The 57671-nt window shown below is 69.9% G+C and carries 50 protein-coding genes (2 of these 50 only partly in view); 31 read left to right on the top strand and 19 right to left on the bottom strand.

The genetic code is table 11. The annotated features are described in order from the left end of the window. From WMK75_RS02270 to WMK75_RS02255, 4 genes are all read right to left on the bottom strand, one after another. A protein-coding gene (locus WMK75_RS02270) for a DUF305 domain-containing protein (protein ID WP_347266033.1) crosses the window boundary here: on the bottom strand, positions 1–316 show its 5' portion. Its footprint begins 47 nt before the window's first position; only the first 316 of its 363 coding nucleotides appear in the window; its start codon is at positions 314–316; its stop codon lies beyond the left edge, outside the window. Positions 317–386: 70 nt separating this feature from the next. Further along, positions 387–1280 (bottom strand): DMT family transporter, encoded by an 894-nt coding sequence (locus WMK75_RS02265; RefSeq protein WP_347266032.1) that lies wholly within the window; start codon positions 1278–1280, stop codon positions 387–389. 80 nt (positions 1281–1360) lie between these two features. Further along, entirely contained in the window at positions 1361–2956 is a 1596-nt protein-coding gene (locus WMK75_RS02260) for a peptide chain release factor 3 (protein ID WP_347266031.1), read from the bottom strand. A 32-nt stretch (positions 2957–2988) separates the two neighbouring features. Beyond that, positions 2989–3738, bottom strand: coding sequence for an NAD kinase (locus WMK75_RS02255; protein ID WP_347266030.1), 750 nt, complete (start codon positions 3736–3738; stop codon positions 2989–2991). A 149-nt stretch (positions 3739–3887) separates the two neighbouring features. Between WMK75_RS02255 and glyA the strand changes: the two genes are divergently transcribed. After that, on the top strand, positions 3888–5171 hold the full coding sequence (gene glyA, locus WMK75_RS02250; protein ID WP_347266029.1) for a serine hydroxymethyltransferase: 1284 nt from the start codon (positions 3888–3890) through the stop codon (positions 5169–5171). 18 nt (positions 5172–5189) lie between these two features. On the opposite strand, the gene WMK75_RS02245 is transcribed toward glyA, so the two are convergent. Continuing rightward, positions 5190–5573 (bottom strand): hypothetical protein, encoded by a 384-nt coding sequence (locus WMK75_RS02245; protein ID WP_347266028.1) that lies wholly within the window; start codon positions 5571–5573, stop codon positions 5190–5192. A 73-nt stretch (positions 5574–5646) separates the two neighbouring features. On the opposite strand from WMK75_RS02245, the gene WMK75_RS02240 reads away from it, so the two are divergent. After that, positions 5647–6411, top strand: a complete 765-nt coding sequence (locus WMK75_RS02240; RefSeq protein ID WP_347266058.1) for an alpha/beta fold hydrolase — start codon at positions 5647–5649, stop codon at positions 6409–6411. Between the two features lie 9 nt (positions 6412–6420). Here WMK75_RS02240 and WMK75_RS02235 read toward each other — a convergent pair whose 3' ends face one another. Then, complete coding sequence (locus tag WMK75_RS02235; RefSeq protein WP_347266027.1) at positions 6421–6726, bottom strand: hypothetical protein; 306 nt, start codon at positions 6724–6726, stop codon at positions 6421–6423. Positions 6727–6935: 209 nt separating this feature from the next. Between WMK75_RS02235 and WMK75_RS02230 the strand changes: the two genes are divergently transcribed. Next, complete coding sequence (locus tag WMK75_RS02230) at positions 6936–7127, top strand: entericidin A/B family lipoprotein (protein WP_347266026.1); 192 nt, start codon at positions 6936–6938, stop codon at positions 7125–7127. 153 nt (positions 7128–7280) lie between these two features. Continuing rightward, entirely contained in the window at positions 7281–7967 is a 687-nt protein-coding gene (aqpZ, locus tag WMK75_RS02225; protein WP_347266025.1) for an aquaporin Z, read from the top strand. A gap of 77 nt (positions 7968–8044) precedes the next feature. Here the strand turns inward: aqpZ and ric are convergent, their stop codons facing one another. Genes ric through WMK75_RS02210 form a run of 3 tightly spaced genes read right to left on the bottom strand, consistent with a single transcriptional unit; the run spans position 8045 to position 10772 of the window. Further along, positions 8045–8710, bottom strand: a complete 666-nt coding sequence (ric, locus tag WMK75_RS02220) for an iron-sulfur cluster repair di-iron protein (RefSeq protein WP_347266024.1) — start codon at positions 8708–8710, stop codon at positions 8045–8047. Next, on the bottom strand, positions 8710–9291 hold the full coding sequence (locus tag WMK75_RS02215) for a UbiX family flavin prenyltransferase (RefSeq protein WP_347266023.1): 582 nt from the start codon (positions 9289–9291) through the stop codon (positions 8710–8712). The genes ric and WMK75_RS02215 overlap by 1 nt, the downstream gene beginning before the upstream one ends. Beyond that, the gene (locus tag WMK75_RS02210; RefSeq protein WP_347266022.1) at positions 9288–10772 is read right to left on the bottom strand and encodes a UbiD family decarboxylase; all 1485 of its coding nucleotides are present in this window, start codon (positions 10770–10772) and stop codon (positions 9288–9290) included. The genes WMK75_RS02215 and WMK75_RS02210 overlap by 4 nt, the downstream gene beginning before the upstream one ends. Before the next feature lie 170 nt (positions 10773–10942). Here WMK75_RS02210 and WMK75_RS02205 point away from each other — a divergent pair, with 170 nt between their 5' ends. The 9 genes from WMK75_RS02205 to WMK75_RS02165 all read left to right on the top strand — a co-directional run bounded on the left by WMK75_RS02205 (position 10943) and on the right by WMK75_RS02165 (position 15841). Beyond that, positions 10943–11431, top strand: coding sequence for an SCP2 sterol-binding domain-containing protein (locus WMK75_RS02205; protein WP_347266021.1), 489 nt, complete (start codon positions 10943–10945; stop codon positions 11429–11431). After that, entirely contained in the window at positions 11431–12423 is a 993-nt protein-coding gene (locus WMK75_RS02200; RefSeq protein ID WP_347266057.1) for a peptidase U32 family protein, read from the top strand. The genes WMK75_RS02205 and WMK75_RS02200 overlap by 1 nt, the downstream gene beginning before the upstream one ends. Positions 12424–12425: 2 nt before the next feature. Continuing rightward, entirely contained in the window at positions 12426–13322 is an 897-nt protein-coding gene (locus WMK75_RS02195; RefSeq protein WP_347266020.1) for a U32 family peptidase, read from the top strand. Between the two features lie 75 nt (positions 13323–13397). Further along, positions 13398–13733, top strand: a complete 336-nt coding sequence (locus WMK75_RS02190; RefSeq protein ID WP_347266019.1) for a hypothetical protein — start codon at positions 13398–13400, stop codon at positions 13731–13733. A gap of 18 nt (positions 13734–13751) precedes the next feature. After that, a complete protein-coding gene (locus tag WMK75_RS02185; protein WP_347266018.1) occupies positions 13752–14192 on the top strand; it encodes a hypothetical protein in 441 nt (146 codons plus the stop codon). 48 nt (positions 14193–14240) lie between these two features. Next, the gene (locus WMK75_RS02180; RefSeq protein ID WP_347266017.1) at positions 14241–14450 is read left to right on the top strand and encodes a DUF2945 domain-containing protein; all 210 of its coding nucleotides are present in this window, start codon (positions 14241–14243) and stop codon (positions 14448–14450) included. 2 nt (positions 14451–14452) lie between these two features. Then, positions 14453–15010: a DUF488 domain-containing protein gene (locus WMK75_RS02175; RefSeq protein WP_347266016.1), complete on the top strand. Its 558-nt coding sequence runs from the start codon at positions 14453–14455 to the stop codon at positions 15008–15010. A 49-nt stretch (positions 15011–15059) separates the two neighbouring features. Next, a complete protein-coding gene (locus WMK75_RS02170; protein WP_347266015.1) occupies positions 15060–15476 on the top strand; it encodes a DUF6484 domain-containing protein in 417 nt (138 codons plus the stop codon). Beyond that, positions 15476–15841 (top strand): hypothetical protein, encoded by a 366-nt coding sequence (locus tag WMK75_RS02165; protein ID WP_347266014.1) that lies wholly within the window; start codon positions 15476–15478, stop codon positions 15839–15841. Before WMK75_RS02170 ends, WMK75_RS02165 begins: the two co-directional genes overlap by 1 nt. Here the strand turns inward: WMK75_RS02165 and WMK75_RS02160 are convergent. Genes WMK75_RS02160 through tssH form a run of 5 tightly spaced genes read right to left on the bottom strand, consistent with a single transcriptional unit; the run spans position 15836 to position 22790 of the window. Next, a complete protein-coding gene (locus tag WMK75_RS02160) occupies positions 15836–16762 on the bottom strand; it encodes a hypothetical protein (RefSeq protein WP_347266013.1) in 927 nt (308 codons plus the stop codon). The genes WMK75_RS02165 and WMK75_RS02160 overlap by 6 nt on opposite strands. Before the next feature lie 18 nt (positions 16763–16780). After that, positions 16781–17842, bottom strand: coding sequence for a DUF4150 domain-containing protein (locus WMK75_RS02155; protein WP_347266012.1), 1062 nt, complete (start codon positions 17840–17842; stop codon positions 16781–16783). Continuing rightward, positions 17842–18903, bottom strand: a complete 1062-nt coding sequence (locus WMK75_RS02150) for a 3-oxoacyl-ACP synthase (RefSeq protein ID WP_347266011.1) — start codon at positions 18901–18903, stop codon at positions 17842–17844. The genes WMK75_RS02155 and WMK75_RS02150 overlap by 1 nt, the downstream gene beginning before the upstream one ends. After that, a complete protein-coding gene (locus tag WMK75_RS02145; RefSeq protein ID WP_347266010.1) occupies positions 18900–19994 on the bottom strand; it encodes a DUF2169 domain-containing protein in 1095 nt (364 codons plus the stop codon). The genes WMK75_RS02150 and WMK75_RS02145 overlap by 4 nt, the downstream gene beginning before the upstream one ends. Before the next feature lie 9 nt (positions 19995–20003). Continuing rightward, positions 20004–22790, bottom strand: a complete 2787-nt coding sequence (tssH, locus tag WMK75_RS02140; protein ID WP_347266009.1) for a type VI secretion system ATPase TssH — start codon at positions 22788–22790, stop codon at positions 20004–20006. Between the two features lie 169 nt (positions 22791–22959). Between tssH and WMK75_RS02135 the strand changes: the two genes are divergently transcribed. From WMK75_RS02135 to WMK75_RS02070, 14 genes are all read left to right on the top strand, one after another. Next, complete coding sequence (locus WMK75_RS02135; RefSeq protein ID WP_347266008.1) at positions 22960–25050, top strand: serine/threonine-protein kinase; 2091 nt, start codon at positions 22960–22962, stop codon at positions 25048–25050. A 91-nt stretch (positions 25051–25141) separates the two neighbouring features. Then, positions 25142–26227 carry a type VI secretion system ImpA family N-terminal domain-containing protein gene (locus WMK75_RS02130; protein ID WP_347266007.1) on the top strand — a complete coding sequence of 362 codons (1086 nt, stop codon included), beginning with the start codon at positions 25142–25144 and terminating at the stop codon, positions 26225–26227. 39 nt (positions 26228–26266) lie between these two features. Next, positions 26267–26824: a type VI secretion system contractile sheath small subunit gene (gene tssB, locus WMK75_RS02125; protein WP_347266006.1), complete on the top strand. Its 558-nt coding sequence runs from the start codon at positions 26267–26269 to the stop codon at positions 26822–26824. 3 nt (positions 26825–26827) lie between these two features. Beyond that, positions 26828–28339 carry a type VI secretion system contractile sheath large subunit gene (gene tssC / locus WMK75_RS02120; protein WP_347266005.1) on the top strand — a complete coding sequence of 504 codons (1512 nt, stop codon included), beginning with the start codon at positions 26828–26830 and terminating at the stop codon, positions 28337–28339. Positions 28340–28447: 108 nt separating this feature from the next. Next, positions 28448–28969 (top strand): type VI secretion system tube protein Hcp, encoded by a 522-nt coding sequence (locus WMK75_RS02115; protein ID WP_347266004.1) that lies wholly within the window; start codon positions 28448–28450, stop codon positions 28967–28969. Between the two features lie 18 nt (positions 28970–28987). Beyond that, the gene (locus tag WMK75_RS02110; RefSeq protein WP_347266003.1) at positions 28988–29710 is read left to right on the top strand and encodes a GPW/gp25 family protein; all 723 of its coding nucleotides are present in this window, start codon (positions 28988–28990) and stop codon (positions 29708–29710) included. After that, a complete protein-coding gene (gene tssF / locus WMK75_RS02105) occupies positions 29710–31560 on the top strand; it encodes a type VI secretion system baseplate subunit TssF (protein ID WP_347266002.1) in 1851 nt (616 codons plus the stop codon). The genes WMK75_RS02110 and tssF overlap by 1 nt, the downstream gene beginning before the upstream one ends. Then, positions 31524–32537, top strand: a complete 1014-nt coding sequence (gene tssG, locus WMK75_RS02100; protein WP_347266001.1) for a type VI secretion system baseplate subunit TssG — start codon at positions 31524–31526, stop codon at positions 32535–32537. Before tssF ends, tssG begins: the two co-directional genes overlap by 37 nt. Next, positions 32534–33772: a type VI secretion system-associated FHA domain protein TagH gene (tagH, locus tag WMK75_RS02095; protein WP_347266000.1), complete on the top strand. Its 1239-nt coding sequence runs from the start codon at positions 32534–32536 to the stop codon at positions 33770–33772. Before tssG ends, tagH begins: the two co-directional genes overlap by 4 nt. Continuing rightward, on the top strand, positions 33769–34239 hold the full coding sequence (gene tssJ, locus WMK75_RS02090; protein ID WP_347265999.1) for a type VI secretion system lipoprotein TssJ: 471 nt from the start codon (positions 33769–33771) through the stop codon (positions 34237–34239). Before tagH ends, tssJ begins: the two co-directional genes overlap by 4 nt. A gap of 10 nt (positions 34240–34249) precedes the next feature. Next, positions 34250–35584: a type VI secretion system baseplate subunit TssK gene (gene tssK, locus WMK75_RS02085; protein WP_347265998.1), complete on the top strand. Its 1335-nt coding sequence runs from the start codon at positions 34250–34252 to the stop codon at positions 35582–35584. 9 nt (positions 35585–35593) lie between these two features. Continuing rightward, entirely contained in the window at positions 35594–36955 is a 1362-nt protein-coding gene (gene tssL / locus WMK75_RS02080) for a type VI secretion system protein TssL, long form (RefSeq protein ID WP_347265997.1), read from the top strand. Beyond that, positions 36952–40482 (top strand): type VI secretion system membrane subunit TssM, encoded by a 3531-nt coding sequence (gene tssM, locus WMK75_RS02075; RefSeq protein WP_347265996.1) that lies wholly within the window; start codon positions 36952–36954, stop codon positions 40480–40482. The genes tssL and tssM overlap by 4 nt, the downstream gene beginning before the upstream one ends. Then, on the top strand, positions 40482–40952 hold the full coding sequence (locus WMK75_RS02070) for a TagF domain-containing protein (protein ID WP_347265995.1): 471 nt from the start codon (positions 40482–40484) through the stop codon (positions 40950–40952). The genes tssM and WMK75_RS02070 overlap by 1 nt, the downstream gene beginning before the upstream one ends. Here the strand turns inward: WMK75_RS02070 and tssI are convergent. The 4 genes from tssI to WMK75_RS02050 all read right to left on the bottom strand — a co-directional run bounded on the left by tssI (position 40945) and on the right by WMK75_RS02050 (position 47401). After that, a complete protein-coding gene (gene tssI / locus WMK75_RS02065; RefSeq protein WP_347265994.1) occupies positions 40945–43269 on the bottom strand; it encodes a type VI secretion system tip protein TssI/VgrG in 2325 nt (774 codons plus the stop codon). The genes WMK75_RS02070 and tssI overlap by 8 nt on opposite strands. A gap of 61 nt (positions 43270–43330) precedes the next feature. Further along, positions 43331–45736, bottom strand: a complete 2406-nt coding sequence (locus tag WMK75_RS02060; RefSeq protein WP_347265993.1) for an ImcF-related family protein — start codon at positions 45734–45736, stop codon at positions 43331–43333. Next, on the bottom strand, positions 45712–46623 hold the full coding sequence (locus tag WMK75_RS02055) for a M15 family metallopeptidase (protein WP_347265992.1): 912 nt from the start codon (positions 46621–46623) through the stop codon (positions 45712–45714). The genes WMK75_RS02060 and WMK75_RS02055 overlap by 25 nt, the downstream gene beginning before the upstream one ends. A gap of 1 nt (position 46624) precedes the next feature. Beyond that, positions 46625–47401: a protein phosphatase 2C domain-containing protein gene (locus tag WMK75_RS02050; RefSeq protein WP_347265991.1), complete on the bottom strand. Its 777-nt coding sequence runs from the start codon at positions 47399–47401 to the stop codon at positions 46625–46627. 137 nt (positions 47402–47538) lie between these two features. Between WMK75_RS02050 and WMK75_RS02045 the strand changes: the two genes are divergently transcribed. The 4 genes from WMK75_RS02045 (at position 47539) to WMK75_RS02030 (ending at position 56569) form a co-directional block, all read left to right on the top strand. Next, entirely contained in the window at positions 47539–48069 is a 531-nt protein-coding gene (locus WMK75_RS02045; RefSeq protein ID WP_347265990.1) for an OmpA family protein, read from the top strand. 134 nt (positions 48070–48203) lie between these two features. Continuing rightward, the gene (locus WMK75_RS02040; protein WP_347265989.1) at positions 48204–49919 is read left to right on the top strand and encodes a ShlB/FhaC/HecB family hemolysin secretion/activation protein; all 1716 of its coding nucleotides are present in this window, start codon (positions 48204–48206) and stop codon (positions 49917–49919) included. Then, positions 49867–54663 carry an MBG domain-containing protein gene (locus WMK75_RS02035; RefSeq protein WP_347265988.1) on the top strand — a complete coding sequence of 1599 codons (4797 nt, stop codon included), beginning with the start codon at positions 49867–49869 and terminating at the stop codon, positions 54661–54663. Before WMK75_RS02040 ends, WMK75_RS02035 begins: the two co-directional genes overlap by 53 nt. Beyond that, complete coding sequence (locus WMK75_RS02030) at positions 54632–56569, top strand: caspase family protein (RefSeq protein ID WP_347265987.1); 1938 nt, start codon at positions 54632–54634, stop codon at positions 56567–56569. Before WMK75_RS02035 ends, WMK75_RS02030 begins: the two co-directional genes overlap by 32 nt. Positions 56570–56616: 47 nt before the next feature. Here WMK75_RS02030 and carB read toward each other — a convergent pair whose 3' ends face one another. Further along, positions 56617–57671: the 3' portion of a carbamoyl-phosphate synthase large subunit gene (gene carB / locus WMK75_RS02025; protein ID WP_347265986.1), read on the bottom strand. It continues 2278 nt past the right edge of the window; the window shows 1055 of its 3333 coding nt (coding positions 2279–3333); the start codon falls outside the window, past its right edge — the gene reads right to left on this strand; its stop codon occupies positions 56617–56619.

The following is a 57671-nucleotide window of genomic DNA, read 5'->3' as shown; positions in this document are numbered from 1 at the left end:
TCTCGGCCTCCTGCGCGCGGATGACCTCTTCGGCCATCTTGCGCACCTCGGGGTCCTTGCCATGCTCCAGCGCGATCCGCGCCATGTCGATGGCGCCCTGGTGATGCGGGATCATGCCGCGCATGAAATCGACATCGGCATCGCCGGAATAGTCGATCATCATGTCCTGGTGCATCTTCTCCATCGCCTGCTGATAGGCCAGGGTCGTGGGATCGGCGGCGCCATGGCCCATCGCGCCATGGTCCATCGCGGCTTTGTCCTGCGCAAGCGCCGGTGCCGCGATCAGCGCGGCAAGGGCTAGGGGGGCAAGGCGCATGGGTATTCTCCTGATTGTTGCGTGGCGCCAGCCAAGCACCCGGGGCCGGCAGGGGCAAATTACAAAGCCGTCAGCGCAGAAAGATCAGCGCCATGCCGGCGACCGCGATCGCCGCCCCCGCCCATGAGGTGGCCGAGGGCCGCGCCCCGGTCATCACCCACAGCACCGGCAGGATCAGCACCGGCGACAGCGCCGACAGCGTCGAGACGATGCCGACCTTGCCACCCTGCAGCGCAAACATCAGCAGCGTCATGCCGGTGACCATGGCGACCAGCCCCGACATGGCGCTGAGAAACAGCACCCGCGGCGTCGGGCGCGCCAGCGGCTGCACGGCACGGATCGGCAGCGCCATCAGCGCCGCCAGGCAGACCACCGCCACGCCGACCCGGATCAGCGAGGCCACATAGGGGTCAAAGCCCTCCGCCATCACCGGCCGCGCGATCAGCGATCCCAGCGCCTGCCCCGCCGCCGCCAGCAGGCCAAAGCCGGCCGCGACCCAGACCGGGCCGCGCACCGCCTCGAAGCGATGCGTCCCCGAGCGGCCGGGACTGCCCAGTACCGCCAGCGCCACGCCCAATGATGACAGCACCACCCCAAGAACCGCCGCCGCGCTCAGATCCTCGCCCAGGGCATACCAGCCCATCAGCGCCGCCATCGGCGCGTTCATGGCAAACAGCGCTCCGGCCCGGCGCGGCCCCAGCCGGATCAACGCCATGTAAAGCAGCGTGTCGCCCAGAAAGATGCCGACGACGCCCGAAAGCGACAGCCGCCACAGGTCCTCGGCGGCGATGGCATGCCAGCGCGCGCTCAGCGTGATGATCGCGGCCAGCATGACGGCCACCATCGCCTGCCGCAGCCGGTTGAAGCCGAATGGCCCCAGCGCCTGCGCCGGCGTCTGCGACAAGAGCCCCGTCACCGCCCAGCAGGCGGCCGCACCCAGCGCCGCCAGTTCATGCACCGGCATGAACCCCTCCCCCTCGTTTCCTCAAGGCCATAGGCCCCGGTCGGGACCAGGGCAAGCCGTCCGCTGCGGGGGACGGGCCCTCAGGCCATCATTTCCTTGGTGGCGGTCAGATGCAGTTCGGGATGGTCGCGGGTCACGCGGTCGATGTCCCATTGCAGACGCGTCAGATAGACCAGATCGCCGTCATGGTCCTGCGCCATATGGCCCTTGTTCACCTGGGCAAAGCCCTCGACCTTGTCGCGCGGTCCCGACAGCCAGCGCGCCGAGGTGAATTGCGAGGGCTCGAAGCGCACCGGCAGGCCGTATTCGATCTCGATGCGGCTGGCGAGAACGTCGAATTGCAGCGCCCCTACCACGCCGACGATGAAGCCCGCGCCGATCATCGGCTTGAACACCTTGGCCGCGCCCTCTTCGGCGAATTGCATCAGCGCCTTCTCCAGATGCTTGGCCTTCATCGGATCGCCGGCGCGGATGTTTTGCAGCAGTTCCGGGGCAAAGCTGGGGATGCCGGTGAAACGCAGCGCCTCGCCTTCTGTCAGCGCGTCGCCGATGCGCAGCTGCCCGTGGTTCGGGATGCCGATGATGTCGCCGGCCCAGGCCTCGTCGGCCAGTTCCCGGTCGGCGGCCAGGAACAGTACCGGGTTCGACACCGCCATCGGCTTCTTGCTGCGCACATGCAAGAGCTTCATCCCACGTTCGAAATGCCCCGAGGCAAGGCGCACGAAGGCCACGCGGTCGCGGTGCCTGGGGTCCATGTTCGCCTGCACCTTGAAGACAAAGCCGGTGACCGGCGTCTCGCTCGGGCCGACCGGGCGTTCGGCCGATTTCTGCGGCTGCGGCGCGGGGCCAAAGGCACCGATGCCGTCCATCAGTTCACGCACGCCAAAGCTGTTGATCGCCGAGCCGAACCAGATCGGCGTCATGTGCCCTTCCAGGAAGGACTTGCGGTCGAAGGCGGGCAGCAGTTCGCGCGCCATCTCAAGCTCCTCGCGCAGCTGCGCCAGCTGCGCCGCGGGCAGATGCTCGGCCAGTTTCGGATCGTCCAGCCCGCTGATCTTGACCGATTCCGCCACGCGGTTGCGGTCGGCGCGGTCCATCAGCTCAAGCCGGTCGTTGAGCAGGTCATAGGCGCCCAGGAAATCGCGCCCCGAGCCGATCGGCCAGCTGGCCGGCACCACGTCGATGGCAAGGTTTTCCTGGATCTCGTCGATGATCTCGAACGGATCGCGCGATTCGCGGTCCATCTTGTTGCAGAAGGTCAGGATCGGCAGATCGCGCAGCCGGCAGACCTCGAACAGCTTGCGGGTCTGGCTTTCAACGCCCTTGGCGCCGTCGATGACCATGATCGCCGCATCCACCGCGGTCAGCGTGCGGTAGGTGTCCTCGGAAAAATCGCTGTGGCCGGGGGTGTCGACCAGGTTGAAGCGGTATTCGTCGAACTCGAAGGACATCGCTGAGGCCGAGACCGAGATGCCGCGGTCCTGCTCCATCTTCATGAAATCCGAGCGCGTGCGCCGCGCCTCGCCCTTGGCGCGCACCTGCCCGGCCATCTGGATGGCGCCGCCGAAGAGCAGGAATTTCTCGGTCAGCGTGGTCTTGCCGGCATCCGGATGCGCGATGATGGCGAAGGTGCGGCGGCGGGCGATTTCGGGCGGAAGGTCGGGACGGTTGCTCATGCCCGGCGCTTTACCCTTCTGCGCCACTTTGCTCAAACGAATTGTTCGCGCATCAGCCGCTCTTCCAGCCCGTGGCCGGGGTCGAACAACAGCCGGTGGCGGATGGTGCTTTCCGGCCGCACTTCGACCCACAGGACCGAATCGACGGCGTGCGAATCGGCATTGGCCATCACCGGGCGTTTTTCGGGTTCCAGCACGTCGAAACGCAGCGTCACATCCTTGGGCAGGATCGCCCCGCGCCAGCGCCGCGGGCGAAAGGCCGCGATGGCGGTCAGCGCCAGCACATCGGCGCCCAGGGGCAGGATCGGGCCATTGGCGGAATAGTTGTAGGCAGTCGATCCGGCCGGCGTGCACAGCATCGCGCCGTCGCAGACCAGTTCGGCCATGCGCAACTGCCCGTTCACGCTGATCTGCAGCCGCGCCGCCTGCGGCCCGGCGCGCAGCATGCTGACCTCGTTGATCGCCAGCGCGCAATGCTCGTGCCCGTCGGCGGTGGCGGCGGTCATCGCCAGCGGGTTGGTCACCGTTTCCTCGGCGGCGGCGATGCGGCCGGGCAGGTCCTCCTCGTCATAGGCGTTCATCAGGAAGCCGATGGTGCCGCGGTTCATGCCATAGACCGGCAGGCCGCGATTCTGATGCATCACCGACAGCATCAGCCCGTCGCCGCCAAGCGCCACGATGACCTCGGCCTCGCGGATCGGGACCTGGCCATAGCGCTCGCTCAGCGCGGCGGCGGCGGTCAGGGCGGTCTCGGTGGAGGATGCGATGAAATGCAGCTTCATGGCGCCATCATGGCGCGGCGCCGCCCGGGCGCAAGCCCTCGAAAGCAAACCCCACACGCAAGCGTCGCACGCCGGCGTCGCGCATCCGTCCTAGCCCCGCCCCGGGAAAGCGGCTAGAACACGGCCAAGCCGCTTCACATGAGGATCAGATGACCGACACAGGATTCTTCACCGAGACGCTGGACAGCCGTGACCCGGCCATTTTCGGCGCCATCCGCAAGGAACTGGGCCGCCAGCGCGACGAGATCGAGCTGATCGCCTCGGAAAACATCGTCTCGCGTGCCGTGCTTGAGGCCCAGGGTTCGGTGCTGACCAACAAATATGCCGAAGGTTATCCGGGCAAGCGCTATTACGGCGGCTGCCAGTATGTCGATATCGTCGAGGAACTGGCGATCGAACGGGCGAAAAAGCTGTTCGACTGCCAGTTCGCCAACGTGCAGCCGAACTCCGGCAGCCAGATGAACCAGGCGGTGTTTCTGGCGCTGCTGCGCCCGGGCGACACCTTCATGGGGCTTGACCTGAATTCGGGCGGGCACCTGACGCATGGCTCGCCGGTGAACATGTCGGGCAAGTGGTTCAACGTCGTCAGCTACGGCGTGCGCCAGCAGGACCAGCTGCTGGACATGGAAGAGGTCCGCAAGCTGGCGCATGAGCATCGCCCGAAGCTGATCGTCGCCGGCGGCACCGCCTACAGCCGCATCTGGGACTGGGCCGAGTTCCGCAAGATCGCCGACGAGATCGGCGCCTGGCTGATGGTGGACATGGCCCATATCGCCGGCCTCGTGGCGGGCGGCCAGCATCCCTCGCCCCTGCCGCATGCCCATGTCGTCACCACCACCACGCACAAGTCGCTGCGCGGCCCGCGCGGCGGCATGGTGCTGACCAATGACGCCGAGATCGCGAAAAAGATCAATTCGGCCGTCTTCCCCGGCTTGCAGGGCGGGCCCCTGATGCATGTCATCGCCGCCAAGGCCGTGGCCTTCGGCGAGGCGCTGCGCCCCGACTTCGCCGAATATGCCGCGCAGGTGGTCCGCAATGCCCGCGCCATGGCGGACGAGCTGATGAAGGGCGGCATCGACGTGGTCTCGGGCGGCACCGACAACCACCTGTGCCTCGCGGACCTGCGCCCCAAGGGCGTGACCGGCAAGGCGACCGAGGCCGCGCTGGGCCGCGCCCATATCACCTGCAACAAGAACGGCGTGCCCTTCGACCCGGAAAAACCCTTCGTCACCTCGGGCATCCGTCTGGGCAGCCCGGCCGGCACCACCCGCGGCTTTGGCGAGGAGGAATTCCGCCAGATCGCCCGCTGGATCGTGCAGGTCGTGGACGGGCTTGCCGCCCATGGCGAGGATGGCAATGCCGAGGTCGAATCCCGCGTCAAGGCCGAGGTCGCGGCGCTCTGCGCCCGCTTCCCGCTCTACAAGGACCTCTAGTCGCGCGGCGGCGCGGGTTCAGATCAGCCCGCGCCGCAGCATGATCCAGACCGCGGCCGCGCCCAGCACCAAAAGCCCCAGCACCACACTCGACAGCACCCCCAGCGCGCAGCCGCGCAGCCGCGCGCCTTGTCCCAGCGGCCGCAGATAGGCGGTCAGCGCCTTGTGGGCATGGTCAAACCGGATGAAATCCACCTGTCGCGCCAGCTTCGGCTGTCCCGCCATGCGTTCGGCCTGCAACATGAACCGCGCCTCGCGCCGCAACCGCCGCGGCAGCGCCGCGCCACGCCGGCGCAGCATGCCCTCAAGTTCGGCGCGATGGCCGCGACGCAGCCGGCCGAAACGCGCGGCCATCAGGCTGGCCACTTCCTCGGCCATCGGCCGGATGTCCTCGATCGCCATTCCCGCGTCCCCTTTCTGCCGCAGGCTAATGCCTCTGGCGCCGCCGCGCCAGTAAGGTTAGCCTGCCGCCATGATGCTGAACCTGACCCAAAGCGGAGTGGATTCGGACCTGCCCCCGGTGCTTCTGGCGCATGGGCTGTTCGGATCGGGCAAGAACCTTGGCGGCCTTGCACGGCGGCTGGCCGAGACGCGGCGCGTGATCTCGGTGGACATGCGCAACCATGGCGACAGCCCGCACAGCCCCGAGCACGGCTATCCGGCCCTGGCGGACGATCTGGCCGAGGTGATCGCCGCCCATGGCGGGCAGGCGGATGTGCTGGGCCATTCCATGGGCGGCAAGGCGGCGATGATGCTGGCCCTGGCCCGGCCGGCGATGGTGCGGCGGCTGGTGGTCATGGACATCGCCCCCTTCGCCTATGGCCACAACCAGACCGCGCTGATCGACGCCATGGAATCTCTGGACCTGGCCGGGCTGCGCCTGCGCTCGGCGGCGGACCGCCAGCTTGCCGAACAGATCCCCGAGCCGGGCGTGCGCGCCTTCCTGCTGCAGTCGCTCGACCTGAAATCCGATCCGGCGCAATGGAAGTTCAACCTGGCGGCGCTGCGGGCGCAGATGCCGCAGGTGGTGGGCTGGTCCGAGGCGCCGCAGGGCAGTTTTTCCGGGCCGGTGCTGGCGCTGGCGGGCGAGGCGTCGGATTATTGCGGCCCGGCGCAGGTCGCGGCGTTGCGGGCACATTTCCCGCAGGCCGAGATCCGCACCGTGCCGGGTGCCGGCCATTGGCTGCATGCCGACCGTCCGGCCGAGGTGGCGCAGATGGTGGCGGATTTCCTCGGCTGAAGGCGCGGCTCAGGGCGGGCAATGCAGGCTCAGCCGCGCCTCGCCGGTGTCGCCGGGGATCTTGCTGCGCAGGCTGCCGGGAATGACGGCGCAGCCGGTGGTCTGTTCCGCCGCCCGCACCATCAGTTCCGGCACCGGGGCGCGCGCCCGCCGCGACAGATAGCCAAGCCGGATCACCTCGGCATCCGTGCCGTCCCGGAAGACGGCAAAGCGGATGCCGTCCAGTTCGATGTCATGGCGCTGCGCGCCGAAGAATTCCGGCGCGGGCGAGGCGCAGCCGGCCAGAATCAAGGTCAGAAGCAGAATCACACGCATGGCCCCAGAACTGGCACAAGACCGTTAAGCAAGTGTTGACGCGCCCCCGCCCCGGGCTGGCACAAGGGCTTGACGGCGCAGGCGTCACTCGCCTTAGGTGGTTTGCCGCCGATGCGGTCCGGCCGGCATCGAAATCGCGATTCCGTGACGGGTGCAGCGCGGCCGAGCAAGATAAAATGCCCCAGTGGACAGTGACAGAAGGAAATAAAATGCGTCGCCTCATCTCCTTGACCCCCCTGCTGGCCGTCCTGGCCATCTCTGCCTGTGAGACGATCCAGGGTGCAGGGCGCGACATGCAGTCGGCCGGCCAGATCCTGACCGAACAGGGCTACAATACCCAGACGCAACTGGGACAGACCCCGGCGGCGCCGCCACCCGCCTCCACCACGACGCCGTTCTGAGGCAACTCCGTGGCCGGCCGGCAACGCAGGCGGCCAGGCCCCCGGATCGCCGCAACATACGGCTTGTCCGCGCGGCAGCGCCCAGGATAGCTGGGCCCGGCCCGCGCCGACAGGCATTGCGCGGGCTGTATGCGGGTTTGAAAGGCTTACTCAATGCAAAAGAAACTCTTGGCCGAGACCATCGGAACCTTCTGGCTGGTCTTCGGCGGTTGCGGCAGCGCGGTGCTTGCGGCCGGCTTTCCTGATCTGGGCATCGGCTTCTTGGGTGTGGCGCTGGCCTTCGGCCTGACCGTGCTGACCATGGCCTATGCGGTCGGCGGCATCTCGGGCGGACATTTCAACCCGGCGGTCACCCTGGGCATGGCCGCGGCAGGACGCTTTCCGGTCGCCAATGTGATCCCCTATGTCATCGTGCAGGTGATCGGCGCTATTCTTGGCGCGGCGGTGCTTTACGCCATCGCCTCGGGCAAGGCCGGCTGGGAGATGGGCGGCTTTGCCGCCAACGGCTTTGGCGAGCATTCCCCCGGCGGCTATTCCATGCGCTCGGCGCTGATCATCGAGACGGTGATGACCGGGGCGTTCATCTTCATCATCCTGGGCACGACGCATGGCCGCGCGCCGGTGGGATTTGCCCCGATCGCCATCGGCCTGGCGCTGACGCTGATCCATCTGGTGACGATCCCGGTGACCAACACCTCGGTCAACCCGGCGCGCTCGACCAGCCAGGCGCTGTTCGTCGGCGGCTGGGCCATGGGCCAGCTCTGGCTGTTCTGGCTGGCGCCGCTGCTGGGTGGCGCGCTCGGTGGATTGCTGTGGAAGGCCGTGGGCGAAAAGGACTGACCCCGGCAACAAGATGACCCCGCGCCAAGTGACGCGGGGTCGTGGCGCGGGGTCGTTTCGCGGGGACCCGGACGGCCTCAGGCGGCCTCGAAGCGCGGGAACAGCACGTCGTTTTCCAGCGCGATATGCGCGGTCAGGTCGTCGGCGAACTTGCGCAGACCGGTGTAAAGCGCGGTCCAGCTGCGGCAGGCGCCGACTGGCAGTTCCAGGTTGCGCGTGACTGCCATGACCTGCGTCATCAGCGCGTCGGTTTCCTCATGCTCGCCGCGCATGGCGGCGATCGGGTGCACGATCATCGGGTTGCCGCCGGCGCGCATCATCGGAAACAGCACCTGTTCTTCCTTGCTCATGTGGCTGTCCAGCTCGTTGGCCAGCGCCACCAGCGCCGCGGTCAGGCCCTCGGGGGCCTCCTCATGGTCGCCGTGCACGGTCTCGACCTTCTGGGACAGCGGGATCAGCCATTCCAGCTCCTCGCGGTGCACCTCGTGAAAACGCGCAAGGATGTGGTCGATCAGCGCCTCGGTTCCGGAGGGCGGGATATTGGTGCTGCGTGCGACCAGCGCCTGCAGTTCGGCCATCAGCGGCGCGGGATCAACGCCGTTATGCGCCGCGGCGGTGGCGATGCTTTCATTGCCGCCGCAGCAAAAGCCGATGCCGGCGCGGCGGAACACCTCGGTCGAGCCGGGCAGAATGTCGGTGACGGCGCCGACCGGGGTTTCAAGAGTGATTTCAAGGGTGGTCATCAGGCGTTTCCTTGTGCTTCGGGATTCCAGGCCCGCGCCAAAGGCGGGGCAAAGCGCAGCAGATCGACGGCGCGGGCGGCGATCTGGGCGGTGATCTCGGCGGTCGTTTCGGGCCGCAGATAGAAGGCCGGCACCGGCGGCAGCAGGATGGCGCCCATTTCCGTGGCCGCGGTCATATTGCGCAGATGCGCCAGCGTCATCGGCGCCTCACGCGCCAGCAGCACCAGCGGCCGGCGCTCTTTCAACTGAACGCCGGCGACGCGGATCAGCAGGTTGTCGTCCAGCCCCTGCGCGATGGCGGCAAGGCTGCGCATGGAACAGGGCGCGACGATCATGCCCGCGACAGGACAGGACCCCGAGGCGATGGCCGCGCCCAGATCGCCGATCGCATGCAACCGCGTCGCCAGGGCGCAGATCTCGGCATGCGCGCCGGGGCCGATCTCCAGTTCCAGCGTGCGCTCGGCCATGGGCGACAGCACCAGGTCCAGTTCGGCCCCTGCCGCGCGCAAGGCGCGCGCGCAATCCAGCGCCAGCGCCGCCCCCGAGGCGCCGGATACGCCCAGGATCACGCGCGCGCTCATTTCAGCACGCCTTGCAGGATCTCGGCGGCGCGCGCCTCATGCGCGGGGTCCAGCGCCATCAGCTTGCCCCATTCGCGCCCGGTCTCGGCGCCGATCTTGGTGGTGGCGTCGATGCCCAGCTTGCCGGCCAGCCCCTCGAGCGGGCTGGCGAAATCCAGATAGTCCATCGGCGTCGAGGCCACCTGCATCAGGTCGCGCGACGGGTCCATGCGAGTCGAGATCGCCCACAGAACGTCGTCCCAGTTGCGCGCGTCGATGTCATCATCCACGACCACGATCAGCTTGGTATAGCTGAACTGCGGCAGCATCCCCCACAGCGCCATCATCACGCGCCGCGCCTGCCCCGGATAACGCTTGGCGATGCGGACCACCGCCACGCGGTATGAGCAGGCCGCCGGCGGCAGGTGCAGGTCGATCACCTCGGGGATCTGGGCACGGATCACCGGCAGGGCCAGATCGTTGAACACCTCGCCGATGACCGAGGGCTCATCCGGCGGGCGGCCGGTGATCGTGGACAGATACAGCGGGTCGCGGCGGCAGGTGATGCGGGAAACGCGCATGACCGGGAAAGGCTCGGCCGAGTTGTAGTAACCCGTATGGTCGCCGAAGGGCCCTTCCAGCGCGGTCTCGCCCGGATGCACCCAGCCCTCGATCACGATCTCGGCGCGGGCGGGCACCATCAGCGGCACGGTCATCGCCGGCACGATCTCGGTGCGCGCGCCGCGCGGCACGCCGGAAAAGGTCAGTTCGGACACGGTCTCCGGCAAGGGCAGCGCCGCCGACAGCAGCATCGCCGGATCGCAGCCCAGCGCGATGGCGACCGGCATCGGCTCACCGACGCGCGCCCATGTCCGGGCGTGGGCCGCGCCGCCGCGATGCGCCAGCCAGCGCAGGATCAGCCGGTCCGGCCCGATCACCTGCGCGCGATAGACACCAAGGTTATAGCGCGTCACGTCCTCGGCTGCGGTGCCATGCGGGCGCGTCAGCACCAGGGGCCAGGTGATCAGCGGCCCGGCATCGCCCGGCCAGGGTGTCTGCACCGGCAGCGATTCGAGGCTGGGCAGCTGTTCCTCTTGCACCGGGCCGCGGCGCAGCACCTTCGGGCGGGTGGCCAGCGCGGCGCGCAGCATCGGCCAGCGCGACAGCGCGTCGCGCATGCCCTCGACCGGGGCGGGGGCGCGCAGACCGGCGAGGAACTCGCCGAAATCCGCCACCCCCTCTGGCAAGAGGCCCAGGCCCGCCGCGACGCGGCCGGGCGTGCCGAACAGGTTGGCGACCACCGGCATGCCGGCGCGGGCACCCGTGGCGCCGGTCGCATGGTCAAAACGCAGCGCCGGGCCGCCGGCACGCAGTGCAGCCAGTTGCACCGCGGTCATTTCCTGCGCCAGGGCCACCGGTGCGGCGACGCGCGCCAGATCGCCACGCGCCGCGCACCAGTCCAGGAAGGCTCGCAGGTCGGGAAAGGCGGGAAGCTGGCGCATGGGTTTTCCGGTCAGGTTTTCCCGCCTCGTATCAGCGGTATCAGTGCCGTTGATTGACGGATGTCAAACAGCGCCCGGCTTCTTTGGTCTAACACCGGACCATGACGCATGTTCCCTTTCCCCTTCCGCGGCTTCGGCTGCCCGTTCCGCCCCCGCTGCCGGGGCGGGACATGCTGCTGGCGCCGATCTCGGCCATACTGGCCCGGCTGATGCGATCCAGCATCGACCGGCATCCTTCGGTGTTGCAGCGCATGGGGCCGGCGGCCTCGGCCCGCTTCTTGATCGACGTGACCGACGCACCCATGGTTTTGCTGCTGGAGCCGGCCGAGGGCCGGGTCCGCGCGCATTTCCGCGACCGCCCGCCCGCGCATGACGCGACGATCCACGGCCGCCTGTCCGCCTTTCTGGCCATGCTGCATGGCGAGGTGGACGGGGACGCGCTGTTTTTCTCGGGCGAGCTGACCATCGACGGCGACACCGGCGCGGTGCTGGCGCTGCGCAATGCGCTCGATGACGCGGAACTGGACCTGACCGAGGAACTGGCCAGCCTGTCGGCGCGCGCCGCGCCGATGGTGCGCCGGCTGGCCGCCCTGGCCGAGCGCCAGACCGGGCTGTCGCTGTCGCGCAAGGCATTTCCGGGACATGAGGATCTGGCATGATGGAACTGGTCTGCCCGGCGGGCACCCCCGCCGCCCTGCGCGCCGCGGTCGAGGCGGGCGCGCATACCGTCTATTGCGGCTTTGCCGATGAAACCAACGCCCGCAACTTTCCTGGCCTGAACTTCAGCCGCGAGGAAATGGCCGAGGCGATCGGTTTCGCCAGGGCCCGCGGGTCAAAGGTGCTGGTGGCGATCAACACCTTTCCGCGCGCCGGCGACCAAGTGATCTGGCACCGCGCCATCGCCGACGCCGCGCGCTGCGGCGCCCATGCGGTGATTTTGGCCGACATCGGCCTGCTGGCGCACGCCGCCGAATATCACCCGGAACTGCGCCGGCATCTGTCGGTGCAGGCAGCGGCGGCCAATCCTGACGCGATCAACTTCTATGCCACGGCCTTTGGCGTGCGCCGCGTGGTGCTGCCGCGCGTGCTGACGGTGCAGGAAATCGCCGCCATCAACCGCGAGATCGACGTGGAGACCGAGGTCTTCGTCTTTGGCGGGCTGTGCGTCATGGCCGAGGGGCGCTGCTCGCTGTCCTCATATGCGACCGGGCTTTCACCCAACATGAACGGCGTCTGCTCTCCGGCCAGCCATGTCGATTACGCCGACACCGGCGCGGCGCAAGAGGCACGGCTTGGCGGCTTCCTGATCCACCGCACGCCCAAGGGCGCGCCGGTGCCATACCCGACGCTCTGCAAAGGCTGCTTCACCTCTCCGGATGGCAAGGGCGACAGCCAGACCGGGCATATCTTTGAGGACCCGGTCAGCCTTGACGCCACCGAACTGATCCCGGCCTTGCACAAGGCCGGCGTCACCGCGCTGAAGATCGAGGGGCGCCAGCGCTCGCGCGCCTATGTCGCGCAGGTGGTGCGCGCCTTTCGCGCCGCGGTAGAGGCCGCCGACAGGGGCGCGCCGATGCCCGCGAACCTGCTGGCGAAACTGACCGAGGGCCAGGCTGCCACCACCGGCGCCTATGCCAAGACCTGGAGATGAGCATGGATCTGACAATCGGCCCCAACGCCTTTTTCTGGTCCGCCGAGGCCGTGCGCGGCTTTTACGCGGGGCTGGCGCAGGCGCCGGTGGCGCGGGTGGTGATCGGGGAATGGGTTTGTTCCAAACGCCTGCCCTTCTGGCAGCACGAGATCCCCGCCGCCGTCGAGGCGCTGACCGCCGCCGGCAAGGATGTCGCGATCACCACGCTGGCGCTGATCACCTTGAAACGCGAGCGCCGCCAGACCGCAGAACTGCTGGACATGGGCCTGCCGGTCGAGGTGAACGACCTTTCCGCCCTGAACCTGGTGCCTGCGGACACGCCCTTCTGGGTCGGGCCGATGGTGAACGTCTACAACGAAGGCACGCTCGAATGGCTGGCGGGCCGCGGTGCCACCCGCGTCTGCCTGCCGCCGGAACTGCCGCTGGAATCCATCGCCACCCTGGCCGCCGCCGGCCGCGCCGCCGGCGTCGCGGTCGAGGTCTGGGGCCATGGCCGCGCGCCGCTGGCGATCTCGGGGCGCTGCTATCACGCGCGGCTGCACGACCGCGCCAAGGACAGCTGCCAGTTCGTCTGCGGCGAGGACCCGGACGGGCGCGACGTGGACACGCTGGACGGCCAGCCCTTCCTGACGGTGAACGGCGTGCAGACGCTGGGCCGCGCCGTCACCACCGCCGCGGGTCAGGTGGCCGATCTGCGCGCCGCCGGCGTCGACGCGCTGCGCCTGTCGCCGCATGTCGGCGATTTCACCGGCGTGGCCCGCGCCTGGGCGGCGGAACTTGAACGCGCCGCCCCCACCGGCGGGCTGCTGGCGGAACTGGCGCGGCTGATGCCGGGCGCCAGCTTCTGCGACGGTTTCGTGGCCGGAAAGCCCGGCGCCGCCATGGCCCGCCCGGCCTGAGGCCCTGATCACGGGCGCGGGCGGCCGCCGCCCGCGCGACAGCGGGGCCGCGGCCCCGAGCCAAGCGAGGTGGCGATGCCCATCGACGATCTGCGTCAGGCACTGCTTGCCCAGGCCCGGACCGGCGCGCCGGTCAGCTATCGGGCGCTGGCCGCGCAGTTGCGGCTGGCGCCGCCGCAGACCATCCAGCGCCTGACCGCGGCGCTCGAGGCGCTGATGGCCGAGGATGCCGCCGCCGGCCGGCCGCTCTTGGCCGCGCTTTGCGTCAGCCGCCTTCCCACCGACCTGCCCGGCCGCGGCTTTTTCCTGACCGCGCAGGCGCTGGGACTTTTTGCGGGTGAGCCCGACACGCCGGCGGCGCGCGAGTTCCATGCCGCCGAGCTGCGCCGCGTGCTGGATTACTATACCTGACCGGAAAGGAATGCCGCCATGGGCCAGTTCCTGCTGCTTGTCCTGCATCTGTTCGCCGCCATCATGTTCGTGGGCACGGTGTTCTTCGAGGTGCTGATCCTCGAAGGCGTCCGCCGCGACGTGTCGCATGAGGCCATGCGCGCCGTCGAATCGGCCATCGGCCGGCGCGCGCGCCGCATCATGCCCTTCGTCATCGCAGCGCTTTACGGCGCAGGCATTGCCATGGCCTGGGGCTATCGCGACCTGCTGCGCCATCCTTTCGACAGCAGTTTTGCCACGCTGCTTTCGCTCAAGATCCTGCTCGCGCTCAGCGTGCTGGCGCATTTCGTCAGCGCGGTGACGCTGGGGGCGCGCGGCAGGTTGCGCGCGCGCCATGTCAGGCGCATCCACATCAGCGTCTTTTGCCATGTTCTGCTGATCGTCTTTCTGGCCAAGGCGATGTTTTACCTGTCCTGGTGACGGGAACGGCGCGGCGTCCCGGGCGTTTCCCCTGACAGGAGGGGCATGATGAGCGAATTTTCCCTGGGCGATCACGTCAGCTGGAATTCCGAGGCCGGCCGGGTCAGCGGCCACGTCATCCACATCCATCGCGCGGATTTCGACTGGAAAGGCCACCGCCACCACGCCAGCCCCGACGCCCCGCAATATGAGATCCGCAGCGACCGGAGCGACCATATCGCCGCCCACAAGGGCAGCGCGCTGACCCGCATCGGCTAGGCGTGGGCGAATTCGTCACCATCGGCCATTCCAGCCGCGACATCGGGGAATTCCTCGCCATGCTCGGCGCAGCGGGCGTCGGATTGGTCGCCGACGTGCGCCGCTTTCCGCATTCGCGCAGCCATCCGGTCTTCGACGGCGCGCGCCTGCGTGACGAACTGGCCCGCGCCGGCATCGGCTATCGCCACCTGCCTGCCCTGGGCGGGCGGCGCGGCCAGCAGGCCGACATGGATCCGGGGCTGAACGCCTATTGGCACGTGCAGGCGTTTCACAATTACGCCGATTACGCGCTGGGTCCCGATTTCGCCGCCGGCTTTGCGGAACTGCTGGCGCTTGGCTACGAGCAGCGCGTGGCGCTGATGTGCGCCGAGGCCGTCTGGTGGCGCTGCCATCGCCGCATCATCGCCGACCACCTGCTGCTTTCGGGCCATGCGGTCACGCATCTGCTGGCGCCCGGCCACAGCGAGCCGGCGCAGCCCACGCCGGGCGCCCGCATGGCTGCGGCAGGCAAGGTGATCTATCCCGCGACCGCAGGGAACAGCGCGCGGGAATCCCGGTGAAAACCCCCGGCGCGCGTGCTATCATCGCCGGGCAGCGAAAGGCGCGGGCATGATCGGCACGGATCTTCAGAGCGGCGTGGTCATCGGCATGCTGATGGGGCTTGAGGACGGCCGGCCTCTGGTGGTGTTTCCCGGCAACCCCTCGGCCCAGGCACTGCCGGCGCGCGCGCTGGTGCGTTTCACCCCCGCCGACATCGGCGCGGAACTGGCGATCCTCTTTGAGGACGGCGACCCCGCCCGGCCTCTGGTCATCGGCCGCATCATCGGCGCGATCCCCGCCGCCCCGGTGGCGGTCGCCGACGGAGAGCCGCTGCGCATCAGCGCCGCACAGCGGCTGGAGCTGCGCTGCGGCAAGGCCTCGATCGTGATGGAGGCCGACGGCCACATCACCATCCGCGGCAGCTATCTGGTCAGCCACGCCTCGGCCGCGAACCGCATCCGCGGCGGCTCGATCAACCTGAACTGATGTATCCCCCCGCCCCCGCCCTGCCCGAGATCCTGCGCCAGCACGCCGAACAGGCGGCGTTTCTGTGGACGATCTATGACCGCGCGCTGCTGTTCCCGGATGAAAACCCGGAACTCGACGCGCTGCGCCTTGCCCGGCTGCTGGAACGGCTCGAGGCGCATCTGGACGGGCTGCGCATCGCCGGCCCCGACGGGCTGGCCGTGGCCGAGGCGCGCTTTGCCGAATACCCCGAGGCCGGGGAATTGTTCGTGATCCGCATGTTACAGCCGGGCACCGAGGGGCTGCGGGTGGCGGGGCTGGATCTGGCCCGCGTCAGGGGGTATCTGGCGGCAAGCTTGCCGCCAGATACTAACCAAAAATCATAGCGGCTCGAAATCAAGCGGCACACGTTCGACAAGCTTTTCAATGTTATTATTCAGTTGTAAATTGATCCAATCCGCACCATCGTAAATATAAACGGAATATCCAGCGTTGACCGTCAGGAGGCCATTGGAAACATTCATATTGAATGCGTATCCGGTTTCAAATTTTGGATGAAACTCGCCTCCATCCCTTGTATACATTCCAAACTCATCATCTCCCCAATACTCTACACCTCCGAACTCCACGACAGAGTAAAAATCAGATTGCGCCCCTTGAGCGCGCCGCAACTCATCGCCGCTGACGATCAGACCCACGCCCGCAGTGCAAGCTAACAGAACCTCGCTGTTCGCCTTGATGGTAAGCGCCCGAATAGCTTCATCGCCACCAAGATCCACACGCGAGAAGCTTTCACCATTGCCCGCGAGGAACGTGCCCAACTCTCCTGCGGCAAAGCCAATCCCGGATTGTGGAAACACCATCGCGTTCAACATCCGGTCAGTGCGCGTTAGAATCCGACGATAGATTCCATTCTGAAAATGATAAGCTTCACCATTTTCACCGAACACGACAACAGATTCACGATCATATCTTGCCATATTGGGCAGATAGGCATCGGATACGAACATGTGAAAAGTCATCTCCCCATTGCGGATTTGATGGATATATCCACCACTAGCCAGGATGAAGTGCAAGTCAGGTGTTTCGGCATGATAGGCAAGTGACCCGCTGTCAAATTCGTGCAAGATCGCGTAGCTGATCGGATCGGTCGAAAGATCGACGCGCAACAGAACCGAAGCTTCGATAGCTTCGTCGTCGCTGCGCGCATTGACAAGCAGGAAAACTGCGTCCTTCGAAAAACAGAAGGCATTGGTGATATCGCATTCACCGTCTTCGGTCGCAAGAACTTCAGGAAGATATTCCACGGGCATTCTCCGTCTGATCTAACAGCCATGACATTTCTGGGATTTCTTGGCCTTGCAGATGCCTTTCATGCAAATTGGCTTGGCGCGCGCATCATCCACCTTCTTCTGCGCTTCCTCCTTTGTGTCGCCCTCTTTGACTCCTGCAAGATAGGCCAAATTGATTAGCTTGAGGCATTCACTGATCTGCTCGCGCTCTTTCTGGGTTTTCTTCGAACTGTCAGTCTTGGGATGAAACTCTACAGTCGCGTCTGCACCTACATCGGTGAATGCCCCTACCGTCGGCGGTACGCAGGCTTTCTGACATGAAATCGAGCCGGTTTTTTTTGACTTGCATCCGGCACGGCCCTTGTTGAGCAAGTCCTCGACCTTCTTCGTCTTTTTGTCGTGCGGCATATCTTTCTTTGATCGTTCGCCCTTTTTCTTTTTTACCCGCTTGGCCTCCATACAAATGCACGGCGCGGCATCTTCATCGTAGTTCGGCCATTTTTTCTTGCACGCAACCCCTCCTGAACGATCCGCCATAAAGCCGGCTGCTTGCGCGGTATGTTCTGATTCCTTGCCGGTTTTCGTATAGTCACAGGGACTTTTGTTATGCGGGTGACCCTGCAGTTCGATATAGATTGCCTTGCAATCACCACCTGCCGTATTCAATTTTGCAATCTCTACCCAAGGCGGATCGTTCCCCCCCGGCGAGGCGTGGTTATGCGTCGCCAGATCGGAAAACCGGATCACCGGCTCGCCGTCGAATTTCACGTCGCCGGACCAGGAGTTGAAATATTTCTTCCCGGTGTTCTTCGAAGTGATGAGGCCCTTTTTCGCCGCGCAGCCCGCCTCGGTGCCCGAGGTCTTGGACACATCGGACTTGTTCTTGATGTTCACGGTCTTGCCGCCGATGAACACGGTGCCGGTGCCGTTTTCCGTGTCGGACGCCATGCCGAAGCTCGGATAGGGCACTGGCACGCCGGGCGGCGTCGCGGGGTTTTCGGGGGGCGTGAAACAGGTGTCGGGGAAGGCCGCGATGGTTTTCGCGTCCACCGCCTTGCCGCTGATCTCCAGCCCGTTGGCGAAAACTCCGCCCATCAGCGCGCCCCCGCCGCGAAGCGATCCTCGACCGAAAGGCGGCGCGCCGGCCCGCGCGCCTCGTGCAGCACCGCCGCGCCACAGGCACCGTCGTCGCCCGAGGCCTCTACCAGCACCGGCGAGCCCGGCGCATAGCCCTTTTGCGCCGCGGCCAGCGCCATGCCCAGCATCACCGGCACCACGGCCGCGCCGATATTGCCCAGGCTCTCGGCCGGGCTTTGCAGGTCCTGGAATTCCTTGCGCCCGCGTTCCAGCCGCAGCGTGGTCAGCGCCGCCTGACGGAAGAAATGCTGCTCTCCGGGCAGGTCCGAGATGCGGTATTCCACATGCGCCAGATCGCATTCCGCCTGCGCCAGCGCCGCGCGATAGGCGGCGACCATGCCGTCGCCGCGCAAGGGCAGATCGCTGCCATCCTCGGCCTTGCCATTGCCCAGATACGCCGCCTCTCGCGCCAGGCCCAGCCCGGTCAGGCGCAAGCCGCCGCCCTGCCCCAGCAGCACCGCCGCCGCCGCCTCGCCGGGGATGAAGCCGTCGGGATTGCCGGGCTCCAGCAGCCGCGCGAGGCCGGCGTAATGCGCAAGCGCCGGCCCGGTCAGATAGCTGTCGAGGCCCAGGACGATCACCTGCCCGGCCTCGCCCGAGGCGATCATGCGCCGCGCCCGCTCCAGCGCCACGAAGCCCGAGGGCCGGCCATGCGCCACCACATGCGCGCGCCGTTCCGGCAGGCCAAGGATGGCGGCCAGCATGCGCAGCAGCGCCGGCGGGTCTGTGACCGGGCGGCCGGGGCGCGTCTCTTCGGCCAGGCACAGGATCAGGGCGGCATCGCGGGCCCCGGGGTGCTGGCGCAGGATGTCGGCCAGGGCGCCGGCGGCCAGATGCGCCATGCGGCGTTGGCCGATCCAGTTTCGCGGCAAGGGCACCGCCGCGCCGATGCGCCAGCCGCCCGAGGCGACAAAGCGCGTTTCGGCAAAGCCGTCCAGCCGCGCGCGCATGGCGGCGGCAGAGGATGCCCAGTCCAGCCCCACCGCCGTCACCATGCCCGCGGCCAGAACCCCAATCATGGCCCCTCCCCCTCGTCCACCACGGCGGGCAGGCGCAGATAGCCGCGGCCCTCGGCCTCGGCGCGCAGCATGGCGGCGGTCGGCGGCCCGACCCAGGCGCGGGAAAATTCGGCCAAGGTGCGGCGCACGGGGACCGAAACGCGCCAGACCAGCATCAGCACCCGCGCCTCGGCGTCGATCAAGAGCGTGTCGGGCGTGGGCTGACCCTCGACGCAAGGCTCCGCGCCGCGCCAGATGCGGATGGGCAGGCGCGTGTCGGGCAGGCGGAACGCCTCGCGCCCGCGCGGGGTCAGGTTGACCAGCACCAGCGGCGAAAAGGGCGGCAGGCTGGCGATCTGCTGGTCGGGCGGCGCCATCTGGAAATAGCGCTCGTCGAAATCGGCGGGCAGAAAGGGGGCGACATTGTCCAGCCAGTGCTGGTCATAGGTGCCGCCGTTAGGCAGGCGCTGCGGCCAGCCGCGCCCGTAGGGGCCCAGCGCCATCGGGCGATAATGGCCATAGGGCGAGGTCACCTCCTCGCCCACGGCCTCGGTATTCGGGAGCGCAAGGCCAGCCGGAGTGCCGCCGGTGGCCGTGGCAAAGCCCAGCCCCACGGGGTTTTCCGCATAGACCGGCACCTCGGGGCCGGGCGGGCGGCTGCGGTCCGGGCCACCAAAGGCAGTGTCATAGGAAAACGGCATGCGCGTAAAGGGATAGGGCCGGGTCGCCGTCACCCTGGGGCCCAGTGTGCGCCATTCGCGCTGGCCCACCACGTCGAACTGCTTGGACCAGCGGCCAAGCGCGAGACCCACGCGCAGCCGCTCGACCGGGCGGGCGCCGGGGGCGTGGGCGGCGCCGTTCAGCACCACGTCGCAGAAGGGCTTGCGAAAGGCGAAATCGCTTTCCCACAGCGGCGCGGAAAACCCCGGCGCACCGGTGTATTCATCGGCCATGACCAGCGGACGCTGTTCGGCCAGGGGCCGGGGCGGGTCGGTCTCGCGCTCGGGAAAGGAAAAGCTCGCCTTCACCGTCAGGGTCATGAACACGCGCCCGGCCACGTCCATGCCGCTGCCCATCTGGTGCGGAAAGCCGGTCTGGTTCAGCACCTCCATCGCCCGGCCTCATTCGATGCGATAGGCAAAGCCGTCCGCGCCGCCGGTCACGGTGACGCGGCTGAAGCTGCGCCCCTCAAGCCGGGCGTCCAGCACCCGGCGGCTGAGTTCGGGCAGCAGCGAGCCGGTCAGGATGGCGTCGATCATGCGCCCGCCGGATTCGACTTCGATGCAGCGGGCGCGGATCTGCTCCATGACGCCCTCACCGATCACCAGTTCCGCCCCCTGCGCCGCGCGCATGCGGCGGGTGATGCTGCGCAATTTCAGCCCGGCGATGGCCTCGATCATCGCATCCGACAGCGGCAGATAGGGGATGGCGACCAGCCGCCCCAGCAGCGCCGGCGGAAACACCCGCAGCAGCGGCGCGCGCAGGGCCGCGGTCAGATCCTCAAGCTCCGCGTGGCCGCGCCCCTCGTCGGTCAGGGCCATGATCTCGTCGGTGCCGACATTCGAGGTGAGCAGGATCAGCGTGTTGCGAAAGTCGATGCGCCGGCCCTCGCTGTCGTCCATCATCCCCTTGTCAAAGACCTGAAAAAAGATCTCGTGCACGTCGGGATGGGCCTTTTCCACCTCGTCCAGAAGCACGATGGAATAGGGGCGGCGGCGCACCGCCTCGGTCAGGACGCCCCCCTTGCCGTAACCCACATAGCCCGGCGGCGCGCCTTTGAGCGTCGAGACGGTATGCGCCTCCTGAAACTCGCTCATGTTGATCGAGATCAGGTTCTGCTCGCCGCCGTAAAGCGCATCGGCCAGGGCCAGCGCGGTTTCGGTCTTGCCCACGCCCGAGGGGCCGCAGAGCATGAACACCCCCACCGGCTTTTCCGGCGCGCCCAGCCCGGCCATGCCGGTCTGGATGCGGGCGGCGATGGCCTGCATGGCATGGTCCTGGCCCACGACGCGCTCGGCCAGGGTGGCGGCGAGGCCCAGCGCGCGCTCGGTCTGGCTGGCCAGCATCCGCCCCAGGGGTATGCCGGTCCAGTCCTGCACCACCGCGCCCACCGCCAGCCGCTCGACCGAGGGCAGGATCAAGGGCCGCTCGCCCTGCCTTTGCGCCAGTTCCGCCATCTTGTCGCGCAGCTCCGCAAGGCGCTGCGCGGGATCGGCGGGCAAGGTGTCGGCGGGCGCAGCATCACCGGCAGCCGCCGCATCGGCCGCAGCCGCGGCGGTCACGGGCGTATCAGGATCGGGCGTATCGCTGGCGGGGGTCGCCTCGGCGCCGGGTTCCGCCTCGGCCTCTGCGGGCGGGCGCACCTCGCCGCGCAACTCTGCCCGCAACGCCAGGATGTCGCCGACCAGCGCCTTTTCCGCCTCCCAGCGCGCCAGCGCGTCGCCGCGTTCGGTCTCGGTGGCGGTGCGGGCGGCGTCGTTCAGGGCCTGACGCTCGGCGGTGTCGATGCCGATGGCGCTCTCGCGGGCGATGATGCCGGCCTCGATCTCCAGCGCCTGCAGGCGGCGTTCCAGGTCCTCAAGCTCGGCCGGGGTGGCGTGCTGGCTGACCGCGACGCGGGCGCAGGCGGTGTCGAGCAGGCTGATCGCCTTGTCGGGCAGCTGCCGCGTGGGGATATAGCGGTGCGACAGCGCCACCGCGGCGCCGATCGCCTCGTCGAGGATCTCGACGCGGTGGTGGCGCTCCAGCACGCCCGCGATGCCGCGCAGCATCTGCACCGCCACCGCCTCGGCCGGCTCCTCGACCTTGACCACCTGAAAGCGCCGGGTCAGCGCCGCGTCCTTTTCGATATGCTGCTTGTATTCGCCCCAGGTGGTGGCGGCGATGGTGCGCAATTCCCCGCGCGCCAGCGCCGGTTTCAGCAGGTTGGCGGCGTCGCCCGTGCCGGCCGTGCCGCCGGCGCCGATCAGGGTATGGGCCTCGTCGATGAACAGGATCACCGGGCGCGGCGCGGATTGCACCTCGTCGATGACCGCCTTCAGGCGCTTCTCGAATTCGCCCTTGACGCTGGCGCCGGCCTGCATGGCGCCGATGTCCAAAAGCCACAGCTCGACCGCAGCCAGTTGCGGCGGCACGTCGCCGCGGGCCAGCCGCTGGGCGAAACCCTCGACCACCGCGGTCTTGCCGACCCCGGCCTCGCCGGTCAGGATCGGATTGTTCTGGCGCCGGCGCATCAGGATGTCGATGATCTGGCGGATCTCGGCGTCGCGCCCGACCACCGGATCCAGCTTGCCGGCACGGGCGCGCTCGGTCAGGTTGCTGGCGTATTTCGCCAGCGCGCCCTCGGGCGGGCGACCCGGACCCGCGGGCGCGGCGGCGGGCGCGGCCTCGTTCTCAAGCGATCCGGCCAGGATCGCGGGCAGGTCGGGGGCCATGCTTTCGGGCCGGATGCGGTCGAATTCGGGGCTGATGCGCAGCAAGAGCCCCTCCAGAACCGGCGTCTTGAGACAGGCGATCAGGATGTCGCCCGAGCGCACCTGCTCGCCCCGGCGTTCCAGCGAGGCCAGGGCCCAGCCCTCCTGGATGGCGTGAAAGATGTGGTCGGAAAACTCCTCGACCGAACCGGCGCCGCGCGGCAAGGCGTCCAGCGCCCGCGCCAGATCCCCCTCAAGCCGCGCCCCGTCCACCCCCGCCGATTGCGCGATCAGGTCGAAATCCAGCCCCGGCGTCGCGGCCAGCGCCGCGATGAAATGCACCAGTTCCACATAGGGATTGCCGCGGGTCTTGGCATTCTGCGCGGCTTCGGAAAATGCGCGCAGGCAGGCGGGGTCCAGCCGCGCCACCAGTTCCTTGCGCTTGACGGTCTCCCTGGATCCGCGAGGGCTTGGGCGGGGCGTCACGGTCGTCATCCTGGCCATCCTTGAAAGGGGGCAAAAGAATCGGCGCGTTGAAACAGGCTTGCGTCAGGCAGGCTCCGGGGGAAAACTGGCCCGCGGAAAGTGTATTGCAAAACCGCGGTTTTCGGAACCCATTTCGCAGGGGCCGGGCAATGGGCGCAACACGACTTGGGGTGGCGGGGTGATCGCCGGTCTGCCCGGCGACATCTTTCGCACGGGCCAGGTGCTGAACAACACCTGGACCATCGAGGGCGTGCTGGGCCGCGGCGGCACCGGCGAGGTCTATTGCGCGAAAAGCCAGATCACCGGCCGCGTGGTGGCGATCAAGGCGCTGGCGGCGCAGTTTTCCGGCGATGCGGGCTATCTGGAACTGATGCGCCGCGAGGAGGCGATGCGCGACATCCTGCATGAGGCGGTGGTGCGCTACAGCGAATGCTCGCGCTCGGCCGAGGGGCATGTCTTTCTGGTCATGGACTATATCGACGGCCCGGCGCTGTCCGAGGTGATGGCGGCGCGCCGGCTGGCGCCGCGCGAACTCATGGTGCTGGCGCATCGCCTGGCCGGGGGGCTGGCCGCGGCGCACGCCCGCGGCGTGGTGCATCGCGACATCTCTCCCGACAACGTGATCCTGCGCGGCGGCGCGGTCGAGGGCGCGGTGCTGATCGATTTCGGCATCGCCAAGGACACGGCGCCCGGCGCCCATACCGTGGTCGGCAACCAGTTCGCCGGCAAATACGAATATGCCGCCCCCGAGCAGTTCGAGGGCCGCGCCCTGCCGGCGAGCGACCTTTATGCGCTGGGGGCGACTCTGGCGGCGGCGGCGCGCGGTGCCGTGCCCTATGCCGGCGCCACCCCCGCCGAGATGATGCGCCGCAAGACCGAGCCGCTGGACCTGACCGGCCTGCCCGAGCCCCTGGCCGGGCTGATCGCCTGGCTTTGCGCGCCGGCGCTGGCGCAGCGCGCGCCCTCGGCCACGGCGCTGCTGGCGCGGCTCGACGCGCTGCTGAAAGGGCCGTCCCCCGCAGCCGCGCGCCGCCAGGTCCCGCCCGGCAAGCCGGCCGCGACCGGCCGGCTGTGGCTGGCCGGCCTGGCGCTGCTGCTGGCGCTGGCCGCCAGCGGGTTCCTGCTGTGGCAATGGCTGGCCCAGCCGCCGCTGCCGCTGGTCGAGCCCTGGCGATTGCAGGCGCAATCCGGGCCGGATGCGCAGCTCTCCGGACAGGCGCCGGACCCGGCCAGTGCCGCCGCCATCGCCGCGGCCTTTGCCGCCGCCAGCGGCAGCCCCGCGCCACCGGGCGCGCTGGTGCCGGCCCGCGGCATGCCCGGCCCCGGCTGGGCCGAGGCCATGGCGCGGCTGTTTCCGCTGCTGGATGGGCTGACGGGCTGGCAGGTCGATGTCTCGGGGCTGGCGGTGACGATCACGGGCGCCGCCGCCTCGGCGGCCGAACGCGACGCCATCTCCGCCCGGCTGCGCGACTGGGCGCAACCGGCGGGGCTGGTGCCCGATCTGCGCCTGACCGCGCCACCATCACTGACCCCCGACCGCATTGCGCCGGTGCTGGCCAGCCACGCCAGCTGCGGGCCGCTGACCAGCGACATTCCTGCGGCCGGGCTTGCCCCCGGCGCCGGCGTGGCGGTCAGCGGCGCCCTGCCCGACGCCGCCGCCGGCGCCGCGTTGACCGAGGCGCTGCGCCCGCTGCTGGACGGGCACGAGCTGCGCCTTGCAACCGAGGTGCTGACTCCGGACCTGTGCCGGATCATCGCGGTGCTGGCCGATCTGCCCGCCGGTGGGCTCAGCATCCGCCTGTCCGAGGCCAGCCGCCCCGAACCCAGCCTGACCGGCATCTATCGCCCCGGCGACAACCCGGTGGCCGATGCGCTGATCCCGCTGCCACTGGCCGACGCGCCCGGGGCCGAGCTTTGGGTCGCGGTGCAGGCCGATGGCCGGGTCTATGCGCTGCGCCCCAACAAGGACGATCCCGAGACCCTGCTTTCGGGCATCGGCCGCGACGATGGCGCGCTGCGCATGGTGCGGCTTTTGTGGCCCTCGGACGCGCCCGGCGTCGGCCAGGGCCGCATCGCCTTCCGGGTGAACGACCGCGATTTCGGCAAGGCGGGGATATTTGCCCTGGTCAGCCGCGGGCCGCTGTTTCCCGACCGCCGGCCGGGCGACGAGTCCCCGACCTCCTTCGCCGAGGCGTTGGCCGCGCGGCTGGCCGCCGATCCCGGCCTGGTCCTTGCGAACGGCTGGCGCATCATGGACCTGCGGCCCTGAATGCAGGAATTCATTGCAAGAAAAGCGGTGTCGTGCGACAATTTCCACGTTTCGAGACGTGCATATTGCTGCCTTTCACGAGGTTCCCGCCATGTTTCTCGCGCCCATGTCCGTGCCGGATTCCGCCGGGCTGGATCTTCGCAACGACATGAGATTCCTCGCGCTCGAAAGGGCGCTCGAGGGGGCATCCCGCAGCCTGCGCGCCGAGCAGGTCGAGAAGGGCAATACCGGCGACGTGGCCCTGGACTGGGCCCGGCTTCTGGATGAGGCCGACGCCCTGGCCCAGACCGGCCGCGACCTGCGGCTCTTGGTCTGCGCCACGCGCATCATGGCCAACCAGCGCGGCCCCGAAGGGCTGGCCGAGGGGCTGGCGCTGCTGGCCGAGGCGATCGAGACGCATTGGGAACGCCTGCACCCGGAACTGCGCGACGGCGCCACCCCGCGCGATCGCGCGTTGCGCCGCATCAACGCGCTTTATCAGATCGAGAATGCCGATGCCGGCATCCTGGGCGACCTGGAATTCAACACCGTGCTGACGCCGCGCGGCCTGCCCGCGGTCTCGGGCGGGGATCTGGCGGCGGGCTCGGTGACGCCGGGGATGCTGGCGGCCGAGGTCTCGGCCGGGCTGTCCGCCGCCGAGCAGGCGGCGCGCATGGCCCGGCACGAGACGCGGGTGGCGCGGGTGCTGACCGCCTGCCGCGCCAGCCGCGATCTGGAGGCGGACAGGGTCGCGGCACTGGCGCAGGGTCTTGCCGCCGCCCTTGCGGCGCTTGAGCGGCTGGAGGCGGCACTGGTCGCGCAGCTTGGCGGCGAAACCCCGGTGCGCTTTGCCGATCTGCGCCGCATGCTGGAACGCATGGCAGCGACCCTGGCCAGCACCGGCGCGCAACTGGCCGCGGCTGCCGCCGCCGTGGCCGGCGACAGCGCAACGCCGGTCGCGACCGGGGCCTCGGGCCTGCCGGCGCGGCTGGCCTCGCGCCACGAGGTCGAGGCTTGCCTCGATCTGGTCATCGAATTCTACGAAAGGAACGAACCCGCCTCGCCGCTGCCGCATCTGGCGCGGCGGATGAAGAAGATGGTGCCGATGAACTTCCTGCAACTGATGGAAGAGATCGCACCCGGGGGCATGAAGGAATTCCGCAATGTCGCCGGCGTGGCCGAGGAGAAGCCACGCTGACGGCCCGACAGAGGCACCGCGATCAGGGAGAGGCCCGACATGAGCGAGAGCAAGGCCAAGGTCATCGAAAGAAACCGCGCCCCAAGGGTGCAGATTGCCTATGATGTCGAACATTACGGCAGCCCGACCACGATCGAGCTGCCCTTCGTCATGGGGGTGATGGCGGATCTGGCCGGCAAGTCCGCCTCGCGCGAGGCCACCAAGACCCCGGCCGAACGCGCCTTCGTCGAGGTGGACGCCGGCCGTTTTCCCGCCTTCATGGAGGCGCTGTCGCCGCGCGTCACCGCCCGCGTGCCCAACCGCCTGCCCGGCAAGGAGGGCGGCGAACCGGCCGACGAGGAAATGTTCGTCGACCTGAGCTTTCACAACATGGGCGATTTCGCCCCCGACCGCATCGCCACGCAGATCCCGGAACTGGCGGAACTGCTGAAGATGCGCCGCAAGCTTGAGGAGCTGCTCAGCTACATGGACGGCAAGGCCAGCGCCGAAAAGCGCATCGCCCAGCTTCTGAACGACGAGCCGCTGCTGGCGCGGGTGGCCGAACAGGCGGTGACCGAGGGCGCGGGCGCGCCCGACGGCGACAAGGCGGAGGGCTGAGCCATGGCCGAACAGGAACAGAAGGCCGCCCAGGCCGAGGCCCAGGCCGAGGCCATCGACCTCGACGAATTCGGCGCGCTGCTGGACAAGGATTTCCGCGTCAAGGAGGACGACAGCGCCCGGCTGCGCGAACTGGTGGCGAACCTCGCCCTGGCCGCGCGCGAACGCGCCGGCAGCGCCACGATCTCGGGCAATGCCGTGCGCTCGATCAAGTCGCTGATCGCCGGCATCGACCAGCTGTTGACCCAGCAGATGAACGAGGTGCTGCACGCCCCCGAGGTGCGCCAGATGGAGGGCACCTGGCGGGGGTTGCACTATCTGGTGAACAACACCGAAACCGACACCATGCTGAAGATCCGGGTGCTGAACATCACCAAGGACGAACTGGCCGACCAGCTCGAGGATTTCGAGGGCCAGATGTGGGACCAGTCGCCGATTTTCCGCAAGCTTTACACCGAGGAATATTCCAGCTTCGGCGGCGCGCCCTTCGGCTCGGTGATCGGCGCCTATGAATTCAGCCACCATCCGCGCGACGTGGGGCTCTTGCGCAATATCTCGGGGATCTGCGCCTCGGCGCATGCGCCCTTCATCGCCGCTGCCTCGCCCAGGCTGTTTCGCATGGACAGCTGGCAGGAACTGCCCAACCCACAGGACCTGAAGATGGTCACCTCCTCGCCGGACTATGCCTCGTGGCAGAGCCTGCGCGAAAGCGAGGATGCGCGCTATATCGGCCTGACGCTGCCACGCGTGCTGGCGCGGCTGCCCTACGGCCCCGACACCATCCCGGTGAAGGGTTTCGACTTCCGCGAAGAGATCGACGGCAAGCACGATCGCTATGTCTGGATGAACGCCGCATTCCCGATGGGCGTGAACATCAACCGCAGCCACAAGCTTTACGGCTGGGGCAGCCAGATCCGCGGCGTGGAATCGGGCGGGGCGGTCACCAACCTGCCGGTGCATACCTTCCCCAGCGACGACGGTTCGGTGGTGATGAAATGCCCGACCGAGATCGCCATCGACGACCGGCGCGAACACGAGCTGGCCAAGCTTGGCCTGATGCCGATCCTGCACCGCAAGAACACCGACATCGCCGCATTCCTCGGCGCGCAGACGCTGCAGGACTGCGAGACCCGCGCCGGGCGGCTGGTCGATCCCGACGCGCAGGCCAATGAACGGCTGTCGGCGAACCTGCCCTATCTGCTGCCGGTCTGCCGTTTCGCGCATTACCTCAAGGCGATCGCGCGCGACAAGATCGGCACGTTCAAGGAACGCGCCGACATGGAGAAATGGCTGTCGGAATGGATCAACCGCTATGTGCTGGCCAATACCGCCATGGCCGATGACCGGGCCAAGGCCAAGCGGCCGCTGGCCATGGCCGAGGTCAGGGTGGACAGCGTCGAGGGCCGGCCCGGCTATTACGCCGCGCGCTTCTATCTGCGGCCGCATTACCAGCTGGAGGGGATCAACGCGAGCCTGCGGCTGGTGTCCGAATTGCCCTCGGTGAAGGGCGTCTGACGCGCGCCCATGGCCTGCGGCCCCCGGGCCGCGGGCAAGGCATCCGGGACCTGCCCGCGCAGGGCGCAAGGGTCCTAAGGCAAACAATCATTTGAAAGGACAAGGAAAATGCCCGTATCACCTCTTGAACCACTGTCCTTCACATTTACCGGCTATCTGAAGGTCGAGGGGGTCGATGGCGAATCCCAGCGCGCCGACCACGAGGGCGAGATCGACTGTTTCGGCGTCCGCTTCCAGGCGCAGCAGATGTCCTCGGCCGCGATCGGATCGGGGCGCACCCGCGGCCGGGCGACGCTCTCGGATTTCACCTTCAACAAATGGCTGGACGCGGCCTCGCCCCATCTGATGCTGGCCTGCGCCAAGGGCACGTCCTTCCCCGAGATCGTCTTTACCGCCCGCAAGGATTCCGGCGACGCCTATCTGGATTACCTGATCATCACGCTGAAGAAATGCATCGTCTCGGGCTACAAGATGGCGACCAGCACCAGCGAGGGCGGCTCGCTCGACATGGTGGCCGAGGAGGTCTCGATCTCCTACGAGCATGTGACCTTCAAATATGTCGTGCAGGCCGACGACCATTCGGCCGGCGCCGAGCATGAGGTCGAATACGATCTGATGGCCGCCAAATAGCGCTGACAGGAGGCAGGCTTGGCCCAGGATCCGGTCACGGTCACCGCGCGGCGCGAGGCCGTGCAGCCCAGCCTCTGGGACCGGCTGGTCGACGACCTGCCGGGCCTGTCGGCCGAGATCGCCCGGCTTGAAACGGCCCTGGCCGGACAGCACGGCGCCGCGCTTGAACCGCTTCTGGCCGGCAGCGGGCGCGACACCCTGCCCACCGACCAGGCCCGCGACCTGGCGGCGCTGGCGCAGCTGCGCACCCGGCGCGCGCATCTGCAGGACAGCGGCATCCTGGTCACCCCCGATGTCCTGCGCGAGGCGGTGCGCCGCGACATCGAGGACCTGTTCGGCATCGAGCGCCTCGAGGTGCGCTATCTGCTGTCGGACTTTGAGCGCCGCGCGGCGCCGCGCGGCATTCTGGGCGGCGCCGAGGACCCGGCCGAGATGCTGGCCGATTTCCCGCAGGTGCGCGCCTCGGTGCTGAACTACGGCGTGCCGGCCTTTGCCGGACGGCGCGCCGGCGATTTCGACCACGAGGCCCTGGGGCAGGAGCTGCGCGAGGTGCTGGCGGTGTTCGAGCCGCGCCTGCGCCGCGACACCATCCGCGTCACGGTCGAGCCGGGCACCCGCGTCGGGTTGACCGTGCGCATCGAGGGGCTGCTGCTGATGGCGCCCGCGCCCGAGCGGCTGCGGCTGCTGACCACCATCGACCTTGACACCGGCATCGCCGCCACCGTGCTGGAGGAGGGCTGATGGACCGCGCCTTCCTTGCCACCTATGAGGCGGAACTGGAACATGTCCGGGTGCTGGCCGGGGAATTCGCCGCGCTGCATCCGAATGTGGCGCGCAACCTGTCGCTGGACGCCGTGCCCTGCCCCGATCCCTATGTCGAGCGGCTGCTGGAAGGCGTGGCCTTCCTTGCCGCCCGCACCCGGCTGAAGGTCGAGGCCGAGGGCCAGCGCCTTGCCGCGGGCGTGCTCGAGGCGCTCTGGCCCGATCTGGCGGCGCCCGGGCCTGCCATGGGCATGGGGGTGCTGGAACCGGGGCCGCAGGTGCAGGCCATGGTCCAGGGCCATCTGGTGCCGCGCGCCAGCCGCTTTACCGCCGCCATCCGCGAGGGGCTGGCGACGCGCGCCACCTATTCCACCGCCCAGGACGTGACGTTGTGGCCGGTGCGGCTGGCGGCGGTGGACTATCTGGCCGACCGCGGCGCGCTGGCGGCGGCGGGGCTTGGCGCGCCCGGCGCCGAGGCCGGCATCCGCGTGGTGCTGGCGGCCTCTGGGCCGGCGCCGCTGGCCGCGCTGGCGCTCGACCGGCTGGACCTGTGCTTTGCCGGCAGCCCGCGCGCGGCGCTGCTGTTCGACACCGTCTTCGGCCGCGGCCTGCCGGCGCTGGCGCGGCCGCAGCGCAGCGACGCGCGCGCCGCGGCCATCGCCGCCCCCGCCCTGGTCGGTCTGGGCGATGGTGAGGGGCTGACCCCGCGCCTGCACCCGGGCTTTGAGGGCTTTCGCCTGCTGCGCGACTATTTCCTCATGCCCGAGCGTTTCCATTTCCTGCGCCTCGACGGGCTTGCGCCGGGGCTGCGCCAATGCCCCGAGGGCTGCGCGCTCGAGATCGGTCTGCCGCTGGCGCGTCCCGAACCGCAGCTGGCAGGGCTGGCGCTGGCCGACCTGCGGCTGTTTGCGACCCCCCTCGTCAACCTGTTCGAGAAGGAATGCAATTTCGTCGAGCTTGAGGCGCGCGCCAGCGCCCATCCCGTGCATGTCGACCGCACCCGCACCCGCGACTTTGAAATCTACCGCCTGCTCAGCGTTCTGGACGCCGAACGCGAGGGCGATGCGGCGCGGCTTGCCCCCGCCCATGCGCCGCAGGCGCACCTGCGCGCCACACCGCTGTGGTGGAGCGAGCGCCGCCCGCGCCGCCCCGCCAGCGACGAGATCCGCCGCGGCGAGATGCGCAGCTCATATGCCGGCGACGATGTCTGGATCTCGGTCTCGCGCCAGGCCGAGGGGGTGCGGCGGCTCGACATCCGGGCGCTGTGCACCAATCGCGACCTGCCGCTGCTTGACGACACGCCGCAGTTGTCCCCCGAGGGCGGCGAGCCGGTACTGCGCGTCGATCTGCTGGGCCCGATGCGCCGGCCGCGACCGGCGCTGGCCGGACCGCCGCCGCAGGCGCGCGCCGGCGCCGGCGACGACCTGACCTGGCGGCTGGTGGCGCAGCTGGCCTCGGGGCATCTGTCGCTGGCCGAGCCCGGGCAGGAGGGCGCGCCGCTTGCGGCACTGCTGGCGCTTTACGCCGACCGCGGCGATCCGGCGCTGGCGCGCCACGCCCGCGCCGTGGCCGCGGTGCGCAGCCGGCCGCTGGTGGCGCGGCTCGACCTGCCCGGACCGCTGGCGCTGGCCCGCGGCACCGAGATCACCCTCGAGATCGACGAGGCGCCACTGGCCGGCGCCAGCCGCCTTTTGCTGGCGGCGCTGCTGGACCGGCTGTTCCAGCGCCATGTCTCGGTCAACGCCTTCGTGCAGACCCGCACCCGCCTTGTCCCGTCACAGGAGGAGATGTCATGGCCGATGCGCCCCGGACTTCGCCCCCGGATCTGACCGGTCTGCCCGCGGGCATCGAGGCTTTCGAGCTGATGCGCCGGCATGAGACCCGCGAGCGCCGGTTCGGCCATGCCGGCAGCCCGGCGCAGGAGCCGGCGCGGCTGGGACAGGAGCTCCGCCTCGGCCCCGCCGCCTGCGAGGTCGCGCTCTGGCGCCCGGCCAGCGACGGCCGGCCCGCCCGCATCGCGCTGGAAACCATCGGGCTTTTCGGCCCCGAAGGCCCGATGCCCCTGCACATCAGCCGCCGCATCCACGACCGGCTGTCCGAACGCTGGTTCGCGGGCGATCCGCTGTCCGAGCCGGGCGCCGACCGCGCCTTTCTCGAATTCGCCAATCTGCTGCAGCACCGGATGATGGCGCTGTTCTATCGCGCCCATGCCGAGGCGCAGCCGGCCATCGCCGCGGACCATGGCGGACGCGGCCGGCTTGCCGCCATGCTGGCGGCGCTGGCGGAATGCGGCCTGCCGGGGGTGCCGGTCGAGGATCTGCTTCTGCGCCACGCCACCGACCTGGCCAGCCAGATCCGCAACCCCGAGCGGATCGCGGCACTGGTCTCGGACCTGCTGGGGGCACCGGTCAGGCTGCGCGAATTCGCCCCCTACTGGCAGGCGATGCCGGTGCATCTGGCCAGCCGGCTGGGCCGCGCCCATGCCGGCCTGGGGCGGGGCGCCATGCTGGGGCCCAGGGTCTATCAGCCGCAGGCGCGGGCGGAACTGGTCGTCGGCCCGCTGGATCTGCCGCGTTACCGGGCGCTAATGGTGCCGGGGCCGGCGCGCGATGCCCTGCGGCGGCTGCTGCGGCTGGTCATGGGCGAGGAGATCGGCTTTGATCTGCGGCTGGTGCTGGCCGCGTCCGAGGTGCCGCCGCCGATCCTTGGCGCGGGCATGGAGCTTGGCCGCTGCGGCTGGCTGGGCGGCGCTGCGCGCGAACGCAGCGACCTGTGCCAGCCCATTGACGAAAGGCAGGCGGCATGACCGGTTTGCGCCTGACCCTGCTGTCCAGCCCGGTGCCGCAGCCGTGCCGCGAGCTGCGCCTCGAGGACGGCGCGGCGGTGCTCGGGCGCGAGTCCGATTGCGACTGGCGCCTCGAGGACCCCGAGATGTTCATCTCGCGCCATCATTGCCGCATCGAGGCGGGCGCGCTGGGCTGGCAGGTCACCGACACCAGTTCGGGCGGGCTCTATCTCGACATGGCGGCGCAGCCGCTGGGCCCGGGCGCCAGCGCGGCGCTGCGCCACGGCATGCGCTTGCGGCTGGGCGATGTGGTGCTGGGGGTCGAACTGGTCGACGCCGCGCCGCCGCCGCCTCCCGGTCCGGCGGACGCCGGGCTGGGGATCGATCCGTTCTTTGCCCCACAGGACCCGGCCCCGCCCCCGGCCCCGCGCCCGGCCGATCTGCCCGAACCCTTCGAGCGCAGCAGCGGCCGCATGGCCGCGCCCGTGCCGGTCGCGCCACCGCCGGGCTTTGACGATCCCTTCACGCTGGACCCGGCGCCGGCCGTGCCCGCCGCCCGGAAGCCGCTGCCGCAGGCTGACGACTGGAACTGGGGCCCGGCCGCCGCGCCCCCGCCCGAGCCACCGCTGCCGCCGCGCCCGACCACCTTTGCGGCGTCGTCCGAACCCGCCCCGCCCGCCTTGCCTGGCGGAGATGCGGCGGCATTCCTGCGCGGCGCCGGGCTTGATCCCGCGACCCTGGCGGCGCCGGACCTCGAGGCGCTGGGCCGGCGCTATCGCCTGCTGGCCGAGGGGCTGGCCGCGCTCCTGCAAAGCCGGGCCGAGGAAAAGGGCGCGCTGCGGCTGGCGCAGACGACTCTGGGCGCCGCGGCGGTGAACCCGCTGAAATTCCTTGCCATGCCCGAGGAACGCCTGGCGGCGCTGGTCGCCGCGCGGGGTCCGGGATATCTGGATCCCGACGCCGCCATCCTTGAGGCGCTGCGCGATCTGGCCGACCACCAGATGCGCAGCTGGCAGGGGCTGCAGGCGGCGCTGCGCCGGATGATCGACCATTTTGCCCCCGAGGCCATCGCCGCCGAACTGGCCCCGACCGGCACGCTGCGGGCGCTGGCGGCTGGCGGGCGCTCGGCCCTGCTGTGGCAAGCCTATGAGCGGCGCTGGAGCGAGATCGCCCGCGCCGCCGAGGACCGCTTTCTGGGCGAGATCGGCGCCGATTTCCGCGAGGCTTACGAAACTTCTGACCGGAGGGAGACATGACAAGCACATCCTGCATCCTTACGCGCCGCGCCACGCTGGCCGGCCTCGGCGCCATCAGCCTGCTGGCGGCCTGCGGCCCCAAGGGGCCGGGAACGGTCACGCTGGCGATCTCGGGCCAAGCGGGGGCCAATCCCGGCCCGGACGGGGCCGACCGGCCGGTGACGCTGCAGATCCTGCAGCTGCGCAGCACGGCGGCCTTCGACGCCGCGAACCCGCTGGCGCTGCAGGACCCGGCGGCAGCGCTGGGCGCCGATCTGGTCAAGGCCGAGGCGGTGACGCTGGCGCCGGGCGGCAAGGCCGACAAGACGCTGGTGCTGGACCCCACGACCGCCGCCGTCGCCGTGGTCGCGGGCTTTCGTGCCCCCTCGGGCAAGGCGGTGCGGGCGAAATCCGCTGTCGACCCGACCGGCAAGGCCGCCTTCACCGTCACCGTCGGCCCCGGTGGCGTGACCATGGCCCCGGCCTGAGGGCGCCGCGATGGGTCAGGGCAGCCGCACAGTCTGGTCCGAAGGCCTGTTCCTTCGGCCGCAGCATTTCCAGCAGCAGGATCGTCATGTCGATGCCGGGCTGCGCGGCGTGCTGCGCGCCGCCCCGCATCAGGCCTGGGGCTTTGCGGCGCTGCGGCTGGACCTTGCGGCGCTGGAGGCCGGGCAGGTGGCCCTGGCCGAGGCCGAGGGCATCCTGCCCGACGGCACCGGCTTTGCGATCCCCGCCGATGCCCCGCCGCCGGCCCCGGTGACGGTCAGCCGCGCCACGCCCGCGGGCGCGGTGCGGCTGGGCGTGGCCCCGGTGCAGGCCGGGGCGCCGGCGCTCGATCCCGCGCATCTGGACGGCGCCGGGGCGCGCTGGCGCGGCGAATGGCTGACGCTGACCGACGAGATCCGCGGCGGCACCGACCCGGTCGAGATCGAGGTGGCGCGGCTGCAGACCCGCCTGATCCTGCCCGCAGAGCCCGACAACGGCGCCGTCACCCTGCCCCTGGCCGGCATCGACGGCCTCGCCGCCGATGGCCGCGTGGTGCTGACCGAGGGCTGGCTGCCGCCGGCGCTGAACCTGGGCGCCGTGCCCTGGTATGGCGGGCTGCTGAAGGAACTGGTCACCGGGCTTGACCGCATCATCGAGGCCCAGGGCGGCATGGTGCTGGGCGGCGCGGGCCGTTCGGTCGAAAACCTGCTGATCCTGGAACTGGCCAATGCCGCGCGCCCGCGCCTGCAACATCTGCTGGCGCAGGGCATGGCGCATCCTTCGGCGCTGTTTGCCGATCTGGCGGAACTGGCGGGGCGGATGGCGACCTATGGCTCATCGACGCGCAAGCTGTCGCCCCTGCCCGATTACGACCATGCCGAGCCGCAGCCGGCCTTCGCGGCACTGGCTGACACCCTGCGCTCGCTGATCCTGTCCTTGCGCCATGTCGAGCCGAAATCCCGCGCCCTGCCGGTGGCGCGCCATGCGCCCAATGTCTGGAAGGTGCGCATCGACAATCCCGACATCCTGCGCTCCAGCCGCATCGTGCTGCGCATCGGATCCGAGATGTCGGACGAACGGCTGATGCAGCTTTTCACCCGCCAGGTCACCGTGGGCGCCGCCGAGGAATTCGAGACGCTCTGGACCTCGCGCCTGCCGGGGATCGCGCTGAAGCCGCTGCATTCGCAGCCGCGCGAGATCCCCTATGACGGCGAAAGGCTGTGCCTGGAACTGGACCGCAAGTCCGAACACTGGGCGCGGCTGCAATCGGCGCCGGGCTTCGTGCTGGGCGTCTCGGGCACGCTGGATCGCGAACCCGAGATCGACTGCTACGCGATCAGCAGATAGGGGCGGGTGATGGCCGAGCAGAACGATCCCTTCGGCCTTGGAGACCCCGGACGCACCCGCATCCGGCCCTCGGGCGCGGGCCGGCCTGCCCCGCCGCCGCAACCGCCCGGCTGGCAGCCGCCGCCCCCCGCCGCGGGCGAGATCCCGCATGCCAGGCGCGGGCGCGCCCATGCCAATCCGCTGGTCTCGGCCCATGCGACGCTGCTGGAACTGGCGCCGGAACTGGAACGCGCCACGCCGCCGGACCGGCCCGAGGCGCTGCGCGCGCGCCTGCATTCGGTGCTGATCGAGGGGCGCGACGGCGCCGTGGCCCTGGGGGTGGCGCTGACGCGCGCCGATCAGGGGACGTGGTTCGTGGCCGCGCTGCTGGACGATCTGGCGCTTAACACGCCCTGGGGCGGGCAAAGCGACTGGCCGCGCCAGCCGCTGGTCACACAACTGTCCGGAGAGGTCGATGCCGGCACGCGATTTTTTGACCGGCTGGACGGGCTGATGCGCAATCCGGTGGCCGAACGCGACCTGCTGGAACTGGCCTGGCTGTGCCTGTGCCTGGGCTTTCGCGGCAAGTATCGCGTCCAGGGCGGCGCAGGAACCGGCGCGCTGCTGGCGCTGCGCGCGCAGATCGCCCGGCTATTGCGCGACCCGGAACGCGAGGCAGCAGCCCTGGCCCCGCATGGCGCCGGTGTCGCGGCGCCGGATGTGCCCCGGCGTTTTGCCGTGCCGCTGTGGACGCTGTGGCTGGGGGCGCTGGCCTTGACGCTGGCCATCCACACCGGGCTGTCGATGCAGCTTTCCGGCCGGGCCGAGGGGCTGTTCGCCCAGGCCGCCAGCCTGCCGCCGCCCGACCGCGCGCCGATCTTTCGCCCACTGCGCCAGAGCGAGGCGCCGGTGCCGGAACTGACCGCCGATCTGGTCGATCCGCTGCTGCCCGCCTTCAAGGCCGCGGTGCCCGAGGCCCTGCGCCCGGCGCTGCAGGGGCGCGAGACGCCGGCGCTGGTGGTGCTGGTGGTGCAGGCCAGCAACCCCGAGGTGTTCCGCTCGGCCAAGGCCAGCCTGAACCCCGCCTATCAGCCGCTGCTGACGGGCATCGCGCGCACCATCAGCGAAAACGCCGCGCGCATCGGCGCCATCACCGTCACCGGCCATACCGACAATGTGCCGGTGCAGAAAAGCAATCCCTTCGCCTCGAACCAGGGCCTGTCCGAGGCCCGCGCCCAGACCGTCGCCCAGGCGCTGGTGGCCGCCGGCATCCCGGCCGAGGCGATCGTGGCCGAGGGCCGCGCCGACAGCGAACCCGTCGCCGACAACGCCACCCGCGAGGGGCGGGCAAAGAACCGCCGCATCGAGATCCGCATCGAGAAGAGGCAATGATACGCGCGATCCGTTCCCTGTTCCGTTTCCTCATCTCGCGCGGGTTCTGGACCTTCGTGGGCCTGGCGCTGCTGGCGGCGGCGATCTGGTTCTATGGGCCGCTGATCTCGATAGGCCAGGCGGCGCCCCTTGAAAGCGAGGCGGTGCGCGCGCTGTGCCTGGGCGCCATCCTGGTCTTGTGGCTGCTGATCCTGCTGCTGGGCCAGATGCGGGCGGCGCGCCGCAATCGCATGTTCGTGACCGAACTGGCCGCACCCGCAGCCGAGCCCGCGGCCCCCGACGCCGCGGCCGAGATCGGCAGCAAGTTCCACGACATCCTGGCGACGCTGGCGCGCTCGCGCCTGGGCAAGCGGCGGTTTCTGCGCGAGATGCCCTGGTATGTGATCATCGGCCCGCCCGGCACCGGCAAGACCACGGCGCTGCGCCAGTCCGGGCTGAGCTTTCCCATCGCGCTGACCGACGATCTGAAGGGCGTCGGCGGCACGCGCAACTGCGACTGGTTCTTTACCGAGACCGCGGTGCTGGTCGATACCGCCGGGCGCTATACCGAACAGGCCAGCGACCCCGAACGCGATGCCGCGGAATGGGCGGGGTTTCTTGACCTGCTGAAGAAGCACCGCGGCCGGCGGGCGCTGAACGGCGTCATCGTGGCGCTGTCTCTGGACGAATTGCTGGGACCCGAGGACGAACTGCGCGCGCATGCGCAGCGCATCCGCAAGCGCCTGACCGAATTGGGCGAGCGGCTGGGGATGCAGCTTCCGGTCTATCTGATGCTGACCAAGGCCGACCGCCTGCCCGGCTTTGAGCCCTTCTTCGGCGCGCTGACCGCGGCCGAGCGCGCCCAGGTCTGGGGCGCCACCCTGCCCGTCGATGCCCAGCCCGAACCCGAGGCGATCACTCGCGAATTGCGCGCCCTGGCCACCGTGCTCGAGGGGCGGATGGACGCGCGGCTGGCCGCGGACGCCGACCTGCCCGAACGCGCCGCAATCTTCCGCTTTCCGGCGGAATTCGCCCGCATCGAGCCGCCGCTGCGGCGGCTGATCGACTGGACCTTTGGCGAAAGCCGCTATGAGCAGGCGCCCTGGCTGCGCGGCTTCTACCTGAGTTCGGCCACGCAGGAGGGCTCGCCGCTTGACCGCATGCTGGCGGGGATGGCGGCGGGATTCGGCCTGGCGCCGGCGCCGCTGGCGCATCGGCCGATGGCCGAGCGGCGCTCGTTCTTTCTGCACGACCTGTTCGCGCAGGTGATCTTCGGCGAGGCGGGGCTGGGCCTGTTCGACCCCCGCGCCGAGGAACGCCGCATCTGGATCTGGCGCGGCACGCTGGCGGCGGCGGCGATGCTGGTGCTGGTCTCGGGGCTGGTGTTCCTGTTCAATTTCACCCGGCAGTCGGGGGCGGTGGCGGATCAAAGCCGGCTGCTGGCCGATCTTTCCGGGCAACTGGCCAATGCCGCCTCGCGGCAGGCCCCGACCGAGCCGCTGGACCTGCCGGTGGCGCTGGACGCCATGACCCGCATCGAGGCCGCGCGCACGCCGCTGCCCGGCGGGGCGCTGGCGCTGGCCGGTCCCTCGGCCGCGGCCGAGATCGCCGGCGCGAACCGGCTGGCCCATGAGCGCGGGCTGCGCAACCTGCTGGAGCCGCGCATGGTGGCGCTGCTCGAATCGACCATGTGGCGGCAGATCCGCGACCCGGATTTCCTGCTGGGCGCGCTGAAGGCCTATCAGATGCTGACCGGGCTGGGACCCTATGACCGCGACTGGCTCAAGGACTGGTGGCAGAACGTGCTGCCCGGTTTCGCCGCCGACCCGCCCTTTCCCACCGAAGCCGCGCTGGCGCTGCAGCTGGCGGCGCTGGACCGGCTGGGCGCGGACGAAACCCGCATCAAGCCCGACCCCGAACTGGTCGCGGCGGCGCTGCAGGCGGTCTGCACCGTGCCGCTGTCGGTGCGCGCCTATCGCAACCTGATGTCCGAGCCCGAGATCACCGCCCTGCCGCCCTGGATTCCCGCGGAAAAGGCCGGGCCGCTGGCCACGCAGGTGCTGACCCGGCTTTCCGGCCAGACACTGCGCCAGGGCATTCCCGGCGCGTTCACCTGGGCGGGTTTCCACGGCACGGTGCTGCCGCTGATCCCCGGCGTCGCGGATACGGCACTGAACGATCGCAAGGTCTTTGCCGGCGGCTGCGCGGAAAGCTCTGACGCCTCCTCGGCCTCGCTGCAGGCCGACATGCTGAAGCTGTACCAGGACGACTTCATCAACCAGTGGGAGGGTTTCCTGCGTGATGTGCGCCTGGCGCCGATCCCGGACCTGGCCACCGCCACCGCCAACCTCAAGGATCTGGCCAGCCCCGACAGCACCCTGCGCCGGCTCTTGGGCGCGGTGGTGGCCGAAACCGACCTGACGCGCCCGCCCGAGGGCGGCGCCGCCCCCGAGGTCAACCCCGGGGTGCTGAAAAAGCTGGCCGGCAAGCTGGGCCTTGGCAAGGCGGTCAAGGCCGGCAGCACGGTCGCCGGCGCCGTCACCCCCCGCAAAGCCGAGACCGCCCCGCCCGGCAGCGACATCGCCCGCCATTTCGCGCCGCTTAAGTCGATCATCGCCGAGGTGGACGGCAAGCCGCCGCTGATCACCGATGCCGAGACGGCGCTGGCGGCGCTGTCGAAGGAATTGCTGACCGTGCAGGCCAGCCCCGATCCGCAGGCTGCGCTGCTGGCGCGCGGGGGCTTGCCGCAACTGACGGGCGATCTGAAGAATGTCGCTGCCACCCTGCCCGATCCGGTGAACGCCTGGCTTGCCGCCATCGCCGGCGATACGATCAGCGTCACGCGCGAGGCGATCCTGGCACAGCTGAACGCGCGCTGGCGGGCGGATGTGCTGCCCTTTTGCCGGCGCGCCACTGCCGGGCGCTATCCGTTCGAGACCGGATCGGCCATCGATGTGACGGTCAGCGATTTCCAGCAGCTGTTCGGGCCGGGCGGGCTGTTTGACAAGTTCACCAATGACACGCTGGCGCCCTATGTCGATCTTTCTGTGCGGCCCTGGCGCTGGCGCGCCGATCTGGGGCTGGACGCGACGCGGCTGGCGCCGTTCCAGCAGGCGCGCACCCTGCGCGACGCGCTGTTTCCCGGCGGCGCCGGCCCGGTCATGGCCTTTACCCTGGCGCCGAAGGATCTGTCCCCCAATGCGGCGCGGGTGACGCTGGACGTGGACGGCCAGAGCCTGGTCTATTTCAACGCCGCCACGCAGCCGGTGCCGATGACCTGGCCCGGCAAGAACGGCACCAACCTGATCACCCTGAGCTTTACCCCCACCGACGGCTCGGGCGATGCGGTCAGCACCGAGACCGGGGCCTGGGCCTGGCTGCGCCTGGTGCGCCGTTCCGGTCTGACGCCCACGCCACTGCCCGAAGTCTTTGGCCTGCGCCTGGGGATCGGCCCCTATGCCGCCAGTTTCGAGCTGCGCGCCGCCTCGGTGGAAAACCCCTTCGACCTTACGATGTTCGGCGCCTTTCGCTGTCCGGACGGGTTCTGATGGCAGAGGCCGGATTCTGGGGCAAGCTGCCGGGCTGCGGCGATTTCGTCACCCGCGGCCTGCCCGAGACCTTCCGCGCGCGCTGGGACGCCTGGGCCAGCCGGCATCTGGCCGGGTGCGCGCCCTGGCCCGAAGGCGGGCTGCGGCTGCGCATCGCCGGCCCCGGCCGGGTCGCGGCAGGACTGGTCCTGCCCTCATGCGACCGCAGCGGCCGGCGCTTTCCGCTGGCGCTGTTCCTCCTGGCCGAGGCGCTGCCTGACCCCCCCGGGCTTGAGCCGTGGTGCGATGCGGCGCTGCCGCTTGCCGCCGCCGGCACCCCCGAGGCGCTGTGGCAGGCGCTGGCCGATCTGCCCGCGCCCGCCGGGGACGCAGGGCAGGACCTGCCGCTGCTGCTGTGGCGCCGGGGCGGTGCGGCCCTGCGCGCCGATCCCGACGATCCCGGCCCGGCGCTGGCGCAGATCTTCAGTTGATGTTCACCTTCGAGCCCTTGATCGTCGTCTCGCCCTTGGCGATCACGTCGATGGTGCCCGAGCCCTTGAGCGTCAGGTTCTTGCCCTCGATGGTGATGGTGCCGTCGCTTTTCATCACGATGGCCGATGAGCCGCAGGTGATGGCGATGGAATCGGCCGCGACGATGGCCAGCGCCGCGCCCACGTCCAGCGCCATCTTGCCGCCGACCTTGTGGCCTTCGTCGCCATCGACCTTGATGCCGCGCTTGCCCTTGATGCTCAGCGAGCCGTCGCCCGAGACCGCCTCGCTGTGATTGCCGGTGACAGTCACCGTCTCGTTGCCGGTGATGCTGGCCTTGCGGTTGCCGCCGACCGTCCAGGCGTCGTCGGCCGAAATGGCATGGTCCTGCCCGGCCTGGACGGTGACGCTGCGCTGGCCGACGATGGTGTTGGCCTGCATGCCGCCGACAATGCGGGTTTCGGTGGCGGCGACGCTGTCCATCCGGGCGGACTTGACAGTTACGGTCTGGGTGCCGCCGACGGTCTGGCTATGGGCACCGTCGATGGATTCCGTCGAACTGGCGGCGACATGGATCGTTTCGGTCGCGCCGACATCAAGGCTGCGGTGGCTGCCCACGGTTTCGGTATCGGTGGTGCCGATGTTGACCGTGCGGCTTTTGCCGACCTTGGTCGTCTTGTCGTTGCCGACACTTTCATGCCGGTCATGGCCCACATCCTGCTTGGCGTCGCGGATGACGTTTTCAGTCCAGTCGCGGCCGATCTTGCGGGTCTCGTCGTTCTTGATCAGCTCGTTATGGTCCTTTTGCGCCTGGAAATACACCTCCTCGGCGCCGGCCTTGTCCTCGAAGCGCAGCTCGTTCCAGCCGCCGCCGCCGGGCGAACTGCTGGATTTCCACCCCGATTGCGTGGCATTGTCGGGCAGGCCGTAGGGCGGCATCTGCTGCGCGTTATAGACCCGGCCGGTGATGATCGGCCGGTCCGGATCGCCGTCGAGGAAATCGACGATCACCTCCTGGCCGATGCGCGGGATCTGGATGAAACCCCAGCCGGCGCCGCCCCAGGTCTGGCTGACGCGGACAAAGCAGCTGGAATGCTGATCGCGCCCGCCCTGCCGGTCCCAGAAGAACTTCACCTTCACCCGCGCATATTCGTCGGTATAGATCTCGCTGCCCGCGGGCCCGACCACGACCGCCACCTGCGGGCCGCGCATCCGGTGGCGGGCATGGCGCCGCTCGGGGCGGAAGGGGATGTGCGCCGGGGCGCAGGTCAGGCTGACCCGATAGCCCACCTGATTCTCATCGGGATGGCGGTCGCGCTGGCCCGAGCGCAGCTGTTCGTCCCACATGCGATAGCGCGCGGCCAGCACCAGATGCGCCGCGTTCTCGGCCTCGCGCGGAAAGCCCGCCAACGTGAAGCGGCAGCCGGGGAACAGTTGCCGCGCCGTGCCCTCGGCGGCGACGCGTTCGAACCCCGCCTGCGCCTCCTCCAGCCGCAGCGCCGCCAGCCGGTCGCCGCGCGCCAGTTCAAGATGGCGCCCCGGATACAGATAGGCGGCCCGATGGTCGCCCGGATGGCCCTCCGGGTTGCGCCTTGCCGCCATCAGGTCCGAGGAGGGTTTGGTGAAATCGTAATCCGTCTGCGCGAAAGCTCCGATGCGCACCGCCGCGCAGGGCCGCCAGTCCGAGATGTAATCCTGCCCCTGCGAGATCTGCATCGGATCCGGTTCATAGGGCAGCCTGTCGAAGGCCCCGCAAGGTTTCATCGCCGCATTGCCGTCGCCCAGCACCAGCAGATGGCCGTCCTGCGAATGTTCGAAGAAATAGAAGATCCCCTCCTCCTCCATCAGGCGCTGGATGAAGTCGAGATCGCTTTCCTCGAACTGCACGCAATAGTCGCGGGGGGCATAGGTGGCCGTCAGCCGCTTGATGAACCCGACATCGGGATAGGCGCTCAGCACCTCGGAGATGATGTCGGGCACCGACATCTGCTGAAAGATGCGGTTGTCGGTGGCGAGGCTCGCGAACCACAGGGCCGGGCGCATCAGCAGCCGGTAGAAGGCGAAACCCTCGCGGATCTCGGCCAGGCCGAATTCGGTGATCACCCCGTCGAAATGCCGGGGGGTGGCGACGCCCTGCGCCACGGCGATATTGGCGCGCCGGCCCAGAACCGAGGTCGCCCTGATGTCAAGCAGCCAGGTCGAAACACGCAGTTCAAAGGCAAAGGGGGTGGAAACCGCCTCCTCGCCCTCCATGCTTTCGAAGGTGATATTCTCGCCCATGGCGGGAATGTCGACGGTGATCTCGCGTTGGAGTGCCATGGCTGGCTCCTGCCTGTGTGCCCGCGCGATTATGCCGCAAAAGGCGCGGATTGGCGAATGTTTACAGCACCTGCGGGCAGGTCAGGCCGTCCGCCAGCCGCCGCACCGCCAGCGGATTGGCGGCGCGGTCAAAGCCCAGTTCCAGGAATAACCGCGCACCCCCGGTGCGCAGGTCGATCAGGAAACGCTGGCCGCCGTCGCGTTCGCGCAGCCGCAAGGGCGCCAGCAGGCGCAAAAGCCCCCATGGCCCGGGTTGCGACAGGCGCGCGCTGCCCGCAGGCGTGGCAAAGCTGACCTCGACCCCGGCGGCGGGCTGCGTGCCCGGCCAGCCCAGCGCCAGCGCCGCCCCCGAGGCGCCCAGCACCCCGCCCTGCCCCCCCAGCATCAGCGTCGCCTGCCCGCGCTCGGCCAGGGCCGCGGCGCTGATCCCCGCCCCCGGCGCCAGCCCCGCCCCCACCGCCAGCGCACGCTGGAAAAAGGCGGCGCTGGCCGGGTCGATGCCGGCAAAGCGCGCCTCGGGCTTCCAGCGCCAGGGCTCGGCCTCGCGGTCCAGAAGATCGCCGGCGCGCGCCGCCAGAAAGCGTGCGATCATGCCCTGCGGCCCGATCAGCGCCGCCACCGCCGCCGGATCCGCATCCGGCCCGGGACCAAAGGGAAAGCGCCCGGCCAGCGCGGGCGCGCACAGCGGCAGCACCTCGGTCTGCCAGGCACGGGTCAGCGGATTGGTCAGCCCCTCGGCGCCTGCCTCGCCGCTTTCGGCCAGCGTGTCCTCGACCAGCCGGCCGATCAGCGGCGGCGCGTCGCGCAGGGCCCGGATCGAGCGCGCCCGCCCCTGCACCGACAAGAGCCGGCGCTGCGCATCCGCCGCGTCGCTGTCGATCGCCGCCAGCGCCACGTTCAACTCTGCAAACAGCCCCGAGATGCGGGCGATCCGGCCGGTCTCGACATATTGGATCTCGGGGCCGAAGCGCACGGCGATGGCCAGTTGCAGCGGATGCGGGCGCAGGCGGTCATTGCCGCCGACCTGTGCCCAGACCTCGGTGATCAGCGCCGCCAGAGGCGAATCCTGCCCCGAGAGCGCGCCGGTGATCAGCACCGCCCGCCGCCGGTCGTCGAAGGAACGCAGCCGCAGGTCGGACAGCCAGCCCTGCCAGCGGTCCAGCGTCGCGGATTGCAGCAGCGCCATCACCTGGTCGGGGGTGTCGATCTGCGGCTGCGGCGCGGGAACGAACAGCCGGCCCGCCATGTCGCGCGCCGCCTGCACCGCCAGCCCGGCGCCGCGATCGGCGGCAAGGTCCCAGCCGCGGGCGGTGAACAGCCCCGCAATCGGCGTAGCGATCGCCCGGCCCGAGCGGCGCTCGGCGACCTCGGCCAGGGCCGGCAGCGCCTGGTCCGGGCGCCAGGGCGGCAGGCGGGCGACCTCGGGCAGGCGGCGCAGCTCCAGGAAGGCGCGATCGGCTTCGCCGGCCTCGGCGGCCAGGGCGCGGGCCTGCGCCAGCAGTTCCGCATCCGCGGGCGGCAGCGGGGCCTGCGGGCGCTCGGCCAGCGCCAGCAGATGCGGGGCAAGCCCGGCCAGCGCCGCGTCCTGGCCGGCCCGCGCCTCGGCCCAGCCCGCCAGCCATTCCGGCTGCCAGTCCAGATTGCCAGACAGCACCGACCAGGCGCGCAGCGTGTCATAGGCGGCGGCGGGCTCGCCCTCGCCGGCCAGCGCCCGGTCCAGCGCGCGCATGATCGCCGGCGGCAACTGGCGCGCACGCGCCTCGGCCAGCACGGCGGCGGCGCGGCTGGCGGCGTCTTGGCCGGTCAGCCAGGCCAGGGGCCGCACCCTGACCCGCGCCATGCCCGCCGCCACCTGCTCCGAAGCCCGCGCCAACCGGTCCAGCCGCACGCCAAGGTCGGAAAACTCGGCATCGCGGTCCAGCCCGGCGGCAACCGCCTCGGCGGAAAAGATCCGCCACAATGCGCGATCCTGCGTCTGTTCGACCCAGACCGCCCAGCCGATGACCGCAGCCAGCCAGGCCGCGGCCAGCACCGCCATCATCCCGCCCCAGCCCGGCGGGCGCGAGCGGTCCAGCGCCAGCCGCAGCGCCTCGGCGCGGGCAAGGCAGTCGCCGACCAGCCCGCGCACCGGGTTCAGGTCCGGCCCGCCGCGGCGCAACGCCTCGGCCAGCGCCGCGTCATCCCTGGCACCCAGGCCGCGCACCGCCGCCTGCCAGCCGGGCAGCGCCGGATTGGCAGCGCCGGCATCGGTCAGCACAAGCGCCAGCGCGCCGCGCGCCAGCGCCACCGCATCCGGCGCAAGGCCGGCGCGCAGCGCGTCGCCCTCAAAGCGATCGAGCAGCACGCCGGCGTGGCGGGCAAGTGGCGCCACCGCCTCGGCCACCGCAGGCAGGCGCGCGCCGTAAGCCAGCACCGGCGCCGCCAACCGTGCAAGCGCGTCTTCTAGAGCTTCCCCTCGGCCTGCCATTTCTTCAGGGTTTCCTCGCCCACCTCGAAATGCATGGAATCCTCGCGGCTGTTATAGGCCGCGCCCCAGAACCAGCCCTCGTCGTTGAAATACTCGGCCAGGATCAGCAGCCCGAACTGCGTGCCGCCATCAGCAAAGGGGTCAAGCTGGCCCTCCAGCGTCAGGTCGATTGCCGTGCCCCAGGAATGGTTCGAGATCGCCGTGGCCGAGCCGCGGATCAGCCGCGCACACAGCGCCCCGGCAGTGCCGAGCTTGGCATGGATGTCGGGGTCCGAGGCCTTGAGCCGGTCCAGAACGCGCGCGAGGCTGTCCAGCGCCGGGCGGATCATGGTGACGGTGATCGGCCCGACCTGGCGGGTCTGCAGCAGCGATTTCAGATGCGCATTGGTCACCGGCTGGCAGTCGGTGCCATAGCTGTCGCGAGGCGGGCCCAGCAGCGCCAGCATGGTGGCGTTGCGCGGCTGGGTGATGCCCTTGTTGAAGCGGGTCTTGGCCAGCTTCATCTGCTCGGTCAGCGCCTCGGTGGCGGGCGGGGTCTCGAAATCCTCGGCATCGGTGCCGGGGGGTGGGGTGGCGATGACCGGCGCCACCGGTGCGCGATTGGCCAGCAGGCTGAGCTCGTCGCGCAGCTGCGCAAGATCGGCGCGCAGCCCCTGGCGCTCGCCCCGCGCCGCGTCCAGATCCGCGCGCAGCCCCGCCATCTCGCCTTCCAGCCGCGACAGCCGCAGTTCGGTGCCCTGATCGGCGCTGTCCAGCAGCCAGGTGGCGACGGCAAATGCGATGGCGCCCAGCACCACGCCGATGGCGACGATGATCGGCGCCGCCAGGGCGCCCGCAGCACGCGGCGCATGCAAGGGGCGCGGCGGCGACGGCGGGTGTCGGGCCATCTCAGGCGGCCTCGATGTCGATGACGATGACCGAGACATTGTCCGGCGCCCCCGCCGCCAGCACGCGGCGCAGCAGCAGCGCGCAGGCGGCATCGGCGGGCGTGCCGGCGGCCAGGGCCGCGCCCGGCAGGCTGGCGCCAAGCAGTTCGGCCAGGTCGGCGTCGCGCAGCACATGCGTCAGCCCGTCCGAACACAGCAGCAGCCGGTCCCCCGCCGCCAGCGCCAGATCCAGCAGTTCCGGCACCCCCCCGGCGCCGATGGCGCGGGTCACGACATTGGCCTGCGGATGGGAACGCGCCGCCTCGGGGGTCAGGCGGCCGGCGTCGATCATCTCCTGCACCAGCGAATGGTCGCGGGTCAGCTGCGCCAGCGCGCCTGCGCGCAAGAGATAGGCGCGCGCATCCCCGGCCCAGGCCAGCACCGCCTCGCCGCGGCGGATGACGGCGGCAACGACCGTGGCGCCGATCACCGCATCCGCCTGCCGGGCGCGGTCGGCGATCGTCGCCTCGGCCAGGGCAAGGCGCGCGACCAGCGCGGGCGCCGGCGCGTCGCCATCGCCAATGTGGTCCAGCGCGTCGATCACCCGCTCGGCGGCAAAACCGCCCAGCAGATGCCCGCCCATGCCGTCGGCCACCGCCCAGACCCGCCCCGAGGGATCGACCAGGATCGCGTCCTCGTTGCAGGCACGCACGGCCCCGCGATGCGTCAGGCCGGCGCCGCGCGCCACCAGGCCGCGCTGGGTGACCGGGCCGCTTCCCGCTTGATCCTGTGCAGACAAGGCAACGTGATCCCGAATACCGCGCAAGAATTGAATTTGCGGCCATTCTAGCGTAGATTGAGCCGATAGGGATGCAGTTTTTCGTGGTGATTGCCATGTTGCGGCTGATTTGCGCATCTTTGCTTGGCCTTGGCCTTATGGCGCCGCCCCTGCAGGCGCAGGATCTCAGCGCCGACGAGATCTTGCAGCGCTTCAACGCCCAGCGCGAGATGTTCCGCGCCAATGCCGCCGGGCAGAAGACGCGCGGCCTTGACATGGTGAGCGTCAGCAGCGAATCCGCCCCCGGCGCGGCGGCCGGCGCCGACAGCGTGAATTTCGGCAAGCTCGCGCCCGAGTTGCAGGTGAACGTCGCCATCCATTTCGGCTTCGATTCCGCCTCGATCGCGCCCGACCAGCGGCCGGTGCTGGAAAAAATGTGCGGGGTGATGCAGAAATCCGACATCGACCTGTTCCGCATCGTCGGCCATACCGATGCCAAGGGCAGCGACAGCTACAACGAGAACCTGTCGCAATTGCGCGCCGACGAGGTGCGCCGCTGGCTGATCGACGACTGCGGATTAAGCGCCGCGCGCCTTGAGGCGCTGGGCATGGGCAAGCGTTTCCTCGCCAATCCCGCCGACCCCGACGGCGGCGAGAATCGCCGCGTCGAGTTCCAGGCGCTGGGCTGAGCCGCCTCGTCGCGGCCGGGCGGCATGCGCTGGCAAGGAAGGAAATATTGTCTGGACTTACGAAATCCGTGCTAGCCTGACGCATCGGCAGCGACCGGGAGGGGAAGGTGGCTCTACCACGACGCAGCACGCGCTTGATCGGTTCCATTTCCGTGCTGGCCCTGGGCGGGCTGGCACTTTTCGCCGGGGCCGCGATGCCGCAGACCGCGGCGCAGGTCACGCAAAGCAGCTACCAGCCGCCGGCGCAGCGCATGACCGGATCGCTGGTGTTCAGCGGCCGCCCGGGCCTTGCCGCGCCTGCGGGCGCCGAGCGGCTTTCGGTACAGCTTTCAGGCGTCAGCGTAAGCGACAGCCTGCCCGGCACCGAGGCCGATGTCGCGGCGCTGGAGCAGCGCCTGACCGGCAAGCGCATCGCCGTGTCGGAAATCTTTGCCGCCGCCTCTGATCTTGAGGCCGCCATCGCCCGGCGCGGCTATGTGCTGGCGCGGGTGGTGATCCCGGCGCAGACGCTGAATGACGGCGGCGCGCTGCGGCTGACGGTGGTGAACGGTTTCGTCGAGAAGGTCGACACCAGCACCGCCCCGGCCAGCCTGCGGCCGCGGCTGGATGCGATGACCCAGCCGCTGGTCGACCGTCCGGCGCTGAAACTGCCGGAACTGGAACGGCGGCTGCTGCTGGCGGGAGACATGTTCGGCATGTCGCTCGGCTCGGCGCTGCAGACCGGCGCGCGCCCGGGCGGCACGGTGATCATCCTGAACCCGCAATTCCGCTCGGTCACCGGCTTTGTCGGTCTGGACAACACCTTTTCGGACGATCTGGGCGAATGGAACTTCTCCGCCGGGGTCGAGCTGAACAACCATCTGAACCTGGGCGAGGTGTTCTATCTGCGCGCCTCGGGCAATCCGCAGCTGGGCGACGACAGCTATTTCAGCAGCCGGCCAAGGCTGCGCACGCTGGCGGGGGGCGCGGTCGTGCCGCTGGGCCAGGACGGGCTGACCTTCGGCATCGAGGCGGCGAATTCCCGAACCGGGCCGGATAGCGGCGCCGTCGCCTCGAATTCGGATTTCGACCGCGTGTCGCTGCGGCTGTTCTATCCGCTGCTGCGTTCGGTCAAGCGCAACATCTCGCTGACCGGGGCGCTGGACTTTCAGGACGACCGCCAGGAACTGGACACCATCGCCGGGGATTTCCCGCTGTGGCACGACCGCACGCGGGTGCTGCGGCTGTCCGCCGATGCCGACTGGCAGTTGGCCGATCAGGCCAGCCTGCGCCTGGGCGCGGTGCTGTCCCTGGGGCTGGACGGGCTGGGGGCGCGCAGCGCCGATGACGCCACCGCCACCTCGCCCTTGTCGCGCGACGGCGCCGATGCGGATTTCCGCAAGCTCGAGCTGTCCTTCCGCTATGACCGCCCGTTCCGGCAGGACTGGAGCCTTGCGCTCTCGGGCCAGGCGCAAAGCTCGTTCGGCGATCCGCTGCTGAACAGCGAACAGTTCGGCATCGCCTCCTCCGAGGGGCTTTCGGCCTTTGACCTGGGCGAGCTGACCGGCGATTCCGGCTGGTTCCTGCGCGGCGAGGTTGCGCGCAACTTTGCCACCCAGGGCTTTGGCCATCCGCTGGTGGTCAGCCCCTATGTCTTCGCGGCCGTGGGCTCGGTGTCACTGGAGCGCCCCTCGGCGGACGAATCCGCCCGCGTCGATGCCAGCGCCTTTGGCATCGGCCTGGACCTGCGGCTGATCCGCGATCCGAATTTCTCCTCCGCAGTCGTCAGGTTCGAATACGGAAAAGGGAACAGGGACGATGACCAAAGGGACCCCGAACGCTTCACGATCGTCAGTTCCTATCGTTTCTAGGCGCCGCCGGCGCCTGTGGGCCGCGCTGCTGGCCTGCAGCGCGCTGGTGCCCGGCGGGCTGGCGGCGCAGACCCTGCCGCATGGCGCGAATGTCGTCGCGGGTTCGGCCAGCGTCAGCACGCCCCGCCCGGGCGCCATGCGCGTCGATCAGGGCACAAGCCGCGCCATCATCGACTGGAAGGGCTTCAGCATCGGCGCGGGCAATTCGGTGCAGGTCAACCAGCCGGGGCGCGGCTCGGCGCTGCTCAACCGGGTGACCGGGGCGGCGCCGTCGCGCATCGACGGCTATCTGGGCGCCAATGGCCAGGTCTTTGTGGTCAACCGCAACGGCATCGTGGTCGGGCGCGGCGGGCGCATCGCCACCGGCGGCTTCGTCGGCTCGACGCTGGACATCGACAACGGCGATTTCATGCAGGGCCGGCTGCGCTTTTCCGGCGACCGGCCCGGCCGGGTGGTCAATCAGGGGACCATCGACATCATCCCCGGCGGCTATGCGGCGCTCGTGGGCGGGCAGGTCACGAACAGCGGCACGATCCGTGTGCCGCTGGGCCGCGTCGGGCTTGGCGCCGGACAGCGGGTGACACTGAACCTGTCGGGCGACGACTTCCTGTCGGTGGCCCTGCCCCCCGGGCAAAGCGACGAGGTCCTGGCGCTGATCGAACAGCAGGGCCATGTCTCGGCCGAGGGCGGCAGCATCGAGATGCGCGCCGCCACCGCGCGCAATGCCGCGCGCCACGCCATCAACCTGTCGGGGGTGACCGAGGCGCGCAGCGTCTCGGGGCGCTCGGGCCGGGTGGTGCTGGGCGGGGGTGAGGGCGGGCGGGTGCGCATCAGCGGCCGTATCGACACGCGCAGCGCACAGCGCCGCGTGGCGCTGGCCGATCCGACGCGCCCGGCGCCGCGGCCCGCGCGCGGCGGTGACATCACCGTGACCGGCGCGCGGATCGAACTGGCCGGCGCCACGCTGGACGCCAGCGGCGCGGGCGGCGGCGGCCGTATCCGCGTCGGCGGCGCCTATCAGGGCGGCGGCGCCCTGCCCCGCGCCCTGGAAACGCGGCTCGATGCCGGCACGCGGCTGCTGGCCGACGGCATCGGCCGCGGCGACGGCGGGCGCATCATCGTCTGGTCGGACCGGCTGACGCATTTCGCCGGCACGGTCTCGGTGCAGGGCGGCGGTCAGGGCGGCAATGGCGGCTTTGCCGAGATCTCCAGCAAGGGCGATCTGGCAATCCGCAGCCCCGATGTGCGGCTGGCGGCGCCGCATGGCCGGCCGGGCACGGTGCTGTTCGACCCGCGCGACATCCGTATCGTCGATGCCGCGACCTATGACCCCGACGACCCGACGCATCTGCTGGTCACCACCATCCAGGACATGATCCTTGATCCGGGGAATTTCATCTTCTCGACCGTCAATGCCGACGCGGATGACGCCGGCAACATCACCTTCGACACGGCACTGGACCTGGCCTTTGTCAGCGGCGCCACGACCTGGCTGGATTTCCGGGCCGAGAACGACATCCTGATCAACGATCCGCTGCGCTGGACCGGGCCGGGACGCATGTCCCTTGCTGCCCGTGCCGACATCGTCCTGGGCGCGCCAGTGACCTGGACCGGCACGCTTGCGCTGGAACTGACGGCGGGCCGCAGCATGGCGCTGAACGCACCGATCAGCGGCATGGCCGGGGTCCTGACCCTGCAGGCACCGCTGATCACCGCGACGGGTGCGGTCGCCGTGGATCGCTTCCAGCTGGGCGATGGCTCGGGCTGGCGGCAGGTGGCGGCGGTGCTGCCGGCGTTCTATGCCCGCGATTTCAGCCTTCTCCCCGGCGCGGGTTTTCTACGCGCCAGCGGCGGCGCCGGCACCACCGCCAGCCGCTATGTCATCGGCGATGTCTATGGGCTGCAGGGCATCGGATCGGCCGGCCATGGGGGTGCGCATTACCTGCTGGGCAGCGACATCGACGCCGCGGGGACCGCCGACTGGCGCCTCGGCGCCGACTGGCGCCTCGGCGCCGGTTTTCGTCCGATCGGAAACGAGGAGACGCCGTTCACCGGCAGCCTCGAGGGCGCGGGGCACGCCGTCACCGGCCTGACCCAGACCGTGAATTTCCCAAGCGAGTTCCAGCCGGGCGGGCTGGGCGGCATGTTCGGCGCCATCGCGGGCGCCAGTATCCGCAACCTGCGCCTGCTGGATCTGGACATCAGCGCGCCGATGATCCCCGGCGCCAGCATCGGCGGCCTGGTCGGAACCACGGTGGGCGAGGCCGCGAACCTGATCGAGAACGTGCAGCTGACCGGCAACATCGCCATCGGCTCGGACAGCCTAGGCGGCGACGGCGGCGGCAGCTATGGCGGTCTGGCCGGATATTTTGGCGCCGGGCGCATCGCCAGCGCGGTGTCGCGCGTGGCGCTGGACTATTCCGACCTGAACATCGGCTCGGAGGACGAGTTGTATGTCGGCGGGCTGGTCGGCCAGAACGCGGGCACGATCACCCGCAGTTCGGCCATCTCGGCCATCGACATCGAGGGTGACGGCAGCATCTCGGCCGGCGGGCTGATCGGCGCCAATGACGGCACCGTGACCGCATCCTTTGCCAGCGGCAGCCTTGACGCCACGCTGAACGGCTCGACCGATTTCAGCACCTTCGCAAGCATCGGCGGCCTCATGGGCGAAAACTGGGGCAGCCTGAGCGACGCCTTTGCCACCACCGCCGTCAGCACCAGCGGCAATGCGGTGGTCAATGCCGGCGGGCTGACCGGCTACAATTCCGGCACCATCGCGCGGGCGCGGGCCTCGGGGCCGCTGGCCATCTCACTGTCGGGCGCAGGTGTCGAGGAATACCAGTCATGGATCGGCGGGCTTGTGGGGCTGAACTACGGCGACATCGCCGACGCCTATGCCCTGAGCCCGGTCAGCTATGGCGGCGACCATGACGCCGTCATCGGCGGGCTGGTGGGTGGCAACGGCGGCGGCGTCGCCCGGACATTCGCCGCCGGCGCCATCACCACCGGCGGCGCCACCGGCGGGCTGACCACCGGCGGCCTGGTCGGCGACAGCGACATGGGCGAGGGCGAAGGCAGCGTCATCGCCTCGTTTTGGGACCGTCTGAGCACCGGACAGGCAGAATCGGATGGCGGCATCGGCCTGACCACGGCGCAGCTGCGCGACACCGCGGGCTTTCGCGCCCGCGCCACCGGCTGGAGCTTTTCGACCGTCTGGGCGCCCGGAGACGCCGGCGCCTATCCGCGGCTTTACAGCGTCGACCCGGTGCTCTGGGCGGTGCCGGACGCGCTGCGCATCACCTATGGCGACGCGCTGCCCACCCCCACGGGCACGGTTTATGGGCTGGGGCGCTATGTCTTTGCCTTGCCGGGCGACCTGCCGGCGGTCACCGGCATCTTCAGCCTGCCGCCCGGCGCGCGCAATGCCGGCAGCTATGCCATCGCCACGGCGGGCAGCGCCAGCTCGGCGGGCGGGATCGACTATGACATCGTGGCCTCGCCGGCCGCGCTGACCATCGACCGCGCGCCGCTGACCATCACCGCGCTGGACCTGACCCGGCGCTACGGCGATGCACGCGGCCTTGGCCTTGGCAGCGTGACGACCAGCGGACTGCGCCATGCCGACAGGCTGGAGGCCATCACCCTGGGCAGCGCCGGCGCCGACCCGCGCGCGCCGGTGGCGGGCTCGCCCTATGTGATCACGCCCTCGGGGGCGCTGATCAGCGGGCTGGGCGGCGATGTCGGCGGCAATTACATCATCACCTATGCCGCCGGCGCGTTGACCGTGACGCCTCGGCCGATCACCATCGCGGCGCTGGACAGCAGCAGCCGCTTTGGCACCGCCCCGGTCCTTGACTGGCGACTGGCCGCGGGCAGCCTGGCCACCGGCGACAGCATCACCGACGTGACCCTTTCCAGCCCCGGCCGCGCCGGCAGCCCGCCCGGAGCCTATGCCATCACCCCCTCGGATACCGAAATGACCGGCGGGGCCGAGGCGAACTATCTGGTCAGTTATGTCCCCGGCACGTTGCAGATCCTGCGGCCCAACCCGCCGCGGACCGGCAATCCGCCGCCGCCGCCCTCGCCCATCAACCCCCCGCCGCCGCACTGGCCCGCCGACACGCCCAGCTTGTTCCCGCTGCCCGATCCGGACAGTGGGGGCACCGGCCCCGGCACTCAGACCGGCACGGACACCGGCACCGGCACGGATGGCGGCACCACGCTTGCGGGCACCCCCAGCGCCGGCACCCTGCCCCCGGTGATCGACGAAACCGACCCGACCACACGCCGCCTTGTCGCCGTCTCGGACGAGGTGTCGCAGATGCTGGCCGCCTGCAGCCAGAACGAGGGCCGGACCGAGGACATGCTGGCCTGCCTGTCGCGGGCCCTGAACCGCTATTCCAGCGCGCTGGACCAGCTGTCGGCGGAACTGCCGCCCTCGCTGCGCACCGTCTCGGCGATCCTGCGCAAGGCCAGTTCCGACATCGACGCGGCGCGCGATCGCGCGCTGGCGCGGCTGGCCGGTGCCCGCACCGAGGACGAACGCCGGGCGATCCGCCGCGACGCCCTCGCCGAGGCTGGCAGCGCGCTGCGCACCGCCCGGGCCGAGATCGTCAAGCAGATCAACCTGCTGCGCGTCGAGGACCCGGAATTGGCCCGCAGCCATGCCCGGCAAGAGGGGTTGATCCTTGCGACAGTGGACAAGGCCGATGCGACGCTGCTGCGTGCGACCGGGCTTTAGCCTGATCTGCGCCGCCCTGCTGGCGCTGCTGGCACTGACAGCGGGACCGGCTGGGGCGGCGGGCCGCGTGGCGCTGATCATCGGCAATGCCGCCTATGCCCATGCCCGGGTGCTGGACAATCCCGCCCATGATGCCAGCGACATGGCCGGCGCCCTGACCGACCTTGGCTTTCAGGTCATGCTGGGCGTCGACCAGAACCGCGAGCAGATGCAGGATCTGGTGGCGCGCTTTGGCGAGGCGGCGCGGGATTCGGACGTGGCACTGTTCTTTTTCGCCGGGCACGCCTTTCAGGTCGCGGACCGCAACTATCTGCTGCCGCTGGATTTTCGCCTGACCCTGCCCGACCACGCCATCGCCCAGACCCAACCTCTGGATGCGGTCCTTGAGGTCATGGCGCAGGCCAAGGGCATCAAGATCGTGCTGCTGGACGCCTGCCGGGACAATCCGCTGCGCCTGCCCGGCGCCAGTTCCGGCCTGGCGCGCGTCGGCAGCGCCGCGGATTTCCTAATCTCATACGCGACGCAGCCCGGCGCCGTTGCCTTTGACGGCAAGGACCGCAACGGCACCTTCACCGAGGCGCTGCTGAACCATATCCGCACGCCTGCCCAGGACATCAGCGAGATGATGATCGCGGTGCGCAAGGATGTGGTGGCGCGCACCGGCGGCCAGCAGATCCCTTGGGAAAGCTCGTCCCTGACCCGGCAGTTCGACTTCAACGACGGCCCGCCGACGGTCTCGCCCGAGACGATGTTCTACCAGGTTGCGGTGCGGGCCGGGGATCCGGCGCTGATGCGGCTTTACGTCCAGCGCTATCCCGACGGCGCGCATGTCCCCGAGGTGCTGGCCATGCTGAGCGGCGGTGCCGGCGATACGGCGCGGCGCGGCATGGGCGCGGATCGCGACGCCGGCACGCAGCTTTGGCAGCTGGCGCAGCGCAGCCGCCTGCCGGCGCTGGTGGACAAGTATCTGCAGACCTATCCCGACGGCCCCTATGCCGGGGCGGCGCGGCAGTTGCGCGCCGAACTGCCCGCCGAAGCCGAGCTTGGCCCGGCCCGGCGCTGCGAGCTGATGGCCACGCATCCCCGCGACAGCACCGAATCGACCCCGGGTGTGCCCTTCGAGGTCCTGGCCAGCAGCGCCACCGAGGCCATCCGCCTCTGCGACGCAGCCATGCGGCTTGAGCCGCAGCAGCCGCGCTATGTGGCATTGGCGGCGCGCGCCTGTTTCGCCGCCGGGCTGCGCGAGCGCGGGCTGGAACTGTATCGCCAGGCGGCAGAGCGCGGCGACCTGCGCGCCATGGTCAGCCTGGCGATGCTGAAGGAATCGGGCGACGGCCTGCCCAGGGACCCGGAGGGCGCGCGGGCGCTTTACGAAAAGGCCGCCGCGGCCGGCAGCCCGGATGCGGCGATCAACCTTGCGGTGACGCTGCTGGACGGCAAGCCCGGCGCGCAGGACCGCGCCCGCGGCATCGCGCTGATGCAGAAGGCATCCGAGGCCGGGGCGGCGATCGCCACCTTCAACCTGGGCGTCCTGGCGCAAGAGCATGAATATGGCGATCCGCTGGATGCGGTGGCCCTGTTCGAGCGTGCCGCGCGCGAGGGCGAGCCGCGCGCCTATCGCGCTGCCGCCGTGCTGCTGGACGAGGGCCGCGGCACGGCGCAGGACCCGGCAGCCGCGGCGGTGCAGCTGCTTTTGGGCGTCGCCTCGGACGATGGCGCGCTGTTGCGGGAACTGACCGACAAGGGCGGCGACTGGAACCCCGGCACGCTGTCGGCGTTGCAGCAGCGGCTGGGCCGCGCCGGTCTCTACAAGGGCGGGATCGACGGCAAGCCCGGCCCGGCGCTGAGCGCGGCGCTTGCCCAATGGCGCAACGGCGGCTTTGACAGCGCGGCGCTGGCGGGCTGAACCCGCGCAGACGATAAGGCCCGCCGGTCCGGTGAGCAGGTCCCCGTTCAGGCCTGAAGGCTGCGCACACCCACCTCACCCTCACCGCGCGAGCGGATCGCGGCGACGGCGGCGATGCTGCCGGCGGCGGTGGTGAAATAGGGAATCTTGTCGTTCAGCGCCACGGTGCGGATCTCGCGCGAGTCGGCGATGGCCTGGGTGCCCTCGGTGGTGTTCAGCACCATGGCAACCTCGCCGTTCTTCATCCGGTCGACGATGTTCGGCCGGCCCTCATAGACCTTGTTGACCAGTTCCGCCTCGACGCCGGCGCCGCGCAGGAAGCTGGCGGTGCCGCCGGTGGCCAGCAGGCGAAAGCCCATGGCGGTCAGATCGCGCGCCGCCTCGGCCAGGGCCGGGGTCTTGTCGGCATCGCGCACCGAAACGAAGACCAGCCCCGCTTCCGGCAGATGCGTGCCCGCCCCCATCTGCGCCTTCAGGAAGGCGCGGGCAAAGTTGCGGTCCCAGCCCATGACCTCGCCGGTCGAGCGCATTTCCGGGCCCAGCAGCGTGTCGACGCCGGCAAAGCGCGCGAAGGGCAGCACCGCCTCCTTGACCGAGAACCAGGGCGTATGCGGATCGGCCAGCGTCAGCGGATCGGCGAAGGGCAGCGAATCCTCGGGGCCGGCATCCTGCGGATAGGCGGCGCGGGCGGGGAAATTCGCCAGCTTCTCGCCCGCCATCAGCCGCGCGGCGATCGAGGCGATGGCGCTGTCGGTGGCCTTGGCGACAAAGGGCACGGTGCGCGAGGCGCGCGGGTTCACCTCAAGGACGTAGATCACCCCGTCCTTGATGGCGAATTGCACGTTCATCAGCCCGACGACGTTCAGCGCCCGCGCCATGGCCTCGGTCTGGGCCTTCAGCTCGGCGATGGTGGCGGCGTCCAGCGTATGGGGCGGCAGCGAACAGGCCGAGTCGCCCGAATGCACACCCGCCTCCTCGATATGCTCCATGATGCCCGCGACATGGACGGACTGGCCGTCGCACAGCGCGTCCACATCGACCTCGATCGCGCCCGAGAGGTAGCTGTCCAAAAGCACCGGGCTGTCGCCCGAGACCTGCACCG

Source organism: Paracoccus sp. (in: a-proteobacteria), assembly GCF_039808215.1.
Taxonomy (GTDB): Bacteria; Pseudomonadota; Alphaproteobacteria; order Rhodobacterales; family Rhodobacteraceae; genus Paracoccus.
The sequence above is the reverse complement of the archived record's forward strand: the minus strand, read 5'-3'. Positions and strand labels throughout refer to the sequence as shown.

Bases quoted from the DNA above. Each gene is read 5' to 3' on its own strand.
- WMK75_RS02215 (WP_347266023.1), bottom strand. From the start codon at position 9,291: ATGAGCGCGCGCGTGATCCTGGGCGTATCCGGCGCCTCGGGGGCGGCG.
- tssL (WP_347265997.1), top strand. From the start codon at position 35,594: ATGGCCGAGCAGAACGATCCCTTCGGCCTTGGAGACCCCGGACGCACC.
- tssJ (WP_347265999.1), top strand. From the start codon at position 33,769: ATGACAAGCACATCCTGCATCCTTACGCGCCGCGCCACGCTGGCCGGC.
- WMK75_RS02130 (WP_347266007.1), top strand. From the start codon at position 25,142: ATGTTTCTCGCGCCCATGTCCGTGCCGGATTCCGCCGGGCTGGATCTT.
- WMK75_RS02155 (WP_347266012.1), bottom strand. From the start codon at position 17,842: ATGGGCGGAGTTTTCGCCAACGGGCTGGAGATCAGCGGCAAGGCGGTG.
- WMK75_RS02235 (WP_347266027.1), bottom strand. From the start codon at position 6,726: ATGCGTGTGATTCTGCTTCTGACCTTGATTCTGGCCGGCTGCGCCTCG.
- WMK75_RS02150 (WP_347266011.1), bottom strand. From the start codon at position 18,903: ATGATTGGGGTTCTGGCCGCGGGCATGGTGACGGCGGTGGGGCTGGAC.
- WMK75_RS02190 (WP_347266019.1), top strand. From the start codon at position 13,398: ATGCCCATCGACGATCTGCGTCAGGCACTGCTTGCCCAGGCCCGGACC.
- ric (WP_347266024.1), bottom strand. From the start codon at position 8,710: ATGACCACCCTTGAAATCACTCTTGAAACCCCGGTCGGCGCCGTCACC.
- WMK75_RS02210 (WP_347266022.1), bottom strand. From the start codon at position 10,772: ATGCGCCAGCTTCCCGCCTTTCCCGACCTGCGAGCCTTCCTGGACTGG.
- WMK75_RS02255 (WP_347266030.1), bottom strand. From the start codon at position 3,738: ATGAAGCTGCATTTCATCGCATCCTCCACCGAGACCGCCCTGACCGCC.
- aqpZ (WP_347266025.1), top strand. From the start codon at position 7,281: ATGCAAAAGAAACTCTTGGCCGAGACCATCGGAACCTTCTGGCTGGTC.
- WMK75_RS02200 (WP_347266057.1), top strand. From the start codon at position 11,431: ATGGAACTGGTCTGCCCGGCGGGCACCCCCGCCGCCCTGCGCGCCGCG.
- WMK75_RS02180 (WP_347266017.1), top strand. From the start codon at position 14,241: ATGAGCGAATTTTCCCTGGGCGATCACGTCAGCTGGAATTCCGAGGCC.
- WMK75_RS02045 (WP_347265990.1), top strand. From the start codon at position 47,539: ATGGCGCCGCCCCTGCAGGCGCAGGATCTCAGCGCCGACGAGATCTTG.
- WMK75_RS02265 (WP_347266032.1), bottom strand. From the start codon at position 1,280: ATGCCGGTGCATGAACTGGCGGCGCTGGGTGCGGCCGCCTGCTGGGCG.
- WMK75_RS02230 (WP_347266026.1), top strand. From the start codon at position 6,936: ATGCGTCGCCTCATCTCCTTGACCCCCCTGCTGGCCGTCCTGGCCATC.
- WMK75_RS02245 (WP_347266028.1), bottom strand. From the start codon at position 5,573: ATGGCGATCGAGGACATCCGGCCGATGGCCGAGGAAGTGGCCAGCCTG.
- WMK75_RS02165 (WP_347266014.1), top strand. From the start codon at position 15,476: ATGTATCCCCCCGCCCCCGCCCTGCCCGAGATCCTGCGCCAGCACGCC.
- tssF (WP_347266002.1), top strand. From the start codon at position 29,710: ATGGACCGCGCCTTCCTTGCCACCTATGAGGCGGAACTGGAACATGTC.
- tssG (WP_347266001.1), top strand. From the start codon at position 31,524: ATGGCCGATGCGCCCCGGACTTCGCCCCCGGATCTGACCGGTCTGCCC.
- WMK75_RS02205 (WP_347266021.1), top strand. From the start codon at position 10,943: ATGCTGCTGGCGCCGATCTCGGCCATACTGGCCCGGCTGATGCGATCC.
- tssI (WP_347265994.1), bottom strand. From the start codon at position 43,269: ATGGCACTCCAACGCGAGATCACCGTCGACATTCCCGCCATGGGCGAG.
- WMK75_RS02240 (WP_347266058.1), top strand. From the start codon at position 5,647: ATGCTGAACCTGACCCAAAGCGGAGTGGATTCGGACCTGCCCCCGGTG.
- WMK75_RS02070 (WP_347265995.1), top strand. From the start codon at position 40,482: ATGGCAGAGGCCGGATTCTGGGGCAAGCTGCCGGGCTGCGGCGATTTC.
- tssH (WP_347266009.1), bottom strand. From the start codon at position 22,790: ATGACGACCGTGACGCCCCGCCCAAGCCCTCGCGGATCCAGGGAGACC.
- WMK75_RS02115 (WP_347266004.1), top strand. From the start codon at position 28,448: ATGCCCGTATCACCTCTTGAACCACTGTCCTTCACATTTACCGGCTAT.
- WMK75_RS02145 (WP_347266010.1), bottom strand. From the start codon at position 19,994: ATGGAGGTGCTGAACCAGACCGGCTTTCCGCACCAGATGGGCAGCGGC.
- WMK75_RS02035 (WP_347265988.1), top strand. From the start codon at position 49,867: ATGACCAAAGGGACCCCGAACGCTTCACGATCGTCAGTTCCTATCGTT.
- WMK75_RS02185 (WP_347266018.1), top strand. From the start codon at position 13,752: ATGGGCCAGTTCCTGCTGCTTGTCCTGCATCTGTTCGCCGCCATCATG.
- WMK75_RS02170 (WP_347266015.1), top strand. From the start codon at position 15,060: ATGATCGGCACGGATCTTCAGAGCGGCGTGGTCATCGGCATGCTGATG.
- tssC (WP_347266005.1), top strand. From the start codon at position 26,828: ATGGCCGAACAGGAACAGAAGGCCGCCCAGGCCGAGGCCCAGGCCGAG.
- glyA (WP_347266029.1), top strand. From the start codon at position 3,888: ATGACCGACACAGGATTCTTCACCGAGACGCTGGACAGCCGTGACCCG.
- WMK75_RS02055 (WP_347265992.1), bottom strand. From the start codon at position 46,623: ATGGCCCGACACCCGCCGTCGCCGCCGCGCCCCTTGCATGCGCCGCGT.
- tssK (WP_347265998.1), top strand. From the start codon at position 34,250: ATGGGTCAGGGCAGCCGCACAGTCTGGTCCGAAGGCCTGTTCCTTCGG.
- tssM (WP_347265996.1), top strand. From the start codon at position 36,952: ATGATACGCGCGATCCGTTCCCTGTTCCGTTTCCTCATCTCGCGCGGG.
- WMK75_RS02060 (WP_347265993.1), bottom strand. From the start codon at position 45,736: ATGGCAGGCCGAGGGGAAGCTCTAGAAGACGCGCTTGCACGGTTGGCG.
- tagH (WP_347266000.1), top strand. From the start codon at position 32,534: ATGACCGGTTTGCGCCTGACCCTGCTGTCCAGCCCGGTGCCGCAGCCG.
- WMK75_RS02260 (WP_347266031.1), bottom strand. From the start codon at position 2,956: ATGAGCAACCGTCCCGACCTTCCGCCCGAAATCGCCCGCCGCCGCACC.
- WMK75_RS02030 (WP_347265987.1), top strand. From the start codon at position 54,632: ATGCGACGCTGCTGCGTGCGACCGGGCTTTAGCCTGATCTGCGCCGCC.
- tssB (WP_347266006.1), top strand. From the start codon at position 26,267: ATGAGCGAGAGCAAGGCCAAGGTCATCGAAAGAAACCGCGCCCCAAGG.
- WMK75_RS02195 (WP_347266020.1), top strand. From the start codon at position 12,426: ATGGATCTGACAATCGGCCCCAACGCCTTTTTCTGGTCCGCCGAGGCC.